At 46.4% G+C, this 57,671-nt stretch carries 55 protein-coding genes and 5 pseudogenes (1 of these 60 running past the window's edge); 27 read left to right on the top strand and 33 right to left on the bottom strand.

Annotated features, from left to right (window positions below; genetic code table 11):
• Positions 1-236 precede the first annotated feature (236 nt).
• From CIK90_RS11920 to CIK90_RS11980, 13 genes and pseudogenes are all read right to left on the bottom strand, one after another.
• The gene (locus tag CIK90_RS11920; protein WP_008021340.1) at positions 237-809 is read right to left on the bottom strand and encodes a UpxY family transcription antiterminator; all 573 of its coding nucleotides are present in this window, start codon (positions 807-809) and stop codon (positions 237-239) included.
• Between the two features lie 505 nt (positions 810-1,314).
• On the bottom strand, positions 1,315-2,523 hold the full coding sequence (locus CIK90_RS11925; protein WP_094465617.1) for a putative resistance-associated DNA invertase: 1,209 nt from the start codon (positions 2,521-2,523) through the stop codon (positions 1,315-1,317).
• Between the two features lie 88 nt (positions 2,524-2,611).
• Positions 2,612-3,109 (bottom strand): hypothetical protein, encoded by a 498-nt coding sequence (locus CIK90_RS11930; protein ID WP_005816141.1) that lies wholly within the window; start codon positions 3,107-3,109, stop codon positions 2,612-2,614.
• A 53-nt stretch (positions 3,110-3,162) separates the two neighbouring features.
• A complete protein-coding gene (locus tag CIK90_RS11935; protein WP_005816140.1) occupies positions 3,163-5,352 on the bottom strand; it encodes a type IV secretory system conjugative DNA transfer family protein in 2,190 nt (729 codons plus the stop codon).
• 80 nt (positions 5,353-5,432) lie between these two features.
• Entirely contained in the window at positions 5,433-6,341 is a 909-nt protein-coding gene (locus CIK90_RS11940) for a fimbrillin family protein (protein WP_005816138.1), read from the bottom strand.
• Between the two features lie 66 nt (positions 6,342-6,407).
• Positions 6,408-7,061 carry a hypothetical protein gene (locus CIK90_RS11945; protein WP_005816136.1) on the bottom strand — a complete coding sequence of 218 codons (654 nt, stop codon included), beginning with the start codon at positions 7,059-7,061 and terminating at the stop codon, positions 6,408-6,410.
• An 8-nt stretch (positions 7,062-7,069) separates the two neighbouring features.
• Positions 7,070-7,615: a hypothetical protein gene (locus tag CIK90_RS11950; protein ID WP_005816135.1), complete on the bottom strand. Its 546-nt coding sequence runs from the start codon at positions 7,613-7,615 to the stop codon at positions 7,070-7,072.
• A complete protein-coding gene (gene traN / locus CIK90_RS11955; protein WP_005816133.1) occupies positions 7,615-8,460 on the bottom strand; it encodes a conjugative transposon protein TraN in 846 nt (281 codons plus the stop codon). The genes CIK90_RS11950 and traN overlap by 1 nt, the downstream gene beginning before the upstream one ends.
• 69 nt (positions 8,461-8,529) lie before the next feature.
• A complete protein-coding gene (traM, locus tag CIK90_RS11960; RefSeq protein ID WP_005816128.1) occupies positions 8,530-9,672 on the bottom strand; it encodes a conjugative transposon protein TraM in 1,143 nt (380 codons plus the stop codon).
• A complete protein-coding gene (locus CIK90_RS11965) occupies positions 9,656-10,075 on the bottom strand; it encodes a hypothetical protein (protein WP_005816127.1) in 420 nt (139 codons plus the stop codon). Before CIK90_RS11965 ends, traM begins: the two co-directional genes overlap by 17 nt.
• A gap of 12 nt (positions 10,076-10,087) precedes the next feature.
• Positions 10,088-10,702: a conjugative transposon protein TraK gene (gene traK, locus CIK90_RS11970; RefSeq protein WP_005816126.1), complete on the bottom strand. Its 615-nt coding sequence runs from the start codon at positions 10,700-10,702 to the stop codon at positions 10,088-10,090.
• Between the two features lie 3 nt (positions 10,703-10,705).
• On the bottom strand, positions 10,706-11,107 hold the full coding sequence (locus CIK90_RS11975) for a hypothetical protein (RefSeq protein ID WP_005816123.1): 402 nt from the start codon (positions 11,105-11,107) through the stop codon (positions 10,706-10,708).
• Between the two features lie 65 nt (positions 11,108-11,172).
• Positions 11,173-11,484: pseudogene (locus CIK90_RS11980) on the bottom strand (hypothetical protein); the annotation flags it as partial.
• Between the two features lie 224 nt (positions 11,485-11,708).
• Here CIK90_RS11980 and CIK90_RS11985 point away from each other — a divergent pair.
• The 15 genes from CIK90_RS11985 to CIK90_RS12055 all read left to right on the top strand — a co-directional run bounded on the left by CIK90_RS11985 (position 11,709) and on the right by CIK90_RS12055 (position 28,944).
• The gene (locus CIK90_RS11985) at positions 11,709-12,923 is read left to right on the top strand and encodes a site-specific integrase (protein ID WP_094465621.1); all 1,215 of its coding nucleotides are present in this window, start codon (positions 11,709-11,711) and stop codon (positions 12,921-12,923) included.
• Entirely contained in the window at positions 12,913-14,064 is a 1,152-nt protein-coding gene (locus CIK90_RS11990; protein WP_094465623.1) for a site-specific integrase, read from the top strand. The genes CIK90_RS11985 and CIK90_RS11990 overlap by 11 nt, the downstream gene beginning before the upstream one ends.
• A gap of 92 nt (positions 14,065-14,156) precedes the next feature.
• Positions 14,157-14,792: a recombinase family protein gene (locus tag CIK90_RS11995; RefSeq protein WP_094465625.1), complete on the top strand. Its 636-nt coding sequence runs from the start codon at positions 14,157-14,159 to the stop codon at positions 14,790-14,792.
• A gap of 345 nt (positions 14,793-15,137) precedes the next feature.
• Positions 15,138-18,365, top strand: a complete 3,228-nt coding sequence (locus tag CIK90_RS12000) for a helicase-related protein (protein ID WP_094465627.1) — start codon at positions 15,138-15,140, stop codon at positions 18,363-18,365.
• A gap of 7 nt (positions 18,366-18,372) precedes the next feature.
• Positions 18,373-18,585 (top strand): hypothetical protein, encoded by a 213-nt coding sequence (locus CIK90_RS12005; RefSeq protein ID WP_094465629.1) that lies wholly within the window; start codon positions 18,373-18,375, stop codon positions 18,583-18,585.
• Positions 18,586-18,608: 23 nt separating this feature from the next.
• Positions 18,609-19,211, top strand: a complete 603-nt coding sequence (locus CIK90_RS12010) for a DUF4391 domain-containing protein (RefSeq protein WP_094465631.1) — start codon at positions 18,609-18,611, stop codon at positions 19,209-19,211.
• Positions 19,208-19,861, top strand: coding sequence for a hypothetical protein (locus CIK90_RS12015; protein ID WP_094465633.1), 654 nt, complete (start codon positions 19,208-19,210; stop codon positions 19,859-19,861). The genes CIK90_RS12010 and CIK90_RS12015 overlap by 4 nt, the downstream gene beginning before the upstream one ends.
• A gap of 1 nt (position 19,862) precedes the next feature.
• Entirely contained in the window at positions 19,863-21,740 is a 1,878-nt protein-coding gene (locus CIK90_RS12020; RefSeq protein ID WP_173849350.1) for a site-specific DNA-methyltransferase, read from the top strand.
• A gap of 11 nt (positions 21,741-21,751) precedes the next feature.
• Entirely contained in the window at positions 21,752-24,796 is a 3,045-nt protein-coding gene (locus CIK90_RS12025; RefSeq protein WP_094465635.1) for a type III restriction-modification system endonuclease, read from the top strand.
• Between the two features lie 21 nt (positions 24,797-24,817).
• Positions 24,818-25,771: a phospholipase D-like domain-containing protein gene (locus CIK90_RS12030; RefSeq protein WP_094465637.1), complete on the top strand. Its 954-nt coding sequence runs from the start codon at positions 24,818-24,820 to the stop codon at positions 25,769-25,771.
• A gap of 5 nt (positions 25,772-25,776) precedes the next feature.
• Positions 25,777-26,655 (top strand): hypothetical protein, encoded by an 879-nt coding sequence (locus CIK90_RS12035; protein ID WP_094465638.1) that lies wholly within the window; start codon positions 25,777-25,779, stop codon positions 26,653-26,655.
• Between the two features lie 32 nt (positions 26,656-26,687).
• Positions 26,688-27,548 (top strand): agmatine deiminase family protein, encoded by an 861-nt coding sequence (locus CIK90_RS12040; RefSeq protein ID WP_094465640.1) that lies wholly within the window; start codon positions 26,688-26,690, stop codon positions 27,546-27,548.
• 11 nt (positions 27,549-27,559) lie between these two features.
• Positions 27,560-28,168 (top strand): DUF6642 family protein, encoded by a 609-nt coding sequence (locus CIK90_RS12045; protein ID WP_094465642.1) that lies wholly within the window; start codon positions 27,560-27,562, stop codon positions 28,166-28,168.
• A 21-nt stretch (positions 28,169-28,189) separates the two neighbouring features.
• Complete coding sequence (locus CIK90_RS12050) at positions 28,190-28,522, top strand: hypothetical protein (RefSeq protein WP_094465644.1); 333 nt, start codon at positions 28,190-28,192, stop codon at positions 28,520-28,522.
• Positions 28,523-28,530: 8 nt separating this feature from the next.
• Entirely contained in the window at positions 28,531-28,944 is a 414-nt protein-coding gene (locus tag CIK90_RS12055) for a hypothetical protein (protein ID WP_158216070.1), read from the top strand.
• Between the two features lie 45 nt (positions 28,945-28,989).
• Here CIK90_RS12055 and CIK90_RS12060 read toward each other — a convergent pair whose 3' ends face one another.
• The 13 genes and pseudogenes from CIK90_RS12060 to CIK90_RS12125 all read right to left on the bottom strand — a co-directional run.
• Positions 28,990-29,523 (bottom strand): hypothetical protein, encoded by a 534-nt coding sequence (locus CIK90_RS12060; protein WP_094465648.1) that lies wholly within the window; start codon positions 29,521-29,523, stop codon positions 28,990-28,992.
• Between the two features lie 13 nt (positions 29,524-29,536).
• The gene (locus CIK90_RS12065) at positions 29,537-30,784 is read right to left on the bottom strand and encodes a relaxase/mobilization nuclease domain-containing protein (protein WP_094465650.1); all 1,248 of its coding nucleotides are present in this window, start codon (positions 30,782-30,784) and stop codon (positions 29,537-29,539) included.
• A gap of 4 nt (positions 30,785-30,788) precedes the next feature.
• On the bottom strand, positions 30,789-31,151 hold the full coding sequence (locus tag CIK90_RS12070; RefSeq protein WP_094465652.1) for a hypothetical protein: 363 nt from the start codon (positions 31,149-31,151) through the stop codon (positions 30,789-30,791).
• 182 nt (positions 31,152-31,333) lie between these two features.
• Positions 31,334-32,221: a hypothetical protein gene (locus CIK90_RS12075; RefSeq protein WP_094465654.1), complete on the bottom strand. Its 888-nt coding sequence runs from the start codon at positions 32,219-32,221 to the stop codon at positions 31,334-31,336.
• A 67-nt stretch (positions 32,222-32,288) separates the two neighbouring features.
• On the bottom strand, positions 32,289-32,597 hold the full coding sequence (locus tag CIK90_RS12080) for a hypothetical protein (RefSeq protein ID WP_094465656.1): 309 nt from the start codon (positions 32,595-32,597) through the stop codon (positions 32,289-32,291).
• Between the two features lies 1 nt (position 32,598).
• The gene (locus CIK90_RS12085) at positions 32,599-32,931 is read right to left on the bottom strand and encodes a helix-turn-helix domain-containing protein (protein ID WP_094465658.1); all 333 of its coding nucleotides are present in this window, start codon (positions 32,929-32,931) and stop codon (positions 32,599-32,601) included.
• A 496-nt stretch (positions 32,932-33,427) separates the two neighbouring features.
• Positions 33,428-34,297: pseudogene (locus CIK90_RS12095) on the bottom strand (hypothetical protein); the annotation flags it as partial.
• Complete coding sequence (locus CIK90_RS12100; protein WP_005816121.1) at positions 34,297-34,698, bottom strand: hypothetical protein; 402 nt, start codon at positions 34,696-34,698, stop codon at positions 34,297-34,299. The gene CIK90_RS12100 and the pseudogene CIK90_RS12095, both read right to left, overlap by 1 nt.
• Before the next feature lie 15 nt (positions 34,699-34,713).
• Complete coding sequence (locus CIK90_RS12105; protein ID WP_005816120.1) at positions 34,714-35,544, bottom strand: phage antirepressor; 831 nt, start codon at positions 35,542-35,544, stop codon at positions 34,714-34,716.
• A 43-nt stretch (positions 35,545-35,587) separates the two neighbouring features.
• Entirely contained in the window at positions 35,588-36,352 is a 765-nt protein-coding gene (locus CIK90_RS12110) for a DUF5045 domain-containing protein (protein ID WP_005816119.1), read from the bottom strand.
• A 27-nt stretch (positions 36,353-36,379) separates the two neighbouring features.
• Positions 36,380-37,105 carry a hypothetical protein gene (locus CIK90_RS12115; RefSeq protein WP_005816118.1) on the bottom strand — a complete coding sequence of 242 codons (726 nt, stop codon included), beginning with the start codon at positions 37,103-37,105 and terminating at the stop codon, positions 36,380-36,382.
• A gap of 14 nt (positions 37,106-37,119) precedes the next feature.
• Positions 37,120-39,660 carry a hypothetical protein gene (locus CIK90_RS12120; RefSeq protein ID WP_005816117.1) on the bottom strand — a complete coding sequence of 847 codons (2,541 nt, stop codon included), beginning with the start codon at positions 39,658-39,660 and terminating at the stop codon, positions 37,120-37,122.
• 220 nt (positions 39,661-39,880) lie between these two features.
• A pseudogene (locus tag CIK90_RS12125) lies at positions 39,881-41,233 on the bottom strand (TraG family conjugative transposon ATPase); the annotation flags it as partial.
• Positions 41,234-41,981: 748 nt separating this feature from the next.
• On the opposite strand from CIK90_RS12125, the gene CIK90_RS12130 reads away from it, so the two are divergent.
• From CIK90_RS12130 to CIK90_RS12140, 3 genes are all read left to right on the top strand, one after another.
• Positions 41,982-42,422 (top strand): retropepsin-like aspartic protease, encoded by a 441-nt coding sequence (locus tag CIK90_RS12130; protein ID WP_048316574.1) that lies wholly within the window; start codon positions 41,982-41,984, stop codon positions 42,420-42,422.
• Positions 42,423-43,136: 714 nt separating this feature from the next.
• Positions 43,137-43,817 carry a UpxY family transcription antiterminator gene (locus CIK90_RS12135; protein ID WP_049129570.1) on the top strand — a complete coding sequence of 227 codons (681 nt, stop codon included), beginning with the start codon at positions 43,137-43,139 and terminating at the stop codon, positions 43,815-43,817.
• A 39-nt stretch (positions 43,818-43,856) separates the two neighbouring features.
• On the top strand, positions 43,857-44,093 hold the full coding sequence (locus tag CIK90_RS12140; protein WP_080975713.1) for a hypothetical protein: 237 nt from the start codon (positions 43,857-43,859) through the stop codon (positions 44,091-44,093).
• Here the strand turns inward: CIK90_RS12140 and CIK90_RS12145 are convergent.
• Positions 44,093-45,082, bottom strand: a pseudogene (locus CIK90_RS12145) (IS1380-like element ISBf11 family transposase); the annotation flags it as partial. The gene CIK90_RS12140 and the pseudogene CIK90_RS12145 sit on opposite strands and share 1 nt — an antisense overlap.
• A 200-nt stretch (positions 45,083-45,282) precedes the next feature.
• Between CIK90_RS12145 and CIK90_RS12150 the strand changes: the two are divergent.
• Complete coding sequence (locus tag CIK90_RS12150) at positions 45,283-46,122, top strand: nucleoside phosphorylase (protein WP_229032463.1); 840 nt, start codon at positions 45,283-45,285, stop codon at positions 46,120-46,122.
• 27 nt (positions 46,123-46,149) lie between these two features.
• The gene (gene ant(9), locus CIK90_RS12155; protein ID WP_197065809.1) at positions 46,150-46,932 is read left to right on the top strand and encodes an aminoglycoside nucleotidyltransferase ANT(9); all 783 of its coding nucleotides are present in this window, start codon (positions 46,150-46,152) and stop codon (positions 46,930-46,932) included.
• Between the two features lie 239 nt (positions 46,933-47,171).
• Here the strand turns inward: ant(9) and CIK90_RS12160 are convergent.
• Positions 47,172-48,457, bottom strand: a pseudogene (locus CIK90_RS12160) (IS1380 family transposase).
• Positions 48,458-48,622: 165 nt separating this feature from the next.
• Between CIK90_RS12160 and CIK90_RS12165 the strand changes: the two are divergent.
• The 5 genes from CIK90_RS12165 to CIK90_RS12185 all read left to right on the top strand — a co-directional run bounded on the left by CIK90_RS12165 (position 48,623) and on the right by CIK90_RS12185 (position 51,920).
• A complete protein-coding gene (locus CIK90_RS12165; protein ID WP_094388430.1) occupies positions 48,623-50,221 on the top strand; it encodes an ABC-F family ATP-binding cassette domain-containing protein in 1,599 nt (532 codons plus the stop codon).
• 118 nt (positions 50,222-50,339) lie between these two features.
• Positions 50,340-50,864, top strand: a complete 525-nt coding sequence (locus tag CIK90_RS12170) for a flavin reductase family protein (protein ID WP_094388448.1) — start codon at positions 50,340-50,342, stop codon at positions 50,862-50,864.
• 11 nt (positions 50,865-50,875) lie between these two features.
• A complete protein-coding gene (locus tag CIK90_RS12175) occupies positions 50,876-51,277 on the top strand; it encodes an FKBP-type peptidyl-prolyl cis-trans isomerase (protein WP_094388429.1) in 402 nt (133 codons plus the stop codon).
• The gene (locus CIK90_RS12180) at positions 51,277-51,654 is read left to right on the top strand and encodes a rhodanese-like domain-containing protein (protein WP_094388428.1); all 378 of its coding nucleotides are present in this window, start codon (positions 51,277-51,279) and stop codon (positions 51,652-51,654) included. Before CIK90_RS12175 ends, CIK90_RS12180 begins: the two co-directional genes overlap by 1 nt.
• A complete protein-coding gene (locus CIK90_RS12185; protein WP_254046354.1) occupies positions 51,627-51,920 on the top strand; it encodes a DUF1294 domain-containing protein in 294 nt (97 codons plus the stop codon). Before CIK90_RS12180 ends, CIK90_RS12185 begins: the two co-directional genes overlap by 28 nt.
• Positions 51,921-51,939: 19 nt before the next feature.
• Here the strand turns inward: CIK90_RS12185 and CIK90_RS12190 are convergent, their stop codons facing one another.
• Positions 51,940-52,548, bottom strand: a complete 609-nt coding sequence (locus tag CIK90_RS12190; protein ID WP_144007281.1) for a hypothetical protein — start codon at positions 52,546-52,548, stop codon at positions 51,940-51,942.
• Positions 52,549-52,717: 169 nt separating this feature from the next.
• Between CIK90_RS12190 and CIK90_RS12195 the strand changes: the two genes are divergently transcribed.
• Both CIK90_RS12195 and CIK90_RS12200 read left to right on the top strand, forming a co-directional pair.
• On the top strand, positions 52,718-54,247 hold the full coding sequence (locus tag CIK90_RS12195; protein WP_094390305.1) for an AAA family ATPase: 1,530 nt from the start codon (positions 52,718-52,720) through the stop codon (positions 54,245-54,247).
• Positions 54,240-55,406: a hypothetical protein gene (locus tag CIK90_RS12200; protein ID WP_094388424.1), complete on the top strand. Its 1,167-nt coding sequence runs from the start codon at positions 54,240-54,242 to the stop codon at positions 55,404-55,406. The genes CIK90_RS12195 and CIK90_RS12200 overlap by 8 nt, the downstream gene beginning before the upstream one ends.
• Here the strand turns inward: CIK90_RS12200 and CIK90_RS14285 are convergent.
• The 4 genes in view from CIK90_RS14285 to CIK90_RS12215 are tightly spaced (at most 21 nt apart) and all read right to left on the bottom strand, a layout consistent with a single transcriptional unit that may run on beyond the window.
• Positions 55,358-55,513: a hypothetical protein gene (locus tag CIK90_RS14285; protein WP_153093198.1), complete on the bottom strand. Its 156-nt coding sequence runs from the start codon at positions 55,511-55,513 to the stop codon at positions 55,358-55,360. The two genes, CIK90_RS12200 and CIK90_RS14285, sit on opposite strands and share 49 nt — an antisense overlap.
• Before the next feature lie 21 nt (positions 55,514-55,534).
• On the bottom strand, positions 55,535-56,083 hold the full coding sequence (locus CIK90_RS12205) for a hypothetical protein (protein ID WP_048317548.1): 549 nt from the start codon (positions 56,081-56,083) through the stop codon (positions 55,535-55,537).
• Between the two features lie 19 nt (positions 56,084-56,102).
• On the bottom strand, positions 56,103-57,368 hold the full coding sequence (locus CIK90_RS12210) for a relaxase/mobilization nuclease domain-containing protein (protein WP_048317550.1): 1,266 nt from the start codon (positions 57,366-57,368) through the stop codon (positions 56,103-56,105).
• Positions 57,365-57,671: the 3' portion of a hypothetical protein gene (locus CIK90_RS12215; RefSeq protein WP_049129886.1), read on the bottom strand. It continues 89 nt past the right edge of the window; the window shows 307 of its 396 coding nt (coding positions 90-396); its start codon lies off the right edge, out of view; its stop codon occupies positions 57,365-57,367. Before CIK90_RS12215 ends, CIK90_RS12210 begins: the two co-directional genes overlap by 4 nt.

Consider the following 57,671-nt stretch of genomic DNA (forward strand, 5'->3'; position numbering starts at 1 on the left):
GCATCGTGGGGTAAGGGGATGGTGGCTACATATTGATGTTGTGCTGTTGCTTTTTACTGAAAGCTGCTACTAACGACTCATAAATCTACCCTTAATCGTGTATTGGATGATAGTTGCGGATTTTAGGTTAAACTCATTCTCTATCTAACTTTAATAGGCCGTTTGTGTCGGTCTGTCCTGTACTAATCCCTCTGTATCAATCAATTCGGGGGGGGGTAATTCGTGTTTCCATAATCTCAGTCTATGATTTGAATATATTCCGGCTTCACCTCAGCTGAAACCGCCAGTAGGTCGGGAATAATGACGACAAGCTGCCGACCTCTCTTTTTTGCCACTTTTATGAAGTAGCCCTCCACCTGGTCGAACGGTCCGCCATGTACCCTTACTCTTTTACCTTTTTCAATGTTGATTTTATCTTTTTCCTTGTTGATTTCGCTGATTTTGTAGAAGTGTACCTCTTCATCTGCCTGCTTGCACACCTTGATGAAGTTGGTCATGTCTTCATCAGGTACAGTCAGATAGACAAGTTCTCCGCCACTTTTCCATGTGACAAACTGTAGGTCGTAATAATAATTGTGTTTGAAATCAACAATCTTCTGATGACTTGCATGCACAAACACCAGACTATGGATGACGGGTACCATGAAAAAGACTTTCTTGCCCTTGACAGTGCGAAGGACTTTCTGCTTGGGTATGAAATACTCTAAGCCATACGTTTCATTAGAGAGCCGATCTTCGGCAGTATTCTCGTTCTTGTAGGCCCGCATGACATACCACAGTATCTTATCCTTGTCCAATACATTCACCATACTGTTTTGACATGTGTTTTTTGAGAAAAGAACGTACTCATGGTTCATCCCGATATGCGTATCGGTCTGTATATCAGCAACTTTCTATGTGTTTCAACTACAATAGTCATCTATTCTCATCTTTCTGAGTCCACCCCCTGCAAAGCCCCTCTTTACGACATAAAAATTCGGTCGGAAAAGGTATGCAAAAGATGTTTCTCTCTTTAAGAGAAATATCGTTTTGCTAAACAGTTGATATTGAGGTATCATTTTATCGTAAAAGACATATTTGCTCAACAATTGCTTGACGGAAATCAACAAATTTTAGCATTTTTGTAAAAAAGTCGCTATATAATTTGGTGAATTGGAGTTATTTTCATATTTTTGCATCCCGAAGAGTTTCTCTTAAAGAGAGAAACACCTTTTTGCTCAACAATCCCCGACTTTTTTATTATAGTTGCGGTATCACACCGCAATACAATAGTTATAAATATTGAAATAAAGGTGCAGTGAGACGCTGCACCTCCTAAAGAGAATTGATGATGAGATTGTTGGCGTTGTCAACGACAGAGGTGTCCAATGAGGAGAGGTATATCTGTGTGGTTTTCTCGGAGTCATGCCCCAATGCCTCGCTGATAGTAGATACGGGCACGTTCTTGCTCTTGGCTATGCTTGCCCAGGAGTGGCGGGCTACGTAGGGGGTCAGGGGGACGGACAGGCCTATCATTTCTCCGATTTTCTTCAACTGCTTGGTGATACGGCTATAGGCATTCTTGTACTGTCTCCAGAATATGGCTCCCTCTCCTTTTGCTATAGGGAGCAGGTAGGGAGAATCATCTGTTTTGTACTTCGCCACTATCTCCTGCATGGCAGGTTCCCATTTGATGTGCAACTGTTGTGAGGTCTTCTGACGGCGGTAAATGAGCGTACTGCCATGCAGATTGCTTGGTGTAAGTTGTGCCATATCGATGAACGACATCCCACGGGTATAGAAACTGAACAGGAACATATCCCTTGCAAGCTCCAAACGGGGGTTCAGACTCAAGTCCAGCTCTTTCAGTTGCTTGATGATTTCCAAGGGGAGTGCCCGCTTGACGGTCTTGTCGATGCCGGTATATACATGCTTGAACGGTGAGGAAGAGATGACCAGTCCGTCATCTACGGCATGATTGTAGATGGTGCGCAGGTTGCGGATGTAGAAAGAGGTGGTGTTGCGGCACAGTCCGCTGTCTTTCAGCCACTGTTCATAGCCTTGTATCGTTGTCCCATCGACTTCCTCCAATGGCACATCGCCTCCTTTCAGGTAACGCTGGAGGCTGTTGAGGGTGGTTTTGTACCTTGCTACCATCCGCTTCTTGCCGATGCGTCTCAGTTTTTCGTTCAACTCCAGCGTATAGCCGATAATGCCATGTAATTCTTTTCCCTCATGGAAGTTGTCAACGACGGTGTCTGCTGTATATGACTGCCCTTCCTTGTCCAACCGTGCAATGACCAACAGCAGTTTCTTCCTGTCAGCATCCAATGTATCTTTCAAGGAAAGAAGATAGGCTTGACGTTGTGGAGTGACGGAAGTTGGCAAAATGATGTTTGAATGGTCCGCATCCCACTCTGAGGAATAGATTCTGTACTCTGTATGGATCTGACGTGCCACACGATTGTGTATCACCTGATAATACAGGCGACCCTCTTTCTCTTGAACAGATGATGTTCTGAACTTTAATTTGATGGATGCCATAATGCTCTGACTTTAACATTGAAATTGCAATTATTACCTTTATATATAATATAAGTGACAGACAAACAGGTATAGGAGGGATGGTGCCTCACCGCTCGGCATACAACAGCTGATATTCCACCCACCTCCGTTTCCTAATGGATGCCACTGCTTTTCCCCTCCATTTGCAATAGCTCAGATAGAGTGGCAGGATGTCCCTGTCGCCACGTTCCAATCGGGTGAGCAGGGACGCTTTCGGGTATCGTCCATTGCCTAACAACTTGGCTGGTCCAATCTGGTACGAGAGGGTGGCAAGCAGATAAGCATCCCTGCCATAACGGGCATATAGGCGCAGGTGCCGGAGGAGGTCTGTCCGTAACAGCAAATCTGCACGCTGACGTGTCAGTGTTTTCGGGAAACGCTCTCCCTTCTGTAGCTGGTGACCATAGCCCACATAGCCCGGTGTGGTCTTTGGGTCGTGCCAACCCTCGAAGTGTTTGGTAATGGCTACCATCCGTTCAAACAGTGCCCTGTCAATGGTTTGGCTTTGACAGGGCACGCTACAGATGGCCAACATGCTCAATAGTACGATGATGTATCTTCTCATTACATTATTTTATATAGGAGGTGCGATGTCTCACCGCACTCTAATCAATATCACTACATCATAGTGCGGAACTGCTGAATCTCTTTAATCATGGCTTTCACGTCCTCCCCAACCTGAACGAAGTTCTTGTAGAGGATGCGCTCTCGCTCTTCTTTCGACTTGAACTTATAGAACTTAGGGAGAGGGACATACTCCGATTCCTCCTTCTTTATTTCCGTCATATCGAAGTCGGTCTTGCAGTAGAACTTGGATGTCTTGAACTCCTCGCTCTCCTGGATGTTCATGCTTCCGTTCATCCCGGTCTTGGTGACTACGAAGTCACGGGCGGTCTGTCCACATATCCAACCTGTGGGCATATCGGAGATTTTGCTTGCAGGCACCAGGCTGTCCATATTCTCATTGAGGTTGATGGAGGTCTTGTCACGGTCGATGGTCACGCCCTTTTTGAGTTGCACTACTTTACCGAAGATGTCACTCGACAGCCATTCGAGGGTTTCCTTGGCTCTTGCCGAACCGCTCACCACATTGCCCACGGTGGTGATGATTTTCTGCATACCCACCTTGCCATAATCGGCTTCCAACTGCGGAAGTTCCTGAAAGCCAAGTGCCACGCTCACCTTGTTGCTTCGGGCTGTGCCTATCAGTCGGTCTATCTTGTGGAAATACAAGGTCGGCAACTCATCGACGATGATGCTGACAGGAACGTTCTTGCCCTGTCCTGTATTCACCCTCGTTACAAGGCGGTTGAGAATCAAGGCATTCAGTGCACCGATGATGCTCTCCATCTCGGGGTCGTTGGCAATGAGCAGATAACTTGGATTCTTCGGGTCACTGACCTTCAGGTCGAAGTCATCGCCGTCCTTGTGGAATATCCAGTAAGATTCCTTGGTGGCGAGACGGGAGGTATAGACACGTAGCGTGCCAATCATACCTTCCAACTGCTCCATGGCTTTGTTGGCAAAGGCAGTCTGGAACGGGCCAAGCAAGGGGGCTACCTCGTTGTCGGTCTGAAGTACCTCGAAGATGGTCTGATAACTCTCATTGAGGAACGATAGGATATGTGGCATGTCGCTGTACTTGCCCAACCAATAAGCGGGCTGCACCTCCGCGCCCGAATGGTCGAACACCCGTCCTGTGGGTATCAGCCTTTTCGTCTTTGGGTCTTCACGCCGCTCGGCAATCAGCATCTTTCCGTCCTTGTCGTAGGGCTCCTTGCCGTAGTTGCAGAAGAAATAGATGCAGGCGGCAAGGAAGTTGACGGCAGAGGTCTGGAAGAACTGGTCGCTGCCACCGCCGCCTTCCTTCTTGCCTTTTTGCAGGGATTCAAGCAGGGTCTCGGCGGTCTCGCTCGCTGCGGCAAGGTTGTTGATGTACTTCAACTGGATGGGGTTCACACGGCGCGAATACTCCACATCCACAAAGTTGATGATGTTGAACTTCATGCCATGGGGCATCTTGCTGTCCTTGGCATTCTTGTTCTTCAAGTAATGATAGTAGAGTTTGGTGGCGAGAGTGGGAAACTTATAGTCGTACACCACCATGGCAAAGCCCTTCTCGCTGTGCTGCCTGATAAACGGCTCGATGATGGAGAAGGTCTTACCAGAACCAGGAGTACCCACAACCCATGTGCCACGGAACGGATTGACGATGTTCACCCATCCCTTGCGGAACTTGCCCTTGTAATAATAGCGCATAGGGATGTTCACGCTGTACTTGTTCTCCTGCAACTCCCTGCATTGCTCAAAGCTCTCATTCTCGAAGTTGAAGCGGTCTTTCAGCAGCCCTTCCTTCAGGAACTTAGAGATATTGTCGAGGGCGATATGCACCAATACGACACCGACGATGGAAGTGAGCATATAGAGCCAAGTGTTCAAACGGAGGGTATAGAAACAGGGCATTATCGAATGACCGAACAGCCATACGGACTGCACAATCAGCAGCACTCCCGACAGCAGCGGATAGAGCACCTGCCTGCGAGCGTCAAACTCCAGATGCTTCTTGTTGCGCGTTCCCACACAGGTGATACATATCAGCAGGAACGTAGCCACCTTGCTATACACGAGGTTGCCGTCATGGTAAATCATCCACCGCTTGATGCGAGTGTGGATATCCGTCACTACGCCGCCCAAGAAGTCCAACTGCTCCGGCTCCAGTGCGTAGGCGAAGAACTCCATCAGGATGGAGACATAAATCACCGCCCTGAATATCTTGTAAAAACCCTGTAACTCTTTGCTTTCTTCCATTTACTTTACGATGATGTTGGGTGATAATGAGAAAAGATGAAGGATGCCACGGTGGACACCCTCCAATCCTCTTATGAGTTTTATTCGTAGCCGTTGATGGTCTTCTCAGACTCTACTGTCCACGGAGAAATAGTTGCAGATATGACCTCCAAGGTGTTGCGTACAGGCTTCAATGAATAGCTGTAGGAATGACCCGCTTTCCACGTGTCGTTTGTGAGGAATACGAAGTTCTCCCCATTGCTGAGTTGCAATGTCATGTCTGGCATAACCTGTGCAGGAACATAAAGCGTATATTCCATGTGGTCACTTTGTGGGTCGCCGAAATAATAGGTCGTCACCGACTCGTCACTGCATTCTACCTTTCCGGTCTTGATGTTGAAAGTACCGCTGTCAAAATAACCGACGAACGTGAGTAGGCTTCCTGCAAAATCATTGGTGGTGAAACCGTATTCTGGTGAGGTATAGACCTTGATGATGACACGCACCATCTGATGGGTGAAGTTCAATGTAAGGCTCGGATTGGCGTATGATGCCGCTCCACTGGCAAACAGAAAATCATTGACCTTCTGCTCACTCTGTACAGCTGCCTCCGGCACTTGGAACTCTATGAGGTCGTTGGTAGGATTTGCCGTATAGGGATAGTAGGCATTGAAGGTGTGAGTGTCTGTGTCCGTGAAAAACACCTTGTTGGCTGACACAAACTGATTCGTGCCGCCGCTTCGGGTGAACTTCATATTGTTGATCATCCCTGTGGAAGAGATGCCAATCATATCATTGAGTTCCCACTGGTTGTCAACGGCTCGTGTGGAAACGGCAGGTTGCAGCATCTCCAGATTGGTGAATACCTGAAGCTGCTTGGTTGATGTGCTGTCGGTCACGACCACAGAACCTCCGCCACCGGGCAGGTAAATCTCATTGACGATGTCTTGGTCACAGGACGTGAGGAGCATGGCTCCAAGTCCCAACATTAGAAACAAATTCTTTTTCATGCTTTTTCTTTTTTAATTGTTGTACTTTGATGATGATACGGGTGATACTCGATGTCTGTATATGGGCTAATCCATAATCGTGATGATGGGTCTCGCCTTATGCGGCTGCCACTTGGGAGTCTCCTGTATGGCACCGCTTCCCAGTGAGTAAAGCCATGCCTTGGCGGTCGCTTGTCCTTCTACCTCCGTTGAAGTCCAATACCAACAGTCATCATCCTCATCGGGGATAGGTGTGCCGCCGCATTTCAGGATGTATGGGTTGATGATGTCCTTGGCATGATAGAGCAGACGCATCTGTGCCACACTGGGGATATAGGCACTTTGCCCGTAACGCCACATGTCGAAGACACGCTCAGCCAAAGGCGACTTCACATCGGTCGTGCCATAAAGGGCAAAAGTGTTCTTGTTGCCGTCGTAGGCGGTGAGGTCACAGGATGTGTCCTGTTCCACACCGATACTGTCAGCAAAGGCTTCGGGAGCGATGTCCCACAGATAGACGGCATATCCGTTTCCCTCCATTTCTTCCCTCTGATTGACGTTGAACACCACTGCAATGGCTTGCTTGCACGATTGCTCGTAGGTTTCGTAGGGCATCACCTTGCCGTCAGTGGTCAAGATATGGGTGACCTTCATGGCTGTGTCGGGAAAGTCCTGATGCTCGTCACAGGCAGTCAGCAACACCGTTGCCGCAACTGCCAAGATTGAAAACAGTTTCTTCATACGCATAGTCATTTTACAGGAAGTTTCACACCCAGGACAATACCCGTTCTGAACAGGTCTTCACCCTTGATCATCACATCGGTCTTCACCTGCCAGAAGAGCTTCCAGCCGTGTCTGAGTGTATAGTTTTGCTCATAGCCGAGGTGGATGCCACCCAAGAACCTGTCAGTATCGCTACCTGCCGATGCTCCTATGCGCATGTTGCCATGGTGGTTGCGTCCTCTTGCCACACAGGGCTTATAGGCAAAGCCGAAACCATAACTGCGGTAGTTGTTCCAAAAACTCTCAGGACAGACATGACCGCACGATGCGCACTCGTTCCACTTGATATATCCGTTTGCAAAATACTCCCACGCATTGTGGTACTTCGTCTCATACTCGTAGGACAGCGTCACGTCCAGTCCTCGCTCATACAGGCATCCGAACCCCAAGGATATGCGGTCGCTATTCTGCTGCGCCATTGCCGGAGTCATGCTTGCCATAAAACAGATGACAACGAGTAAGGTATGCACAAGCCAATTCCTCACTCCTAATTCCTCATTCCTAATTCTCATTATTCCTCCTCCAACAGTATATGGTTAAACGAATCGGCAGACAGCACATCCTCATAGTCGATGCTGAGCGAGATGGTGCGTCCACTTATCTGTTTTTCCGACAGCTCGATGGTCAGCACCTTGTCGTTGGGGAAGGTCATCTTCTTCACCACAATCACGTTGCGATAGCCATACTTGAAGGTCTTCGCATCGTCCAACACAAGAGATGGGGTCAGTTCCACTATCTGCGCATTGGTAGCCTTGCTCTGCTTCTTGTCCGATAGTTTGATGCGCATCTCGTCGATGTCGAAGCGGATGTTGGTCTTGTTCTCCACGGAGAAGTCGATGAAGAAATATTCGCCCACGCTGTAGATGTTGTTCAGGCGCATTACCATGCGGTGCATCTTCGTCGCCACGTTGCGGTATTTGGCAGACGATGACCATATCTGACGTGCATACTTGGTCATGTCGGCAGTGGACAGGCTTACAGCGGGATTGTTGTAGGCATTGCGCTCCGAGCATTCTATTTCCTTATCGGTTACTGCCTCCTGCATCCTCGTGGTATAGAGCAGTGCATACTGCGTGCGGTAGCGTTCCGTCACGATTGTCACTATCGCCAACACCTCACCGTCGGCATACACGTTGTCCTTCGGCTTCAGGCGGATGGTGTTGTTGATGGGTTGGTCGCCCACCACCTTGTCTGTGGATATATCGACAAAGCGGATGGGTTCGGAGGCGGTGATGACGGTGGTCACTTGGTCGTTGACCGTCAGCTGCTCCATCTCCATGTAGGTGGTCTGCGCCTTGGCTGAAAGCACGCTCAGCGAAAGCAATGCACAGACATTCATTTTCTGAAAACAATTCATATTAGTTGATTTTTTGATGTTTATACTCTATGAGCCACCGTTCCCGACAATTCCGTTGTCGGGCAGTGTCTATTTCCTTTTCTCTTTCCCATTTACAAGGTAAACAAACGTCCCATACTTCAGCTTCACTTTGTTCTTCTTGATAGCCTTGCTGATGGCATTGCTTGTCTTCTGGTAGGCATTGGTCACGGCTTGCATTCCCCATTGCGAGAAACTGTTGTTCGCTCCACTCTGGTCGATGTTCATGTTGCTCTGCATAGCACCGCTCGCCACATCTTTCGTGGTCTCACGGAACTGGCTGCCGGGGACATACAGTCCCTCCAGTCCGTCCGTGTCATAAAGCGAAAGCGAAACCTTTATCAGCTCGTCATCCACAAGGATGGAGTTGATGCTACCCTTCACTCGCTGCGAACCGAAACCGCTCATGGTGGCATAGAGGTACGACCCTTTCTTCACCACGGTCTCACCAATCTCAATATCGTCCAACAGTCTCAGCCGCACCCTCGACCCGTCCGTAGCCTTCACGTCCTCGTCAATGATGGCCTTGATGAGCTTTGGCTCATGCTCGTTCTGCGTCAGGGTGTTGAAATAGTCCGAAGTCACCTTCACCTTCTTCACCACCTCCTGTGCCTTGTCCTCCTCGTCCAGTGCCTTCACCGCCTTGCTGTCCTCGGCAATCTGACCTTTCACCTCAATCTGCTCCTTGGGAGGCCCAGCCTGTGTGGTATCCTGGGCCACGGGGGCAACTGCCGCCTGTCCTCTCAGCCTCGCTTCGGCGAGTGCCTTGTTGAGTGCTTCGAGTGCTTCCGCTTCTCGCGCCTTGGCATCGGCCACTTCGGCTGCATCGTCCTTCTCTTCTGCCTGACGGACGAGTTCCGCAAGGTCTTCTTCTGTGTACTTGGATTCATACGCTTCTTTCTCTTCTTCGTTGTCACGCTCAATGTTATCAACAGCCGAATAGTCTGCTATGCGACCATACGACTTCGCCATGTTCTCATACTTGCCACCGATGCCGTCACCATTCTTAATCTGCGCTCCGGGCAGGTTGGGGTTCAGAAACTCGGTGGTCTGCAGGTTCTTGTCCTGCGTTTCCGCCACCTCCGTATTGAACATGTCAAAGACAAAATAGCCTGTGGCAATCAACGGGATGTACACGATGGCTGGCAGCATGTACTTCGGCTGACGGAAGTTTATCTTATCTGTTATTCTCATCGCTGTCTGATTTTGATGTTACTGACTTGTCTCGATTCTCCTCGTTGGTTCGATGCGTCACGGGAGGAGTGATGCAATGGGCTGCATTCATCATCTGCTTCATGCGCCCTTCCTGCCGCTCGATGGCACTTGCAGCCTCCGTCCGATGACCGTAATACCGCACCATCCTGTAGATGTTGATGCCGAAGCACGTGGCGACAAAGCCGAAGACGATGACGAGAAACAGCGTCTTGTGGGCATTGGCAAAGCCTTGCACCTTAGCCGCCGCACGGTCTATCCTCGCGGTCTTGGCAAACTTGCGCCCTGCCGCCACCTCCTTCTCATACCGCTTCTTGTACTTGGGGTCGTTCTTGTCGGGCATATCCTCGCCCACAAGCATCCGTCTGATTCCTTTTACACTCATACCGCTAGGATATTAGAAGTTTGACTTCGACTTCTGCTCAATATCCTTGTTGAGCAAGGTTCTCCAGTTCGTGATGAGCAGTCCATGAGGATTGTTCTCCGTCCTCGGCACGCGCTTCACCTGTCCCGCCGTCACCAATTCACGCATCAGAATATTGCTCCTTCGCTCTATCCTTTGCCTACCGTAGTAGGTGAACTCCATCTTCTCCTTGTTGAACTTGATGCTGTCGCAAAAGATGCTGAACACGGCACTCGTACCCATGATATTGTTGTAAAAGCCCTTTTCCTTCAGCGTATTGTACTGCGCCAAACCAGTTTCATCGACCAAATACATCGCCTTCTCCATCGAATAGCGGATGTACTTGTCATCGGGAGCAAGCGTAAAGAAGTAATGGTGGAACATCTCGATATGGCTCTTTGCCTCCACATCCAGCGTTTCCTCCATCGTGGTGCGGTTCACCAGTATGGGCACGTTGCCGTCCAATACATACACCTTTTGCTGCGCGTCCGTCACCATGCAGCGCGCCGTCCAGATGCTCGACACCGAGATGATGATGCAGCCCATGAGGAACGCAGAGCAGATGATGCCCACCAGCTTGATTTTGTTTTCTAAGTTCTTGATTACCATACGTTACTGCTTGTTTGAGGTCTGATTTCTCTTCATTCTCACATATTCACGGTGCAGGATGGTGTATATGTCCTTCTCAACTTCTTCCACCAGTTTGGCGTAATACTTGATGCAAGCCTCTACGTAGATGCCTTCGTATTTCAGTTGGATCCACACCCACCAGATGTCACGTTCACGTCTCCGTCGATTTCTGTAGATTTTGGCACGATGCAAGCGATAACTCAGGTAATCTACCATAGGCACTACATACTCGTCGTTATCCTCAAAGCCTTCTGCCATCTCCTCATACTGTGGGTCGATGTAGTTGTTTTCGGAATTGAAAAACTCTTCCTTTGCACGCTTGTTGGCAAACGCCATGAATTTCTCATCTTTGAGCCAACGCTCAATTTCATTTTTTGCTTTCATTTTTCTTGATGGTTACTTTTATTTGTTTCAATAGGAGGTGCGGTGACTCACCGCACACTCACATGTTATCTCATCACGGTCGCCATGGTTCCCGTAGCCGTCATCTTGGCTTGTTGTGCCACGCCCTCGCCGAAGTTTCGGGTTGAGAAGGCGGTGTCGCCCTCTGGTATCATCCATGCCGCAAGGTCGGGCACGAGGTTCAGGCATTTCAACGCCACGATGCTCGCTGCCATCAGATAGCCTGCCGAGAAGAACGAGTTTTGCAGATAGGCTGCCATCGTCTGCTCACTGGCGGTGATGGCCGTCAGGTTCTCTACCTGTATGCAGAGCACAATATCAAACAGCAACAGGACGTAGAAACCGACGAAGTATAGGGAATGATAACGGAAAACAAAACGAAAGATATATAACAAAAGTAACCAAAAACCACTGAATTAAAACACTTTAGCGAATTATTCGATAATTATTAAACTTTGCTAAGTTCCGCTATTTTACGACACTTTTTGTTGCAGTTTTGTTACGCGATTCAAATTTTATTCGTATCTTTGCACCCGAAAACGAGAGCATTTTGTAACCGTCTAAACAAAACCAAGAAAGTAGAATGGCAAGACCAAAAAAATCATTGAAGGTAAAAGAGCCCATCCGCATTCGGGAACGCAAATTAGCGGATGGCAACATCAGCCTGTACCTTGACATCTATGTGAAGGGTACTCGCAAGTATGAATCACTTGGGCTGTATCTCATTCCTGAGAGTCTGCCCAATGCCAAAGCTGCCAATGCAAGAACCAGGAGTATTGCCGAGAAGATAAAGTCTGACCGCATTATCGCCCTGCAAGACCGTGGCATCAAGCAGTGGGAAAAGATAAAGCGGTCAAATATGTCGCTCGTAGAGTGGCTTATACAGTACGAGCAAGACAGTATGGGCTTCAAACCTTCAACCCTGAAAGGTCGCCAAGACATGCGGAAGAAGGTAGAAGCGTATCTGGAGCAAGAAGGTCTGTCCTATATCGGCATGAACGAGATAGATCAGGACTTCTGCCGTGGTTTCCTCCGTTTTCTTGAAACGGCAAAAAACAGCGTAGCCAAGAAACAGAAAGACCGCACAATCAGCAAGGGATGCGCCCACCACCATCAGGCGGTGCTAAACGGAGCCTTGAATAAGGCTGTCCGTGAAGGCATATTACAGCAGAACCCCATGAAGATGCTCGACAAGAGAGAAAAATTCCAGCCGTCACCAGAGGAACGTGAGTTTCTGACCATCGAGGAACTACGCAACTTGATGGACGTGCCATGTTCCAATGAACAGGTGAAGAAAGCGTTTATCTTCTCCTGCTTCGCTGGCTTACGTCTTAGCGACGTACGTACACTGACTTGGAACAAGATACACAAGATGCCAGACGGAAAAACGCTCTACGTTCATGTCTTTATGCAGAAGACCCAGAAGCCCTTGAATGTTCCGTTGTCAGGTGAAGCTCTCAAAGTTCTTGAAGAGAAGGAGAATCCCGACGAACCCATCTTCAAACTGCCTACAAGTGTTGCCACCATCAACTACCACATAAAGAAGTGGGTGAAGAACGGCCATATCGACAAGACTATCTCGTTCCATTGCAGCCGCCACACTTTCGCCACAATGATGCTCACCCTTGGAGCAGACCTCTATACAACAAGTAAGCTGCTTGGTCATGCCAACGTGACCACAACCCAGATATATAGTAAAATCATAGACAAGAAGAAGGTGGAAACTGTCAACCTCGTTGACAACCTTTTCGCCTCTGACGTTGAAGAACCCGTAAACCAAGAAGGAAATGAAGATTGAACTGCGTAACCGAAAGCTGCCAAGTGGCAACAAGTCTTTGTACCTGGAATTCTACGTGAAGGGTGGAAAGCGAACATACGAGTCACTTAACCTCTTCCTCATTCCAGAGAAGGATGACAATGACCGAAGAGTAAACGAAAACACTCTGAGCCATGCCTTGAAGATTAAAGCGGAGCGTATTCTTGGTATAGAGAAGGAGCCAGAGACAACTGATGATGTCACACCACCCTCACGTATCTTCTCTGAATGGATGGACGAATACGAGGTGTATATAAGGGACGTGAAGAAGCTGTCCTCTTCCTACTGTAAGAACGTCCATTCAACGGTGAACATCATCAAAAGCTATCTCCGGCACATACATCGTCCGAGGATGCTTCTTGCCAAGGTAGATAAGTCATTCTACAAGAATCTGCTTACCTACCTGAAGGATGTCTATAAGAACACCAAGTCGCCTGATGAGCCAATGGCGTTGTCTGAGAAGACTTTGTTGTTGACCCAGACCAACCTCAATACAATGCTGAACCATGCAGTAAGAGAAGGGTTGTTGAAGAAGAATCCTTTCTATGAACTGGAGGGAAAGGAAAAGTTCAAGAAAACACCCAGCTTCAGGGAGTATCTGACTATTGAAGAGCTGAAGGCCCTGGCAGATGTTCCAACTGGCAGTCCCATCACAAAACAAACTTTCCTGTTTTGCTGCTTTACAGGATTACGCCACAGCGACATGACCGCATTACGCTGGAGGGACATTCAAAAGACTGATGCAGGAGAAGTCATTTACGTTCCTTCCATGCAAAAGACGAAACGCCCAGTCATCGTGCCTTTGGGTATTCAGGCAAGAAAATGGTTGCCGGAGAAGAACGAAGCATTGCAGGACGACAAGGTGTTTGCCGATGCTCCAACCCTCGGTTGCGCAAACAGGGCATTGAAGCACATGGCAAAACGTGCCAACATTGACAAGACAATCTCTTTCCATTGCAGCCGCCACACCTTCGCCACAATGACATTGACTGCTGGAGGCGACATCTACACGACAAGTAAGATGTTAGGGCATACAAATATCCACACAACGGAGATTTATGCCGACGTGGTGATGGAAAAGAAAGTAGATGCCGTAAACCTGATGGCAGGTATCTTTGGATAGCCTGTGTGTTCAAAAAATGTTTGTGTTCAAATAAATCTGTAGACTTATCTGAATACAGGCGTTTTTGGTGTTCAACAATATCTTTGATTAAAATGGGTTACAAGACAGCAGTAATATACGCTCGTGTTTCCAGTACTGGGGAACGACAAAGCACAGAACGACAGGTCAAGGACTTATCGGACTATGGTATGTATAGGCAGATGGATGTCCGAAAAGTATTTGAGGAGCATATCTCTGGCGCGAAGAAGAATGAAGAGCGTCCTGTGTTATGCGAAGCCATCGCCTATTGCAAGGAGCACCGCATTTCCACCCTTCTTGTCAGTGAGCTGTCAAGGATGGGTCGTAATGCGTTTGAGGTGCTTGCCTCTGTCAAGGAACTGCTTGACTGTGGCATCAACCTCTATATCCAAAAGGAACAATTCAACTTGATTGGTGATGACGGTAAGCCATCTTTGTTTGCTCCAGTCATGTTGGCAACGCTCTCGACCTGTGCGCAACTGGAACGTGACAACATCACCTTCCGTTTGCAGTCAGGGCGAAAGCAGTACATAGCTAAGGGTGGCAAGCTGGGACGCAAGCCAGGCTCTGTAAAATCTGACGACCAAAAGAGAGAAGAATATAAGGAAGCCATTTCTCTTTTGAAGAAGGGATACGCCATTAGGGATGTAGCAAAACTGACGGGAAAGGGCATCAGCACCATACAGCGAGTTAAGAAGAAGTTTTGCTGATAACATTTCCCAATCGTACCAAGGTTTATGTGTCGCCAGACATATAATCTTTGACACGATTTGGATTCAAAAAGGTAGGGAAAAGTAAGCTAAAAGTGGCGTTTAGATACCAAAATGACATAAAAACGCCTTCTTCACCTTATTTAATAAAGGGAAAGCCCGTTTTTCGGATTATTTTTTGTATCTTTGCGCCCATGCAATGTGCGCATGACAAACAATCATGTTCGCATTTCGACAAATGACCCAGACAGCCAATAGGCAAACGATATATGGAATCCCCCTCGCAGTGTATGCAAAGGTTTGGTCGCCTGTCGAGACACTGCTTGGGGGTTCTGCTTTAGATAGATGGAGTTAATTAACAACATCAACAAGACACTACGGGATGACATCGTAGCGCAAATGAAAGCCGGAAGCCGACTATCCATAGCGGCATCCTGCTTCTCCATCTATGCCTTTCAGGAGTTGAAGGAGGCTCTGAAGGACATTAAGGAACTCCGTTTCATTTTCACCTCGCCGACGTTTACAACAGAGAAGACTCCAAAGCAACAGCGTGAGTTCTACATTCCACGGTTAGACCGTGAGCGTACACTTTATGGCTCTGAGTTTGAAGTGAAGCTTCGCAACGAACTGACCCAAAAGGCTATTGCACGTGAATGCGCTGAATGGATAAGGGAAAAGGCTTGTTTCAAGTCAAACAAGACCAACGAGCAGATGATGGGTTTCATCAACCTTGATGACATCAGCTATTCACCCATCAATGGCTTTACGACGGTTGACCTCGGTTGTGAGAAAGGCAACGCTGCCTATACGATGATTCAGAAGGCCGAAGCTCCTTTCTCAAAAGCATATATAGACCTTTTCAATCAGATATGGAATGACAGTGGCCGCCTACAGGTGGTTACTGAAGAGGTCATAGACAGCATCAGCAATGCTTATAAGGAGAATGCCCCAGAGTTTCTTTACTTCGTGGCACTCTACAACATATTCAATGAGTTTTTGGAAGACATCAGCGAAGATGAACTGCCAAAAGAGGCTACAGGGTTCAAGAATTCTGCCATCTGGGAAAAGCTCTACAACTTTCAGCGTGACGCAGCCCTGGCAGTTATCAACAAATTGGAGAAGTATAATGGCTGTATTCTTGCAGATAGCGTAGGTTTAGGAAAGACCTTCACCGCCCTGTCGGTCATCAAGTATTTTGAGAGCCGTAACCGAACAGTCTTAGTGCTCTGTCCTAAAAAACTCTTTGAGAATTGGAATACCTATCGGCAGAACTACGTCAACAATCCGTTGGCAAAAGACCGACTGAATTACGATATACTCTACCACACCGACCTCTCGCGTGAACATGGCCGCAGTAACGACCTCGATTTAGAGCGAGTAAATTGGGGCAACTACGACCTTGTGGTTATCGACGAGAGTCACAACTTCCGTAATGGCGGTAAGGTCAGTACGGATGAGAACGGCGAGAATCCCCGTGAAAATCGCTATCTCCGTCTGATGAACAAGGTCATCCGCTCTGGAGTGAAGACTAAAGTGCTGATGCTCTCAGCCACACCTGTCAACAATCGTTTCAATGACCTAAAGAACCAGCTCCAACTGGCATACGAGGGGGAATCGGAAGCCTTTGACAAGTTACTGCCTACCAACCGAGGTATTGATGACATCTTCCGTCAGGCACAAGGCTCTTATAACATCTGGGCAGACCTTCCACCAGAAGAGCGTACCACAGAAAGACTTCTGAGGATGCTCGACTTCGATTTCTTCCGTCTGCTTGATGCTGTCACCATCGCCCGAAGCCGAAAACACATTCAGCAGTATTATGACACCGCAGATATTGGCACGTTCCCTGAACGGATGAAGCCCATATCCAGGAATCCACATCTGACCGACCTTGATACGGCCATCAACTATAATGAGATATTTGAGCAACTGCAAATGTTGCATCTGGCTATCTATGCGCCATCCGCCTTTATTCTTCCGAGCCAGCTCTGGAAGTACAAGGAAGAGGAAAGCACCACAGGCCACCGTCTGAGCATCGAAGAGCGTGAACAGGGTATTCAGCGATTGATGAATATGCAGCTGTTGAAGCGTCTGGAGTCATCGGTCAACTCTTTCCGCTTGACCTTGACTCGCATTCGTGACTACATGCAGGAGACGCTTGATGCCATCGCCAGTTTCCAGAATGGCGAGAGACGTGTGTCGGTTGATGACTATGAAAGCGTTGATGGTGATGAAGATGAGCAGGATTTCACTATCGGTAAGAAGAAGAACCGCATCCTCTTGGAGGATATGGACTATATATCCTGGCAGAAGGAAATCAAAGATGACCTTGACATCATCCGTCTGCTCCTTCTCATGCTCCAGAGCATCACGCCTGAGCATGATAGTAAGCTGCAACAACTTATAACTGACTTGAAGGATAAGTTTGCCCATCCCATCAACGGGAATAACAAGAAAGTACTTGTCTTTACGGCATTCTCTGATACCGCTGAATATCTGTATAACTGTCTGGCAGACCCAATCAAGAAAGAGTATGGGTTAAACGTGGCTCTGGTGACAGGCGATGTGGAAGCACGAAGCACGCTCAAACTGAAGGAGAAGCTTGACTTCAACAAAGTGCTGACTCTCTTCTCGCCCATATCGAAGGAACGTGAAGCCGTCTATCCACATCTGAAAGACGAGATAGATGTGCTGATAGCTACCGACTGTATCAGCGAAGGACAGAACTTGCAGGATTGTGACTATCTGCTGAACTACGACATTCACTGGAATCCTGTGCGTATTATTCAGCGTTTCGGACGGATCGACCGTATCGGATCGAAGAATGCACAGATTCAGTTGGTCAACTACTGGCCTGACATGACGCTGGATGAATACATCAACCTGAAGGGACGTGTAGAGAGCCGAATGAAGGTGACGGTGATGACGGCAACGGGCGACGACAACCTTCTTTCGCCAGAAGAGAAAGACGATTTGGAGTACCGCAAACAGCAGTTGGAGAGACTGAAAGAAGATGTTGTTGATTTGGAGGAAATGAATACAGGTGTCAGCATCATGGACTTGGGACTGAATGAGTTCCGACTGGACTTGCTGGAGTACATCAACAGCAACCATGATGTGGAGCATACCCCCTTCGGCCTCCATGCCGTTGTACATGCCACAGACCATGCACCAGCCGGAACAGTCTTTGTTTTGAAAAACCGCACGGCGGGCGTGAACATCGACCACAAGAACCAGCTGCATCCGTTCTATATGGTCTACATCAAGGACGATGGCGAAGTGTTTGTTGACCATCTGCACCCGAAAGACTTGCTCGACAAGATGCGTCTGCTCTGCAAGCCCATGACCAAGCCGGATGTCAAGCTATGTAGCGCCTTCAACAAAGAGACCCGTGACGGCCTGCGCATGGGTAAATACTCCGAACTGCTTGGAAGGGCGATAGAGTCTATTGTAACGAAGAAGGAAGAGTCTGACATTGACAGCTTCCTTGATGGCTATGTGGGCGAACTCTTTGAGGAGCGCATCACAGGGCTTGATGATTTTGAACTGATTTGTTTCCTTGTAATAAGATAAACTCATTATGAAAGAATTAACATTAACTTCTGAAGACAAAAAGAACGTAAATTTACCAATTAATCCGCGTGATAAGGTCAAAATAATCCGTGAAAGAGAAACTGACGGTCTATTGGGTGCAATACTACCTGTTCTTAGTGTTGAGCCAGGTTTTGTACATGTAATAGCATTAGGTCATGAAGTCATTTTCCGTCGTGAAGATGTAATATTGTCTCGTTAAAACGGAAAAAGTTTTCATTTACGATGTACAACCTTCCGCCACAATGTTCCATAAACAAGCCCCTCTACAAGAAGGCTGTCTTTGAGAAGTTCAATCTCAAAGCGGCTGAGCGTGAACGTTTCGATGCGGACATCAGTCGTATGGCATTGGTAGCAAGGGTATCATCGGCAACAGTTCCAGCCTTAACAAAAGGGAAAGAAATAGAAGGCTTTTATGTGCTGCAGGTGACATTGAAGCGAAAGGACTATGACACGAAAAATATCCTCATGCTTCAAAAGCTGATACCGCAGAAGATGGTTTTTGACATGCAATATGAAGAGCAGACACAGTTCTGCATCTTCCATACCCGGCTACAGCAATCGTCATGGATGACGACAAACGAAGCCGCTATCCCCCTGCAAGGCTTGTCGCTTGATGATGTCTGGAATAACATCGTTGCAACCATCGGTGGCTTGGATGCCCAGGCAGAACAAAGTATTGAGGAGCAGATTATCCACCGTGAGCAACGAGAGAAGTTGCTTCGACAGTTAGAATCATTGGAAAAACAGTGTCGTACAGAGAAGCAGACACGTAAGAAGTACGAACTGCATCAACAGATAATAAAGTTAAAGGAGGAACTAAAATGAGCATGCTAATATGTTGTGTAAATTGGGAGGCAGTTAGCGCAATATCTAATATTGTCATGGCTGCTATTGCTTTCATGTCCCTGGGGGTTAGCTTCTACTTGTTGCATAAAGAGCGTAAACAAAGAATAGAAGATAATAGAGCACGAATAGATTTTTCCATAATCAAGCACATGCATGGGTATTATCTATGTGTTGAAAATGTAGGTAAAGAAACCGCATACGATATTAAGGTATATGTTAGTGGTTTACCAATAGAGAACAACCTATATGATTTCGTCAAAAAGGTTTTTGTCGATTTAAAAGATAGTAGTTTTGTCTTAAAAGGAGGAGCTAAAAGATATTTCTATATAAGCCCATCAATCATGGAATATAACATTAAACTTCCTTGGAAAGAAAAACGGACTAAAGATGAGATAAACAATTGGCTCAAAGAATACGATAGCAAAGCTATAACTATCAATGGTAAATACAACAACAAATATCCCATCAAAGAAAAATTCACTATCAGAGATTTCAATATCTTAGGAACATTCCAAATTCCAAGTCCTATTGAGTCAATAGCTGGTGTTGTCTCTGACATGGATTCATATACTCTTAATGAAATCAAAGACAGTTTGAATAATATAGCAGATAAAATAGAAAACAAATAATATGGACAAATTAAACATGCAGACCACGAATATCGTGGACGAAAATATAAAGAAGATTGGGGAGCTGTTTCCTAATTGCCTCACGGAACGGCTGAACGATGAGGGAAAGCCGGAAGTGGCGATTGACTTTGACCAACTCAGGCAGGAACTGTCGAAAGACATTGTGGAGGGTGCAGAGGAACGCTATCAGTTTACATGGCCTGACAAGCGTAATGCTATCCGTCTGGCGAATGCTCCTACCACTGACACCTTGCGCCCTTGCCGTGAGGAGAGTGTGGACTTCGACAACACACAGAACCTCTACATTGAGGGTGACAATCTTCAAGTGCTGAAACTCCTTCGCGAGAACTATCTGGGCAAGGTGAAGATGATTTATATCGACCCGCCATATAACACTGGCAACGATTTCGTGTATAATGATGACTTCTCACAGTCGACTGGTGAGTATATGCACAATAGCGGTCAGGAGGATGAAGAGGGTAATCGCCTTGTTACCAACTCTGAAAGTAACGGGCGTTTTCATACCGACTGGCTCAACATGATATACCCACGTCTGAAGGTGGCTAAGGATTTGTTGAGCGAGGATGGGGTGATATTTATTAGTATCGATGATTGCGAGCAGAGAAATATGAGAATTCTTTGTGATGAGATATTCGGTGAAAGTAATTTTGTGACACAGATTGTATGGCAAAAAATACATAGTATCAAAAATGACGCAAGATTCTTTTCGGAAAACCATGAATACGCATTGATATATGCAAGAAATAAAGAAAAATATAAAGTAGAGTTGTTGCCAAGAACGGCAGAAATGAATGAACGCTATAAGAATCCAGACAATGATCCAAGAGGTCCTTGGCAATCTGGTGACCTTGTAGCGAGTGGTGAACGTTCCAACGGACATTTCATAATTATAAGTCCAAAATCTGGGAAGACTTTTGATGTACCACAGGGAAAGCATTGGGTATATTCAGAATCAAACCTCAAGAAGTTGGTTGAGGATAATCAGATTTGGTTTGGTGAGGATGGAAATTCTTTTCCACGCAAAAAAAGGTTTCTCTCTGACGTTCAGGATGGAAGAACAGCTTCTACAATTTGGTTAAGTGAAGAAGTAGGACATAATCAAACCGCAACAAGGGAAGTAAAGCATTTGTTTGATGATAACAAGTATTTTGATTTTCCTAAGCCTGTTTCTTACATTAAGCAAATGCTAATGGTGTCAACAAAGAATGAGGATATAGTTCTTGATTTTTTCTCAGGCTCTGCAACTACCGCTCATGCCGTGATGCAACTCAATGCAGAAGACGATGGCAAGCGAAAGTTCATCATGGTGCAACTGCCTGAAGCAACAGACGAGAAGAGTGAAGCAAATAAGGCTGGCTACAAGAATATCTGCGAAATCGGCAAGGAACGCATCCGTCGTGCAGGGAAGAAAATAAAAGAGGAAAGCCCTCTAACTACACAAGACCTTGATACAGGTTTCCGTGTGCTGAAACTTGACTCATCGAACATGCAGGACGTTTATTACACTCCAGCTGAGTTCAACGAACAAAAACTGTTTGACGACAACATCAAGCCTGACCGACTTGGAAATGATGGCGAAGACCTTCTTTTCCAGACGATGATAGAACTGGGTATTGAACTGTCAGCCAAGATAGAAAAGCGTAGCATTGCTGGAAAGGCAGTCTGGAGTGTCAGCGATGGTTATCTGATGGCTTGCTTCGATGAAGAAGTCAATGAAACGACCATCACAGAGATAGCCCGTCAACACCCTTACTATTTTGTGATGCGTGACAGCAGCCTCGCAAACGACCAAGTTGCCGACAATTTTGAACAGATATGGGAAGAGTATAGCAAAGAAACGGTTCGTAGAATTCTCTAATTGTCCTGCAAATGAAATTTAAGTTCAAGATACAACAATACCAGACGGATGCTGTGGAGCAGACGGTGAACGTATTTGCCGGACAACCATCGAAATCCAATGCACAGTACCGTCGTGACCTTGGTAAACGTAAGGGACAGATTACGTTTGAAGAGGAATATGTGGGATGGCGCAACAACGATGTGGAGTTGCAAGGCCATCAACTCCTTGCGAATATCCAGCAGCAACAAGCCATCGGCAATATACCAAAGTCAACGAAACTCAGTCTGCCAGACGGACTGGGGGCTTGCTCGCTCGACATCGAGATGGAAACAGGTACGGGTAAGACCTACGTCTATATCAAGACGATGTTTGAGTTGAACAAACGCTATGGCTGGAGCAAATTCATCGTTGTGGTGCCGAGTATCGCCATCCGTGAAGGTGTGTATAAGAGTTTCACGATGCTGGAAGACCATTTCATGGAGCAATATGGCAAGAAAGCCCGCTACTTCATCTACAACAGCGGCAACCTGACGCAGATTGACTCGTTCAGCAGTGATGCCTCTATCAATGTGATGATTATCAACGTGCAGGCATTTAACACTTCCTTCAAAGAAGGAGCTGCCAACAAGGAAAGCCGTATCATTTATTCCAAGCGTGACGATTTCCAGAGCCGCCGTCCTATTGATGTGATTGCCGCCAACCGTCCCATTATCATCATGGACGAGCCGCAGAAGATGGAGGGCGCAGCCACCCAACGTGCGCTGAAGAACTTCAAGCCGCTGTTTGTGCTGAACTACTCAGCCACACACAAGACATCGCATAACTGCGTATATGCACTGGATGCCTTCGATGCTTACCGCCAGAGGTTGGTGAAGAAGATCCAGGTGAAGGGCATCACCCTGCAAAACCTATTAGGCAACCAGAGTTATATCTACTTTGACAGCATTGTTCTATCAAAGAACAAAGCACCAGAGGTACGACTGGAGATAGAGGTGAAAGGTGCAAGCAGCACCCGTAGGCAGATATGCAAGTTCGGACAGAATGATTCACTATATGACACATCTGGGCTTCCAGCTTATAAGGATTTTGTTATTACCGACATCAATCCGCTGACGAACACTGTCTATTTCATGAATGGTGACGTGTTGCGCAAAGGTGAAGTGATGGGTGATGTATCGGAACAGCAGATACAGCGTATTCAGATTAGAGAAACCATCCGTTCACACTTCGAGAAAGAAGCTACTCTATTCAAGCAGGGTATCAAGACACTTTCGCTCTTCTTTATCGACGAAGTAGCCAATTATAAGGGCTATGATGAACAGGGCGAAGTCGTAAAGGGCTTCCTTTGGAAAGTGTTTGAAGAGGAATACACCCGTTTCCTCAATGAGAACCTTTCACTCTTTGAAGATGACTACCAGCGTTACCTGAAACGCTTCGAAGCAGACCAGGTACACAACGGATATTTCTCCATCGACAAGAAGGGACATGCCATCGATAGTGTAGTGAAGCGAGGTGAAGACTTCTCTTCAGATATATCAGCTTACGATTTGATTCTTAAAAACAAGGAGCGTTTGTTGAGTTTCGACGAACCGACACGATTCATCTTCTCGCACTCTGCACTGCGTGAAGGATGGGACAACCCGAATGTATTCCAGATATGCACCCTGCGCCATGCCAGCAGTGCAACAGCCAAGCGTCAGGAGGTAGGTCGTGGACTGCGTATCTGCGTTGACCAGCAAGGCGTTCGCATGGATACAGAGCGTCTGGGTGAAGCCGTGCATGACATCAATGCTCTTACGGTCATTGCCAACGAAAGCTACAGCGCGTTTGTAGATGCTCTCCAGAAAGAAACCCGTGAAGCCTTGCGTGAACGTCCGACACAGGCAACAGTCGCTTATTTCGAGGGACGCAAGTTCATGGTGGGAGAAGAAGTGCATACCATTTCCACGATGGAGGCAACAGCCATTGTCAACTATCTCTATGAGAATGACTATGTGGATGACAAGGGAAATATCCAGCAGTCATATCACGAAGACCTGCGCACAGACAGCCTTGCTCCGATGGGCAAGAAATTGGCTCCTATCAGTGAACAGGTACATAAGTTGGTACAGGGTATCTTTGACCCGACAGCTCTTGCAGATATGATAGAAGATGCCAACGAGTCGGCAGAAGCCGTGAATGATCATCTGAATGACAATGCCAGCAAGGAAGAGTTCAAACGGTTGTGGGAGGAAATCAATCACCGCTATGTCTATACGGTGCATTATGACAGTGAGGAACTGATACAAAAAGCCGTAGCATCCATCAACAAGAATCTGCGTGTCACTGAACTAAAATATGTGGTGACGACAGGTGAACAGGGAACGGATGACCTTGATTTTACAGGCGACCAGCATACACGCACACAAGCTATGAAGGAGGTGTCAACAAGTGATGTGCCTTACGACCTTGTTGGCGAGATAGCTAAAGGAGCAACGCTCACAAGACGTACTGTTGTACGGATTTTGAAAGGAATCAGCTTGGGTCAACTATATAAGTTCAAGAACAACCCAGAAGAGTTTATCCGCAACGTGGTACGTCTGATTAAAGACCAGAAGGCGACGATGATTGTAGAGCATATTGCCTATAACCGCACGGAGCAGCAGTATGATGCCAGCATCTTCACCAAGGAGAAGAACCGCCAGCCACTTGAAAAGGCTTATGAGGCAAAGAAGCATATCCTGGACTATGTGTTTACGGACAGCAAGGGAGAGCGAAAGTTTGCCGAAGACCTTGACAAGGCAGATGAGGTCTGTGTCTATGCACGTCTGCCACGTACGTTCCAGATACCTACGCCAGTGGGCAAGTATGCCCCTGACTGGGCTATTGCTTTCAACGACAACATGGGTGTAAAGCACATCTTCTTTGTAGCAGAGACCAAAGGCAGTATGCTGTCTATGAACTTGAAGGGCGCAGAAATGGCAAAGATAGAATGTGCCAAGAAACTCTTCAACAATGTATCGACCAGCAAAGTACGTTACCATGAGATAACGGACTATGATACAATGTTGAATGTCATCAACAGCTTAGAATGATTTAATCGTTTTCTGTTTATTATGCCAATAAAGAAATACATCAACACAGCAGAGGTTGCTATGCTAACAGGATTACAGCAGGACGACATTAGGAATCTTGCAAAGACAAATGTATTGCCTTCTCACAGAAATCGTAGAGGGCATTACCGCTTTAACGTTGATGCTGTGGAGAAGTATTTTGGCATAGTTATAGACAATATAGAGCAAGAAGCCGAACCTTCTGCATTGAAGGCAAATCCATCCAAGGAATCCCAAAATGTTGATAAAGTTAAATATTTAAGCGGACACATTGCCAGAAAGTATCTGAAATGTAGCAAGGCCGAATTTGAAAGTCTTATAGAGCAAGGGATTATCAAGGCACATCGCGATGAGTATAACCGATGGAAGGTGTCAAAGGAAAGCGTCATAGACTATTCAAAAAGTTCTCTTCCGTCCAATGATACACGACTCATTATAAATGAGAATCACTATCAAGAGGTCATAGAAAGGATTTGTGAAGCTAAATCTTCTGTCAAGATTATGACCGCTAACTTCAAGCGTTTCCGTCTGAAACCAACAGGGAGTCAAGGTGAAAACTACAATGATGGTACTCCGTTTATAAAATACCTGATGGCGAAGGCTATTCAGGGCGTTTCCGTTCAAGTTATCTGTTCAATGCCTTCATCATCGTTCAGAGACGAATGGAAAGAGTTTTATCAGCAGATGAATCCAGAACTGTTCGAGTATATGTTTTGCGAGAGGAATCATGCAAAAGTCGTGATTGTCGATGACCAAATGGCTTATGTCGGCTCGGCTAACATTACCCCTGCAGGTATAGGACAAGGAGTTTTTACCCCTGGCAACTTTGAAGTTGGTATTCTGACGAAGAATCCCAAAATTGTCTCATCGGTTACTACGCTTTTCTATACAATATGGAACAAAGCTCATTGCGACAAATGTCACAGAGCAGATATGTGTAATGCAAAAAACTTATAAGCATAATGATAACGTCAGAAAGCTCTAACAGAGAGTTTCATCGTTTCTTTGATGAACATAGAGATGAACTTAGTAAACGTCTGCTTGGTCTTCTTTTAAACAAACATAGACGCACTATCCTTTCGTTACTTAAAAAGGGTGCTGAAATTCCTCCGATATGGGGCATGTTGAAGTTGCCGGAAGCAACACTTTACATGCTCCCTATAGGAATAAAACCAGCAAAGGTTAACTTTCAAGTTACTTCTCTCTCTTGCTTCATGGTTATGAAAGATTTAAGAGAGCAAACACCTGTTTTTATAACCGATTCTAAGCCACATGTGATAATGTATAGTGCTCATGCTGTCCGAAGATATAAAGAACGGATGGGGTTAGATGCTGAAACAGAATTCGTTGATGTCTGCAAGCATATGTTTCTAAATGGTTGCATCAATCCTCGGGTATTTGGCGACATGAGTAAGATTTACGGAACCAATATTAATCGTAGGGAATTAAGTATCATATCCACGAATGGAGCATACATGGGGTTTGCAGATGGAAAAACAGAAGTATTTCATGCTGATACATTTTTAAGTTCTGATGACCTTAAGAAAGATCAATTGTTTCTTGACGCGAGTAAATCAGAAGACTTGAAACTTTGGAAATCTGTTAGAGAAGCTTTTGTAAAAGGAGAAATAACCTCAGAAGAACTCCAGCGTCAATTAGTATGTTATCCTTCTAATATTGCAGTTTCGGACGGGAAGATAATAAAACTCTCTTCTGAAGAGGCCAGGCTACGTGATGAAGAAAACAGGAAAGCAATATCAGACCCAGATTATTTAGAAAAGGCAAAGGAAGAAAACAGGCAAAGATACAACAATAAAGTTAGTCGAAAAGGATACAAATAAATCACAGGAATCACCAAATTTATAAAATAATTATGATTACAGACCAGCTTACAAATACTATTTACTTTTCTCACATACTTGAACAAGTATGTCCAGATTTGTATCGTTCAATATCAACCTTGAAAGAAAAAGGCTATCCAATAGAGTTTTTCCAAGGTGCAAAAGATATGTGGGCACGTGATTATATGCCGATACAGGTCGCTCCAGACAAGTTCGTGGCATTCAAATATCTCCCAGACTATCTTCTTAATCCAAAGTATAGAGATTTACTAACAGAAAATGCTGCTGATATTGCTCGCGAAATCTTAGGTGATAAAGCCGAGGTGATAGACACAGACATAATTGTTGATGGCGGAAACGTAATCAAGTGCGATAATGCTGTTATCATGGTTGACAAAGTAATTCAGGCTAACCCTCACTATTCTGCAAGCAAACTTCTTGCAGAATTGACTCGCCTGTTCGGTTGCGAAGTTTTCCTTATTCCTTGGGATGATGAAGAGGGTATATATGGTCATTCTGACGGAGTTGTAAGGTACTTGTCTGATGGCGACCTCCTTTTTACAAAATATCCAGACCCCAAATACATGAAACAATGCCAATCCATGTTGAAGAATCATTTCAACAAAATGCACAATTTCTGGATGCCTTCGGGTGGAGCCAAATGTCGTGAACGATTCCAATGGGCTTACATCAACTATATCCGCACAAAGGACTATATCTTTATGCCAGCACTATCAAAGAATGCAGACTGTATAGAAGACACGACGGTTCGCCGCCAGTTTGAACTTCGTTTCCCAGAGTACCCAAAGGAGAACATAATCCCTATATACGCACTTGAAGCTCTAAAACAAGAAGGAGGACTCCATTGCTGTTCTTGGAATATTCTAAAATAACATCACGACTTATGAAACAGCATACAAGCCATAATATAATATGCTTAGAAGCGGAATGGGAATATAGCGAGCAAAATCCCAAAAACCGCTTTAGTCTTAACACCTTGCCAATGCTTAATTGGTTAAAAGAGGCATACGATTGTGATGTGATATATAGAAGATTCAGAACAAAATCTGACCTGAAGTATTATCTTGAATACTTTCGTACTCATGCAAAAGGTGATGATGAGGAGGAAGACTTCAACAAGTATGATATTATATATTTCGCCTGTCACGGTGAAAAGAAAAGCTTGTGGATTGAAGGACAAACAGTACCACTCACTACTTTAGTGAAGTGGGCAAAGGGCTTTTTTAAGGACAAGGTCATTCATTTTGGGTCTTGTAGAACAATGTCTAACAAAATCGACTCAAAGCATTTCAAAAGAGAATGCCAGGCCTTAATGGTGAGTGGTTATCAAAAATCTGTAGATGCAATGGATTCAAGCATAGCGGACATAGCGATAATGAATGATTTGCTTTCTCAGGAAGATATTGAAGTCGAAAGATATACAGATAGAGACAGTGAATTCTATCAGAAATATGAATCGCTTTTAGATAGCCTCGATTTCCATGCTTGTTAATGAACGAAATTTTAAGATGACATGAATCAGAAAGAACTTATACCCAATCCCGAAGACCGCATTATGTGTGTAAAAGTAGGGAAAGTGAAAAGGGAGAATCTGTATGAGATGACCCGTAAGTATTGGAAGGTTGATATAATTCGCGCAAGAAGGGCTACTCATGTACTGGCAATCGTCAACGGAATTGTGGAAGAAGTCTATAATCCTGTTGATTGGAAATACACTGAAGACCCTAAACACATTGGAAGGTGTGAGTTCCTTGGCGTTGAAGACGAACATACAACATATATAGGGAAAGATGTTTCTGCATTCTATGGCAAAAGTCAGAATCCTGTGAAGTACATCAATATGTGATTTTTGAAATGCGTAAATCATCCAATATGATAACCGACGATGCCGTAAAGTTCGTTACAGGCATTGAGAATATCGAGGTCTTCCTTGAAGAAAACGATGAATGGCAATTCCATTTTTCAAAAGTAACTGAGATTCATTGGAACAGCGATAAAAGGCAGCTTGACGTGACAATTAACCCTCCGTGCTGCGTTGGCATTGAGTATGACCGAAAGAAGGTGGAAGTCTTTCTTGATTTCCATTTCACCGATGTTATTGATCTGAAATGGGAATATACCCAAGATGATTTTGCCGATGAGATTTCAATGAAAGAGTTCCACGGGTTTCTTGAAACATGGTTTGATTTTATCACACTAAATATCACATCAAAGGGAGTAATGGTTGACAAACCGAGGTTTGAACCTCTAAAAGTGGAAAAACAATGAGGGGGTGTTATACTCCCTCATTTGCTTTAATGGTTATCTTGATTTTTATCCACCAAACAACTTCCACAAGCCATAGACTACCTCCAAGAGAACGATGCCAAAGAAGGTACAAAAGGCGATGTACAACCGCATGAAGGTTTTCCTCCCGAAATAGACACCATCCCCCTGGTTGATAATCTCATAGCACCTGTCTTTATTCCGTTCAAGCATCTGAGAAATGTTAATGCGGTGTTTCTCGTATAGTTTTGCTTCTTGCTGTGAATACGTTTCATACTTGTTCTGCAATTGCCTGACAGACTCATCATCCAGCTTATTCGTGATGACAACTTCACGGCTATCCAAAATAGCATTAGTGATGGCTGTTACGGCATTGTCAGTACTCTTGCTGGCAGCTGTAACGGCTACCACAATTTTCTTCAAATCTTCTATGGCTGTCACAAGTTTGTCAACGACTTCCTTAACATCGTTCACATTCTCGGTAACCTGGCTTAACTGTTCAGCCAGATTATCTTTCTGCTCGGCGATCTCTTCTTTTCGGTTGATTTCCTCAACAAGGTTATCATACTTATTTCGACTCATGATGGTTTTGTTTTTAACGGTGAATTCCTTTTGCTTTTCTTACAGACCTGCTCATTGGCTTGCATAGCCAGTTGGCATGTTGGGCGCAGCGTCGTGCCCATTCACGTTCATCCTCATCCTTGTCCTTGCCCCAGTTTGACGGAGTGGAACCACCTCCGCAACACGATTCTGAAACGGTGGTGGCGGCATCGACGTAGTTCATGAACAGCAGCATAGCCACGTTCAAGACGTTCTCAAATGGCACAGATTCGTCTGGAACTTCAATGGCATCCTTCATAGCCTTGTACGCCTCCAACGGCATTGTGATGGAATATTTCTCATCGTCAACAGACATTATCTTTCTGAAGACAGATGGTGCTTCTGGCCTGGTCTGGGCAACGCTATGACGTTCTGAAGTGTGTTCTGTGAAGGGCTTCCTTTCTGAAGTCTGGGAGGTGCCCACGGTAGAACTGGGTTTCACAACACTTTGTGCGACTGGGTGAAGTTTCTTCCATGTGGCTTCAAGTTTGGATGCGGTGAGGTCACGACCTTTACCCAATATGGATGACTTGAAACGGGAGTTGCCACGAAGGATGGTGTACCCATGCAGCACACCTTGTTTGTCACGTTGTTCCTTGACTTTGTAACCACGACTTTCAAGACCGTGCTTATAAGTGTCCCAATCATATCTTGCCATTCCATGAAGGATGTAGTAACAGGCATCCGTTATCTCCTTCAGGTGAGCATCGTGAATATCCTCTGGCAGCTCCCATCCACGTTCAACATTGATGGCATGGGCAGCCTTAGTTGCACTTTCCCCAACGAAAGAGTCATTCATAAGATTGCCATCAAGGTCAATACGGTTGATGAGGATGTGAAGGTGAGGGATGCCGGACTTTGCATCAAAGTGAAGACAGGCAAATATCTGTGCCCTGTCCAGATTGAACTTGCCAGCACCCTTCTTCTTTCCATCTTTGGTTTGGACTTCTTTCTTGAACTCATCGAGGAACCGCAGGGCATAGTCGTACCAGTCATTGAGTGTCCATCCCTTAGTCTCTTCAAGGGATGGGGAAACCTCCATCCGAAGGGTCGGCTTCTCGACGGGTTTGCGCCTGAATTTTGGCGCATACTTTTGGTGGATGGTTTCCATCGCTCCCCACATGGCGAGAGGAGTAAGCCCCTCGTCAAAATTACGTGTCAACACAATGTCGGCACGATTATGCTTAGTGGCATAGTTTGTCATGGCTGAGCCATGTGATATAGACTGTCCTTTTGCTATCATACAATTATCTTTTGAACATACCTTCTATCTCCACAAGGCGACGTATCAGGCTATTTACGCCCTCAATCCACTGCTTCATGAACTGCTCGTTGCGGAAGTATTTCTTTCGCTGTTCCTGGGTAGTGCCGTGAAGGGCATTTTTAATCAGAACCAGCTCGCCACGGGCAGCTTTCAGCGACATCAGGGCATCAGCCTCCTTGTCGCTCATCATCACCTTTGGTTCCTGACCCAATGAGGTGTCATGAACATACTGGCTTTTTTTCAGTCCACAGGCTGTAGCCAGTCTTACAATCTTTTCGTTCTCATCGGGCGTATAGCACACGGTAATACGTGGATTGCGCCCTTTGCGTTCTATCTTCTGTTCCATTAGCAAATGTTTTATTTGTAGGTTTATAATTGGGCTTGGTCAACCCAATGCGAGCCTGCGAGTATTGCAAGAGGTCAAGAAGTCGGGCAAGTAGCGTAGCGGATTGTCGGACATTGACACTTCTTGTTTAGAGAGTACGAAAATACAGGCTCCCTTCGGGATTGTCCCAAAGCCCTGGAGGGCTATCCGGCATCGTCGGGTGTCGTTTCGTCATCGGTGATGGCGGTAGCATCTGGAGGGGTCGCACCTGACGGTTCAGAGGAAATCTTCGCTTCGTTCTCTGGGCTGTCTTGGTGATTAGTTGCATCTGGCAATGTGATAGATGGGGAAAGGGTACCTTCATTCGTGGTGGACGGCTCGACACCATTATTGAATTGTTTTCTTTCCCTGTCGTTGTCATCATTGGAATTGTCACGGCTAACGGGGACAGAATGCTTAGAGGTGTACTCATCCCTTTGTTCGATGGTTTGCCCATCTGTTTGAGGGGTGATATTTGCCAAATCAATCTCTGTTGAAGAAAGGGATAAGGAATTGTCTTTCATGCAATCTTCTGTAACAGTTCTATTAGTAGAGATTCCAGCGGAAGCACTACCATTAGCAGAAGCACCGTTGGCAACTGTTCCATCGTCTGTGATTCCATTGGCAGTATTCTGACATTTGTGGTTAGCCTTGATGCGCGGTTCCACTTGCAAATAGCGTGAGTAATGCGAATTGCGGATTACCTGACCAGCGGCATACCAACTGGCAATACAATGGACTGTAAAGACAGTGGTACGGCAGTTCGGCACAGATGATACCAGCCCCACCTCGTGGAAAAGGTCAACCATCTTGGATGCAGTCTTGCGGTTGCACTTCCATAGTTTGGCAAGTTCCACCTCCGAAATGGCAAACTGCCCAGGGGTTAGGTCAACTGAATACTCTTTCTTCTCATAGTGGGTCGGTTCCTTTACTGCCATTTGCAGAAATGTGACAAAACACTTCATGCGGTCGAATCCCTGCGGATAGTTAGACAGGAAATCCAACTGTCGGTCTGATAAGAACAGACCATAAGATAAATCTTCAGTGTACATGGCTAAATGTCTTTAATTGTTACGGGCGCGGACACCCTTCAAGTTCTTGTCTCATTCTTGGGTTTACTCATCTGTGGAAACCTCGACTACGAGTCTGCGGCAAGTCATCAGCGATGCTGATAAGAGCTTCGTTCAACTTCTGTTCCTCCGCTTTGTTCAGCAGATGGATGGCATCTATGTTGATGGCGAGTGCAGCGGCTTCACGTCCGTACCTGATAGCCTCTTGGTCATCATCAATGGCCTTGTTTGCTCCTGTGGCTTCAATGTAGGCATTCACCTTGTCGCGCATGGTGAAATAACCCAAGCCAGTCTTTGCCCAGTTAGCAGCTGAGTAAACGGCACTCTCTTTGAGTGCGGATAGTTCCTGCTCCTTCATATCAGTGCTTCTTGCTTAGTGTTTGCATGTGAAGACGGGCTTCTGCGTCAATCTCTTCTTGGGTATATACCCTGTTCCTCCGAATCCACGAAAGAATGTCTGCTTTCTCGAAGTAGATCATCTTTCCGTTCGGTCGGTAGAAGGGGATGCTCTGCTCACAGGTCATCTTATAAAGAGAACTGCGAGCCATGCCCATGAACTTGGCGGCTTCCTCAACGGTTAATACTTCCTTGGATGAATCAAGGATGTCTTCCAGAACGTCAACGCGCTTCTGGAGTTCTGCAACCTGTTTGTGCAGTTGGGTGTCCTTCTGGACTGGATTTTGTTGTGTCATTTTTAAAATACTTTTTTGTTTTACCTATTTATATTTTACACTATTGTCACTCCATGACTGCCACATATACTGACCAGATAAAAGAGGTTGTTTGTCGGTCAAAAGAGAAATGCGGCAGTACTAAGTTACTCCTATAGGATGGAGCGGAAAAATAATCGCCATAGAAAAGTTTGATTTTTGACTGTTCTTAACTGGCGAGTATGATTTTGCAGCGTTTTTCATACTAATAAACCGTTTGGGATGCTTGTTTTCGTTGGGGATGTTACTATCGGAAACGAAGATGTCAGAGGCACCCCCTTGTGCCACTTCCTGCCACCAAATCCGAAGGTCGGTTTGCTCGATTAAAAAAGTTGTAACATATCGCATATATCTCATTATTTTTTTGTATCTTTGCACCAAGTTTCAGTGGTACGTGCACCACATTTCGGATGCTTGGATTTATTTAACACATTTTTGGTGCAGGTTTGTTACGTTTGAGAAAAACAAATTTTGAAACCACTGAAACACAATAGGTTACAAGATTTCTAAAACCTACGAAGTAGAGCATGGCTCCGTAGAAATGAACTGTCAAATAACGGGTTAGCCACTTCGCCCACGCTCCTTCCCACTTGGGCAGCAACGAAAATGCCCATTGTATTGGACCGAATATAGTGAGCATTCCGAGCAATATCTGCTGACAGTATATCGTCGCCCACCAACCGATGCGGAACACGATCAGGGCTATCAGCATCACTATCTTGTCGATGCCCACCACGGCCCCTGCCGTCAGTGAGGTGAACCACAGTTTGCTGGCATCCTTCTCCATGTTGGTCACTTCGTCCACGCCCGTCTGCTCCATCGTCGCCTCTATCAGGTTGGGGTCTGATGTGCCCTTATGCGCCACGTCTGCCTGTGCCTGGAGGTCAGTGTACATCGAGTCCCTGACATATACCAACTGCTGCACCTCCTCAAACTTGTCGGAAATTTGGGTCGCCTCTGCCTCATAGAGGTCGTGGGTGTAACTGCCGATGCAATTGGGAATATAGGATAGAAAATCCAATACGCACCAGCTGCTGCCGCTGTTGGTCATGCCTGTGTCAGCAGGTGGGTACCACCAACAGAGGATGATGCTCACCACCAAGGGCTTGAACAGTTTCATCACGTCCAACGGTTCGTTCTTCACCATCATCTTGTAGGCCATGCTTGCCGCCACGATGATAGAGAACAGTGCCGCCAATGCCATACACATTTGGAGGATCCACCAGAACGGCCCTTGTGAGCCTGTGAAGGTGGCATCGGTCAGGAACTCGTTGGTCTGGAATATCACATCGTCAATCTCCTCTTCGAGGATGTTGATGCCGAAATCGCTGAGTATGTTGTCTGCCATCAGTGCCTGGTTCTATTGTTGATAATCTCTTTGATAAACTCTATGCCTTTCGGTGTCCATGACAGATAGAAGTGGTAGAAGCAGCGCATCCTGCCTGTGACATATACCGCAATGCCCTTGTCCTGAAGGTCTTCACGCAGTTTCCACATTCCATATTCCTTGGTGATGATGCCTTCCTCTTTGAGGGTCTTCACAATCTTGCCGTAGTAACTTCCGACATATTTGTGAAGCTTTGACATTGAAACTACCTCTAAATCAGATGGCATATAATGCTCATCAACGATGGGTGTCCTGCCGATAACGCTGATTCGCTTCGGCATCCTTGACATCTCCAACTGCCACTTGCCGTTTTTCCTCTTGGCGGCATAGAGACGTAACTGTATTTTTGATATTGATTCCATAGCTATTTCTTTATTTTATGTTCTTTCGATAACAGGAATGACTCCCACGCTCTTCAGTTTCTCATAGAGGAAGCGGCGACCTTTCTGTGTCCATTTGGTGTTCATGCGCACATCCTCCGTACCGTCCTTGTGTTTAATGAGGTAGGTCTCGCTGGTCACATAACCGCAGTCCTTGTAGTCGGCATACAGAATCCACTGCTTGCCACGCTGATACTGGATGTTCATCTCCTTCAGACGTCGGTTGAAGCGGATGGACGACTCGCCATAGTCCTGTGCTATCTGTGTGACCAGGACACTGCTCTTCGTGGCAAGGATGATGTCAAGGTAACTCACCTTGTCCTTCATCTCCGTCACCTCCTGTTGCAGGTCATCCACCTTGGATCCCAACTCAACGATGCGTGTCCTTTGGTGTTCACACTCCTGTTCGACAAGCAGACGCTTTTGTCGTTCTTCCTTCAGATTGACTGCTAACCGTATCAGGAAGTCTGGCTCTGCCAATGCCTTCTCGATGGTCTGCTGTGTCATATAGGCACCATGCTTGCGGATAGAGGGGAGCACCTCCGATGTCACCCACTTGCGGAAACGTTTGGCTTCGGGTTTGCGACTGTCAAGGATGACATCATACAGTCCGTCTTCATTGATAAAGTTTGTAACCTGTTCTCTTCCAAGACTATCCGAGATGGGGTACTTTGAAAGTACATCATCCGAAAGTCGTTGTACCAACTTGCTGGTTTTTAGTCCAAGAACTCTTGCCACATCAGCCAAACAGAACAAGGGTTGCTCTGGTGTTCCTGTGGTTCGGACTGCTCCAAATTCCTCGTTGTTGAAAATCTGAATATCGTTCATATCTCTATGCTGTTTTGTGATTATTTCTTCTCTTCCCTTATTTCTATCTGTTCACACTTTCTTCACCCTCACCGCTGTTGGCATCATCGCCGTCAGTGCCTGTCGAGCTCCTCACGCCCTTCATGTTTTCCTGCCAACGGCTCTTGGCATCGCTGATGATGCTGCCTTTATGTACTACACGGTCGTTGGTGGCTGCCAAGAGGGCGGTAGTCTGGCTTTGGGTGTTGAGCTGCACAAGGTATTTCAGTAGTGTCTCGTTCTGTGTCGTCAGGTCGGCATAGATGCTAAGATACTGCCGCTTTCTCTGTGCATTGGGCATATAGGCATCCTTGGTGGCTTTCACGGCACACTGGTACATATTGTACAGTTCCTCCCACCGACGCTTGTCGTTGATGGTGCCTCCTGTAGGGATGATATGGTCTATGTTCGCCTTCATCTTGTCCAACTGACCGTTGATCTTGCTGCTTTCGGCAAGCCAGGCGAGGTCTATCTGTCGGTCGGCTACGTTCAAGGCTTCCACCTCAGCACGCTTGGTGAGGGCAGAGTCTATCTTCTCCGCATCATCTACTTGGTTGTAGAGGTTGATGCCGGCAAGAGTGCGGAAACCTAACTTGTTCTTCTCTGCCGCTGTCTTCTTATAGTTGTTATGTAACAGCCAATAATAGAACTCAGGGGTGAGAGAACCGCCACCTGTCTCCATCACCGTTATCTGGTTCTGCTTGGAGGAGTCGTGGTTGTAGGTCACGCTCTGGGCTGTGGCTTTGATGGTGGTTGCTACCGCCATGATGAGTATCATTGTCTTCTTCATGTCCGTTCTTCTTTTGTTTACAATCCGTCAATAGTCAAGTTTTCCTGCCACTTTCCATCGGCTGAAGGCATCTTCCAGTATCTCTTCCTTCGTCCTCGTCCGATACACCTTCTCCTTCCAATAGCCCATGCGCAGCTGCACATACCGCCATGTCTGGAAGTAGGCTTGGTTCAGATGTTTTTCTATCAGGTCCAACGAATTGTTGATATTGTCCAACACCATCAGCAGGTCGGAAGTTGAACAGGCTGCCGCTCCTGTGGCATACAACACGAGGTCGTTGACGCTATGGTAGAGTTGGCTTCCTTCGTTGTATATGTTGTCGATGGCTTTCTTGTTGATGCTGATGAGCATCGTGTCAGCCAGTTCGATGTGTTTCCGCTTGATGACCTTATCATTGAAGTCCTCCAACAGGTTCTTGTAGTCACTGATGCGGTCGCTCACCGTCTGGTAGGTGCTCTTCACGTTCAGCACCGTGCGCAACGACTGGTACATCACATCGATGATGTCGAAGGCCCGGGTGTATTTGTCCAAATCCACATTCAGTTCCTTGTATTTGCCCACCTCTTCACTGCTGTATTCATGCAGCAGTTGATTGCTGTACTCCAAAGTGCTGCGTGCCAGCAAGAGGCTGCGCTGCTTCTTGTGGTCGTTGATGTATGCTTCCACCGATACCGCATCGAATCCCCATTGCGCCAAGGCTGTATTGGGGAAGAGGGTAATCAGCAGGAGAGCTATGATGATGGTATGTCTCATTCTCCGTTCCTCCCTCAGTTTTCGTTCTCGTTATCTTCACCATTCCCTCTGTTAGGGTCTGCATTCTCTCTCCATCGCTCGTAGCACTCTTCAATGAGTGTCCTTCTGCGACCTTGGTCTGCGTCGATTGAAGGAAGAATGTCCTTCAGCACGTCAATGATGCTGCGCTTGTAGTGCATCATTTTTTCTAATGATACCAAGTCGGCGTAAATCTTGGTGATACGGCTATCTACTTCACGGGCTATCTCCAGACGGTCGCTCGACCAGAGCAGGTGTATTACATCGTCATTGTCGGCGGTCTGGGTTGCCTCGCTCTTGGCATATTCTGTGGTGATGCTGCACGACGGGAACTCCTGGGCTATCTCCGAGATACGGCTGTTCACCTGCCTCGTCTTCTCCTCGTCAGAGGCATTCGGGTCAAGGGTCAGCACATCCACCACCTGTGTGTCGGTGTATTCCGAGGTCAGCTCCCACGATATTTGCAGTATCGCACGGTGTATCTTGATGCCAAGGAAGTACTTGGGCTTCCTTGCAATGGACAGTGTCGCCTTGAAGGTGATAATGCCGTTGATGTTGGGCATGGTGGCAGTTCGGACGTAGGTGTAGCCGTTCCACGAACCGGCACCTTGCCACGTGAGATTGTAGGCTGACTTCACATCCTGCATGATGGCAGGGATGCGGTAGTAGTCATCGGTGGAGGTGGCATTGTCGTTAGCCGCCTCGCTCTTGGCATTCTGTATGTCTGCCAACTGCTGCTGCCATGTCGCCAATTCCTTCTTCAGGTTGTCTATCTTCGTCTTGTTGACATTATGTTGCTGCCGCAAGGCAGGGGCTTCCTCCACAGAGGCATTGGCTATCTGCGTGAGCAGGTTCCTGTTCTCTGTCTCCAACTGGCTTATCTGCGCCTCCAACAGGGCTATCTTGCTATTCGCCTCACGTTCCTTCTCGTCCAGTTCCGATAGGTCGAGATTATTTTCTGATACGCTTGTCCTCATGGCGCATTCCTTGCTGTGGGCATTGAGCGAACCGCCGCACTCACGGCACTTGTACTGCGTGCTGCCCTGTCCGAGGGTGACACCGTCCGAACAGGTGACGCTGATGGTCACGCTCTCCACGCCCTTCAGTTTGGCGGCATCGGTGGCTTGATAGTAACGGCGTGCGTCACTGCCGATGTAATAGACATAGCCCTCCTCGTTGTCGTTATACTCCGAGAGACGTGCCTGCAACTGACGCTTGAAGGTATTCAAGTCCATGCTGTAGGAGTCGAAGACATCCTCATACACCTCTTCCACGTTGTTCCAGCTCTTGGTAACGTGTATCTCGTAGGCGTAGGCCTTCTTGGTCTGCTTGCCGCCACGGCTGATGATGTACGACGACATCCAATAGTTCATCGTATAGGTGAAGCCGTCGCTCTGGGCGTTGAGCTGCTGCACACGGCTGCGGCTCCATCCGGCATGGTTCTCCGAGTTGGCCAGTATCTGCTCTCGCTGCGTGCTGTTAGGGTAGAAGTTGGGGTCGGAGGTGTTGATACGATACCAATGGTCACCGTTCAGAATACTGTTGTCATCGGTCGGCGGATAGTAGTCACAGAGGCTTACGCTGCCTTGGTCTCGTCGGGCAATGTACCAACGCTGTGTATAGTAGTTGCCCTGCGTCTCGCTCAGATAGTCTGTCATCCACGAGGTGATGTTGTAGTTGGAGAGGTCGAAGAGGGCTGCCACGTTGTCCTCGCCACCCACCAGACTAAGGAGTGTGCTGCCGATGCCGTTCTCTGCCTGTTCATAGAGGTCATGGTAGTTGTCATAGATGTCGATGATTTTACTCACCTTGCCATTGAAAAGGTCGTTGAAGGCACTCTGCTGCAAGAGTGCGCCTGATGCCCCGTTGATACCTGCCGTCGCCAACGATGCTCCCATATTGTAAAGCGTCTCGATGTCGGCGGTGAGGTTCTCCACGGTGAAGTTGCCGGGCACACTGGCGATGTCATCCAACAGCTGCTGCCAATCTACATTGCCTATCTCCGAGAGTTTGAGGATGGCGGCTATCTCTTGGTTGATTTCCAAGAACTGAATGTCGGCAAAGGTCAAGCTACTGTTGGTCACGACACTCTCAAACTGCATACACAGCGACTTTGTGTCGGCGCATATCTTCATCAGGTAACTGCCCCAGTAGAGGGCGGTCTGCGGACTTTTCAGCATCATTCCTGCCACCGTCCATATCTTGGGCATAATCTTGTTCGCCACCATATTGTGGATGCGGCGGTAATAGTAGTTCTCCGTGCTACTGCTCCAAATGCCGAGGTCGGTGAATGCCTTGCGCTCCAAGAACTTGGCAGCGAAGATGCCGGCAGTGGCAACCTCTGCGGCATTGTAGTGCTTCAAGATTTCGCCCACCTGCTCGTTATAATAGCTCTCTGCCATAGCTCCAGCACCGAATGCGGCAGCCATGGCGGCAACGATCTGCTTGTCGTAGTTCACGCTGTAATACTGCGCATGAACCCTTCCCACGACAAGTGTAAGACACATATATATTATAATAAGGTATAAACGTCTCATTGCTTCACTACTTTACGTTTTTACTACTTTCAGTTTCTACTATTCCACTACTTTACTACTTGTAGTATTTACTATTGGTAGTATTCACTACTAATCGTATTTACTACTAATCGTAAATACTACCCAGCCACCGTTCCCGAAAGTTTTGCTTTCGGGCATCTGGGCTTTACGTCTATTCCGGGATTTCCGTTTCCATCAATCAGCCCCCGTGCTCGCCGTGTCAGCGGCGAGTGGCTCCATCGTCCGTCAAATTGAGCACATGCCCCGCCTCATTGACCTTCTGCGCAAATGCCAACGACTTCCCGATGCCACTGGCATCCCAATCTCTGCAATACCGCTCGATAGCCTCCTGATGTCTGCACTTCAGTTCATGCTTATAGAGTTTCAATGCCTCCTTCTCAGCTCGCTCGGTGGTGTAGGTCATATAGCACTCGTGCGGCTCCTCCACACCATACACTCCGCTCGTCGATCCACGTCGGATAAACACCTCACGGAAGAAACTTCTTCCCTCCTTGTTATCCAAGCGGTTGACAGTGAATATCTTCTTGCAATCCACATCCGTCAATCCTAATATCGCCTTGATCTCGTCGAATCGCTCACGAAATTTGCTTTGGTCGAGCAGCATCACCACGTCGGAGTTGTTGATGATGGCTTCCTTCACGATGGGACTGCCGATGATGTCCTGTATCTCCTGTGTCACTACGCCCACGCTCGCCCAGAACTTTCGGGCTGTCTTGTATAGGTACTTGATGTACTCGGCCATCAGCGGCGAGGCGATGGCTTTCCATGCCTCCTCGATGACAAGGCACTTGCGGTTCTTCTTCAGGCGCATCTTCTGCAGGAACACGTCCATGATGATGAGCGTCACGATGGGGAAGAGCTGCTTGTTCTCCTTGATGGCATCCACCTCGAAGACGATGAAGGTCTCGTCGAACAAGGTGCTATCCACGTTCTCGTTGAGAATCTTGTCGTACTTGCCGCCACGGTAGAAGTTTTGGAGCATATAGGCGAAGTTGTCGCAGTCGATGGTGGTGATGTTGTTCTCGATGCAGATCTGGTCGAGACGCTCACAGGCGAACTCATAGAATGAGTCGAAGGAGAGGGTCTTCACGCTCAATGCCATGCGCCGTTCCTCCAGTCCCTTGATGAGTTTCTCCACCTTGTCGTGTATCTGCGTCAGCTCCGTGCCGCGCCGCTTCTCCATGGTGGAGAGGTTTTTTCTCAGTGTCTCCTTCTGTGAGGAAGGATAGGGCTGCACACCGTTGAAATAGAAATCGTAATACTCCGTCACCAACTGCTCCACGACACGGAACTCCAGTTCGGGTATCTGCGTCTCCGAGCCTTTCCATATCAGCAGTATCAGGTTCTTCAGGAAGTCTATCTTCTCAATGTTCAGCTCCCGCTTGCTGATGTTGAAGGGGTTCATGGTGATGGGCTTGTCCTCCGTATAGGCGATGTACTTGCCGCCCACATACTCGCAGAGTCCCTCATACGAGTTACCCGTATCGACCATGACGATGTCGGTGTTCTGCTCCCACAACTGACGCACCACGCTGTTCATGTGGAAGCCTTTTTGTATTTCCTAACACGCTGAGCCACAGCACTCTCTTAAAAACAACAAATTCAAAACGGTACAAATTTTGAACAGGGGAAATCTATAGTTCAAGGCACTCGGCAAAGAGAAAAAACTATGACAGGGGCAAAAAGCAGTTTTAAGATTATTTATGAAAATATTTTGGGCAATTTTGGCTGGTTGCTATCCAAAGAGCGCATTTTTGATGAAAAGTCCCACTTTCATCAGCCATAAAGAGTGAGACGGTCGAAAAAGAAAAAGAGGGATGAGAGAGCCTTCTTGGTGGCTTCAACATTGGGCGAAAATGGATGTCTTGTACCTCAGTTGTATCTCAGTCGGCATATATTGCTGATAGACAATGCAGGTTAATAATTCGGCGGCAATAGAATAGCGTTTGAAAGACGTATTCATTGTTTAGTAGTTTTCCTGATAAAATGTTAAATTTAGGGTAGTTAGATTAGTTTTTCTTCCAATTGTTTGGTTTTTTGGAATTGAATGCCTACCTTTGCATTGACAAATCCCGCTCGCTTCCCATAAGAACAGCGTACCCAGCGGGACATTTTTTAAATTGTAGGTATATGAAAGTTATAAAGAACAAGACAATAGATTTTGCAACCGCAGTTCAGGCTCCCGTCATTAACGGAAATAGAGCTGCACGGACAGGTTATGTCCGTTTGGTTCGCCTTATCACTGACGAGCCTGTTCCTCAACAAACTTCATATACGGGAAAAATTGAGTTGAGGTAGGAATGGCTGTATATACAAAAGAATACGAATCCCAGCCAGAGGCTATTCTTACAAACGTCATTATCTGTCCAGCCGTAGATTTGTCGGCAAACGTGGCTGTTCCTGTTCATTGCCAAGTTGAAAATGTATTGTGGGACACAGGAGCGACCAATACATTGATTTCACAGGAAGTTGTAAATGCTTTAGGGTTACAACCGAAGAACAAGGCTCTTATTTCGAGTGCAGGAGGTGATGTCGAATCCTGGACTTACCTTGTTCATGTTATCCTTCCAACAGGAACAGCAGAGTTGAATGTTCAGGCTCTGCTTAACGACAATTCAGACTATGATGTGGTGATTGGCATGGATATTATAAATTCATGCGACTTCTGCTATACAAACAAAGACGGCAAAAGTACATTCTCCTTATGTCATCCAGCAAAGGAGAAAATCATTCTGAAATAAACCAGCCATAGGCTTTCTTTCAAGAAAGACATGTGCGACAACAATAATGACAGATGTGACATTCGCATCTGTCTTTTGCTTTTTACGCCAATAAGAGGCCATTTCCTTACACAAAATATACGAGATTTGAGCAAGACTTAGTTAATTATGGTTAAATTTAAGGTTTATACATACTTTTCCATAACAAAATGAGGTTGTATTGAGATTTTCTTTGTACTTTTGCAGCGGACTATTATCGCCATGTTTATAGCCATTGAGGTTAGACGTGTTCTTTCGTGATGGCATACAAGGCAGCCTACGCCGTGCTGAGTATGGCGGAGTCATAATGACAAAGCGGTACAAAGCGGGCATTGGGTGGGAAAGATAGTCCAGACATAATGAAGGCGTTTACTAACGCTCTGTTTAAGACAGTCTGTAATCTAGCAAATTAACAGTTATCATAGTCTTGAGCAAAGCCAACGGTAGATGTCCCGGGTGTGATAATATCGCTCCTGCGGAGACCTGTAAGCACGGATTGTACCTTTTCGGGCACAACAATTGTTTATTATGGTCTCCTAATGGAAATGATTATTCATATCGGCGTGGGCTCTGACGTTGTCTGTTCAACTATGATAGGCAATTGCTAGAGCCTCAGACTGTGGAATAGACAACAGACGTTTCCACGCTCTTTTTATGTCTATATTGCTATTAACGAGCAACGACATATAAGCCGATATGAACGCATTGCTTAATGCGCATACCAAACGAGGTTGCGATTCACCTCCTCACATTGGATTTGCCTCCAATGTCTCCCCCGAAGCCCAAAGCTCACAAACAGGGGTGTCCTCGGAATATGTCCAGCAGGAAGGTTACAACTGGTTTGTTCTTCGTGCTACTTATAACAGGGTAAATGCAGCCGTAGAGAAAGCAAAGAAGAATGATATTAAGACATACGTGCCGATGCACTATGTACTAAAAGTGATTGCTGGGAAGAAGAAGCGAATACAACAGCCTCTTCTTCCCAACTTTCTTTTTATATACGCCACAAGGGAACAATCAGACAGTTTTGTGAAAAAGACAGTTGATGCCCCAATCTCTTTTATAAAATATTATTTGGATAAGACGCTTCCTCCAGAGGCAAACGGTAAAAATCCTCCGCTTATTATACCATACAATGCAATGATAAATTTTATCAAAGCAACAAGTACTGATAGTGAGCATGTACGCATTGTTACAGCGGAACAGTGTCACTATAAAAGTGGAGATAAAGTACGAGTAATAGCTGGTGACTTCAAGGGAGTGGTTGGAAAAGTTGCCAGAATAGCAGGACAACAAAGAATTGTTGTTGAGATCTCGGGATTGTGCCTTGTCGCTACTGCGTATATTCCTACTGATTTTATTGAGATTGTCAAATAATGCCGAAAGGCATATTGTTTAATTTAAATTTTTTATTTTATGAAGAAAAATGGTAAGAATGAAGAACTTCAGTCTCGTCGTGAGTTCTTTAAGAGAGCCGCTAAAGGTGCTCTGCCTATTTTGGCTGGTGCAGCTCTCCTGTCAAGTCCTATCTTGTCAGAAACTGCAAATGCAATGTCATGCGCAGGATGTAACAACCGTTGTATGAACAGTTGCTTCAACACATGTCATGGTACTTGTAGCAGAACTTGCTCCGGTACAAACAACAGAAACTAATCCTTCCCTCCACGGAGGTTATAGAATTCGACAATCTCTTTCTCGGAAGACTCGTAGTCATTTGTAAGGATGCAGCGGTAGGTGTATTCTCCTTCCCACAGGTCGAGTTCGCCGTCTATCCGCTTCTGTCTTTGAATCACAAGACGGTATGCCTTCCCTTTCCATTTCTCGATGAGAATGGAGGCCAGCTCAAACTCAATACCGCCCAATTTCACTTTCTTCCAACCTCTGAGGGCAAAGATGTCATTGTAGAGCGAACTGCATCGGTTGGCACGGATATAGAAGGTCTTGCAGTGTTTAGCAATCTCTTCCACTATCTCTTCAGAACACGAGCCGCAATCAGCTCTGAAACGGTTGATAATAAGCTTGTTCTGTTCAAACCTTTCAAAGAACCTCTTCAGCGTGTCCTTCTGGTGGAAACGGACATTTGTGTTGCCGTCGCTGTTCTCAATGCCGACAATCAAGTCGCCAATAACTGCCACGCCAGGGCGATAACCAAGGAACTTCTTGTATGTAGGCTTCGCATCATACTTCTCAGCCTCTATGAACTGGTGGTCGAAGTCAACGTCATACCCCTCGCCCTCTTTCAGCTGCCCTGTGGACAATAGGCAATTGAGGAGCAGTGTATTCAGCTTGTCTGCCGTGTTGAAGTCGTAGGTCTTGCCAGTGTCGGATGTGTAGGAAATGTTATCCTGGGTCAGTTCCTTTATGGCTCTGAGAATCGTGTCGGCACTGCATGTGCGAAGTGTCGGATGAAGCGAGAGGTGATACATCAGATGAGTGGTGACATCCTCGATGCATGAGCCGCCACAGAAATAAACGCTCATAAGCGAACGGATGATTTCGCTGTATTGATAACCATACAGCCTGCATCTCATACCGAGGGTTGAGTCGATTACAGATGAGAGCTTGGAATCAAATTGCTCCATTATTGGAAAAATACCTCCAAAAGGAGAGAGTTTCTCAGATTTTATTGCTACCTTTGCCATGTCTGTCGGGTTTGATACATATTTTGATTTGCAACACTAAGATAGGTGAAAAATCTGACATGGCAAAATCCTGAGCAACTTTTTGTTGCTCAGGTACTTATAAATAAAGTTAAATCAAAGTGTTGCGGAATTAAGGGATAAAAGATAGCTTCACGAAAAAATATACTCAAAATACTAAGAGTTTATTGATGTATAGCCAAATGAAAAAAGTAACTTTGCAAAAAATAGATGCAGAAAATGTGAGAAAGAAAATTTTTATTGGAGATGATAGTATGGCATTAGTAAAGCACGATTATCCTATTTTGGAATACGATACCGCATCAAAAGCAATCTTTCAGCCGGGAAATGGGAAAAAGCACTTCCCTAAAAAAGCCGTATTTGCATTTTTGGGGGATGAAGTGGAAAAGTATGCACATGCCCACAGTGGAATACAGATAGATGAATTTGAGAGTGCAACAAAATTATATCCCATCTATGAATGCTTTCATAATCAGGAAAGGATATGTTTATGTCCGGCTCCGGTTGGGAGTGCTGCTGCTGTCCAGATTTTAGAGTATTTAATAGCAGGAGGTGTGACAGAAATTATTTCTGTCGGTTCCTGCGGTGTATTGGAAGATATTCCGGAGAACAGATTCTTAATACCCGTTTCTGCATTGAGAGATGAGGGAACTTCTTACCATTATCTTCCGCCATCCAGAGACATAAAGATTTCAACAGCAGGAATAAGTGCAATCAAATTTGCTTTAAATCAAAAGAAAATCCCATATTTGGAAGTCAAGACATGGACAACAGACGGTTTTTATCGAGAAACACTGGAAATGGTGCAATACCGCAAAGAGGAAGGCTGTCAAGTAGTGGAAATGGAATGTTCTGCACTGGCTGCATGTGCAGAATTTAGAGAAGTAATATGGGCTATGTTGCTTTTTACAGCCGACACGCTCTCGAATCCTCATAAATACCAAGAACGGAAGTGGGGAAAAGCAAGTGTATCCACCGCCTTGGAACTGGCATTTGACGCTGTTGTATTAATCAAAGAATAAAGGAAACAAATCTATATGGAAAATACAATGAACAATCGGAATGAAATCCCACAACAAGTGAAGCAAGTCGTTTCCATAGCAGAAACCCTATTGCAGGGGCAGATATTGGGAATGTATTTATATGGCTCTGCGACAATGAATAAATTGCGTCCGGACAGTGACATAGATATATTGATAATAACCAGACAAGAATTGAATCTGTCAACGAAAAAGGAGTTGACCAAGCAATTATTGGAAATTTCCGGCTTCGTAGGTTGCGCCGAAAAAAGACCATTGGAGATAACTGTCATCCATCAAAAAGACATTATTCCGTGGCAGTTTCCGCCCAAATGCGAGTATATGTATGGGGAGTGGCTTCGGAAAGAGATGGAAGCCGGAATGATTCCGCAGGCGTGTTTCGACCCTGATATAGCGATTCTATTATGGCAGGCGAGAAAAAGTAGTATGACGCTGAAGGGCGCAGATTGCAAACAACTTATTCTCCCGATTCCGTTCCGCGAAATACAAAAGGCTATTCAATTTTCTCTACCCGGTTTGATTTCCAATGTTAAGGGAGATGAAAGAAATGTGCTATTGACGCTATCCCGCATGTGGTTTACATTAGAAACCGAAGACGTGACAACGAAAGATGTTGCTGCGGAGTGGGTGATTCCCCAATTGCCGGAAACCTTTTCTTCCCTGTTGAAAACGGCAAAGGAAGCCTATTTGGGAAACCTGTCTGACGAATGGGAAACAATGGAAAATGAAACGCTCGCGCTTACCGGGTTTATGAAAGGTCGGATTGAAGAATTGCTTAAAGCCAAAGGGTAAAGCAAGCAAAAGCAAGAATATCCCTACAATAAATAAACCGTTTGAAATGGTGCTGCCTCTTTTACAATAACCTAAAATCCGCAAGCAATCTCAATGGCAATCTCAATTGCAGTAAAGAGCTTGAACACTATGCATCATGATAGTATGAGCGTGAATTTTGTCCGATTTGTGCATACCTTCCCCTTACCCCACAATGCGACTTGAGGCAATACGCAGATTAAAACCATAAGGAACGGACTTTATCCGAATCCAGTTTTGAAAGGTCTTGCATAAGCCCGGTTTTCAGTATAGATATTCAGCACGTATTGCCTTGCTGTCATGATCCACTTGGCAGGTACGGAGATGAAGCTGAAGACAAAAGCCTTTATGCGACTCGTTTCCTTGAGCCCGAAAGCCTTGGTGTCAAGCTTGCTAATGATGGTCTTATAGAAATTGTGTATCAATGCCGTAAGCAGAAGGAATACGGTGTTCTCTGACATGAACGACTTGGGGAGCCTGTTCCAGCCGAATCCGTTGTTCATATCATCGAATATACGCTCTTTGCCCCCACGCTTGTTGTAAAATTCGACGATGTCTCTTGTTGATGAGTCATAATCGTTGGTAAGAATGCATCTGTAGGTGTATTCACCTTCCCACAAGTCAAGCTCTCCATCCATGCGCTTTTGTCTCTGAATGACAAGACGATAGCACTTGCCTTCCCATTTCTCAACAAGAATGGAATTGAGTTCAAACTGGATGCCGTTAATCTCCTCCGTCTTCCATCCTCTCAGAGCAAAGATGTCATTGTAGAGCGAACTGCATCGGTTGGCACGGATGTAGAAATGTTTGCAATGCTTCTCTATCTCACTGACGATTTCCTTCGAGCAGGAACCGCAGTCTGCCCTGAAGCGATTTACACGGATGTTCTGGGATTCCAGAAGAGCGAAGAATCTCTTATGGGTGTCTGCCTGATGAAAACGCACATTCGTGTTACCATCGCTGTTCTCGATATAGACTATCTTGTCACCGATAACATATACGCCAGGCCTGTAGCCGAGGAACTTTTTGTAGGTCGGTTTTGCATCATACTTCTCCGTTTCAAGGAACTGATGGTCAAAGTCAACATCGTATTCCTCAATTTCCTTCAACTCGCCTGTAGAAACCAAAGCGTTTATAAGCAATGTGTTGAGTTTGTCTGCAGTATTGAAATCATAGGTCTTGCCCTTATCGGAAGTATAGGAGATGTTTTCCTGTGTCAGTTCCTTGATGGCTCTGAGGATGGTATCAGAGCTGCATGTACGAAGGGTAGGATGATACGAGAGAGGCGCATCAGTTGTGACGTTACATCTTCCACGCATGAGCCGCCACAGAAATAAACGCTCATAAGCGAACGGATGATTTCGCTGTATTGATAACCATACAGCCTGCATCTCATACCGAGGGTTGAGTCGATTACAGATGAGAGATTGGAGTCAAATAGCTCCATTATTGAAAAAATTCCTCCAAAAGGAGAGAGTTTCTCAGATTTTATTGCTACCTTTACCATGTCTGTCGGGTTTGATACATATTTTGATTTGCAACACTAAGATAGGTGAAAAATCTGACATGGCAAAATCCTGAGCAACTTTTTGTTGCTCAGGAACTTATAAAGAAAGTTAAACTAAAGTGCTGCGGAATTAAGGTTTTATATTATCATCAATAGCAAATAGTTATGAGTCTACAAGTACAAGGCTTGTCGTACATCCATCCCAATAAAGACATACTGTTCCAAAACATTAGCTTCTCTGTAACTTCGGGAGACAAACGCGCCATTATAGGGAATAATGGCATAGGTAAATCGACACTTCTAAAGATATTGGCTGGCAGACTTGCCCCGTCGGCCGGTACAGTGCTGTGCGATGACCGTCTCTATCTCGTTCCTCAGCATTTTGGTCAATACAATGATCAGACAGTGGCAGAAGCATTAGGCCTTTCGAAAAAGCTTCAGGCACTGTCTGCCATCTTGGGCGGACGAGGGACAGAGAATGACTTTGCTGTTCTCAATGACGAATGGGACCTTGAGGAACAGATATTAGCTGCCTTCACTAAATGGGGCATAGACTATATTACTCCGGATATGTCTCTGGCCTCACTTAGCGGAGGGGAGAAGGCCAAGGTGTTTCTTGCAGGAATCGAGATATTCAAGCCTGACATGATCCTGATGGACGAGCCTACCAATCATTTAGACATGAAAGGCCGGGCCCAGCTCTATGACTTTGTCCAGAAGACGAACAGCGCCACAGTCATTGTCAGTCACGATAGGGCTTTGCTGAACCTGATGCCGGGCATCTTTGAGATGTCATCCACTGGCATGCAGTTCTATCCAATGAACTACTCTCAATACAAGGAGACTGTTGATGCAGAGTATGCCGCTAAAGTCGCAAGTCTTCAGAACGAGCAGAAAGAACTGAAGAAAGCTGAGAAATTGGCACAGAAGACCATGGAACGGCAGCAGAAACATGCCTCAAGGGGAGAAAAGCACAGTGCAGGACAGGGTATAGCCCGCATAGCCATGGGGAACAGACGTGACAGCTCGGAAGCAGCAACCTCTCATCTGAACAAAGTTCAGCAGGAGAAACTGCAAAGGATGAGTCAGGAGGTACATGAGATACGGGCATCCATCAGCGATGACAAATCCGTGAAAATCAATATCAGCAATTCTGATATGCATGGAAGCAAACGGCTGATAGAAGCTGATGGCTTAACTTACAGATACGAAGGGCGGAATGTCTTATGGCAGGATGATCCATTGAGTTTTTCAATCTCAAGCGGCGAGCGGATCTGGCTTCAAGGTGATAACGGAAGTGGCAAAACTACATTGCTCAAACTGATTGCAGGTTCCTTACAGCCCACCACTGGAAAGATATGGCGAAGAGGTTCATTGAATATCTTGTATCTCGACCAGGAGTATTCCTGTATTGACAATGACAAGACCGTATATGGTCTGCTGGAAAGCTGCAACAGTAAGAAGCCCGAGCATGAACTGAAAATGCTTCTCAACCGCTTTATGTTTACAGCTCAGACGTGGGATAAGAAATGCGTATGCCTGAGTGGCGGCGAGCGGATGAAACTGGCCTTGTGCTGTCTGCTCATCGCAGAGAAGGCTCCGGATATCATCATCGCTGATGAGCCGACAAACAATATAGACATCTCCTGTATGGATATATTGGCTGACACGTTGAAGAATTATATCGGGACATTGCTCATCGTCAGTCATGATGAACAATTCATTCATGATATTGGCATCAAACGGATAATCAGTATTCATTAAATCTTCTTTATGAACACTAAAGCAACGGCAAGAAAATATTAATTTTAGCTATCATATTTTTCCTTGTCAAATGAATGTTGTAATTTTGACATCGATAAACAAAAGAACTACGAATATGTTGAAAGAAGTTAGCTATAAGGATCTGAAGTTCAATCCGTTCAGACTTATCGGTGATGAATGGATGCTGGTAACCGCCGGGAATGAGAAAGACGGCTGCAACACGATGACAGCCTCATGGGGCGGTATCGGATGCCTGTGGGGTCACAACGATCCGGTGGCGACCATTTACCTTCGCCCGTCGCGATACACGAAGGAGTTTGTTGACAAAGAGGATCATTTCACGCTCTGTGTCATGGATAAGTCGTTCAAGAAGCAGATGGCTTATATAGGCTCTGTGTCGGGCCGTGATGAGGACAAGATAGCAAAGACAGGTCTGACACCAGTCTATGCCAATGGTACTACCTACTTTGAGCAGGCAAAGCTCGTGCTTGTATGTAGGAAAATGTATGCCCAGGAACTCAAGGAAGAGGATTTCTTCTATAAGGAGACTGTGGATCAGAGTTACCCTCAGAGAGATTTTCACACGATGTACATCGGCAAGATAGAGAAGGTGCTTGTCCGCGATGATGAATACCTCGGCTGAGGTCATGAGCTATGAGCAAAAAGACAGAATACAAGCAGAAGAATGAGCGGTTTATGCTTGATCTTCAGAATAAAGAGGGCATTCATAAGTTGCCGAAAGGGATATTGTATGAGGTGGTGGCTGCGGGTAGTGGAAGTCAGCATCCCGGCCCTCGCAGCATTGTGACGTGCAACTATAAGGGTTACCTTATCAACGGGCATGTCTTTGACGACAGTTGGCAGCGTGGTTATCCTGAGGCTTTTCGGGTAAGCGACCTCATTGAGGGCTGGCAGATAGCCTTGCAGGCCATGACTCCTGGGGACAAGTGGAAGATCTACATTCCTTATCAGATGGGTTATGGCATACGGACGGATGGTGACATTCCCGGCTGTTCTACGTTGATATTTGAGATGGAACTAATAAGTATTGCATAATGAAGAAGATAATTGCTCTTTTGCTTGGTTTGCTTGGCCTGACAACCAATGCCAGTGCACAGTCTGACAGTATCAAGACTGTTGATGCTGCTCAGTTCGCAGAATTCATCAAGTCTGACTCCGTATTCCTTGTAGACGTCCGCACGGCTGAGGAGTATGCTGCCGGACATATCCCTAATGCCAAAAACGTTGATGTTCTGAAGTCAGACTTCAAGGATCGAGTAGAAACTTTGTCCAAGAATAAAGAGATTGCAGTCTATTGCCGTTCCGGCAAGCGTAGTCTCATGGCTGCCAACACCCTTGCTAAAATGGGATATAAGGTTATCAACCTCCGTGGCGGATGGAAGGAATGGCAGCAATTCATTCAAAAGAAATGAAGGAGTTCAGCATATATTTGCTCATTGTCAACATCTTTACCTTCATCGTATATGGTGTTGACAAGCTGAAGGCCAAGGAACATTGGTGGCGCATCTCCGAAGCGACACTGCTGTTTCTTGCTGTCGTAGGCGGCAGTGTCGGAGCATGGGTAGGAATGAAGGTGTGGCATCATAAGACGATGCACAAGAAGTTCAAGTATGGAGTGCCTATCATACTCCTCCTGCAGGCGGTACTCTTCTGCTATATCGAATATAAATGCCATTAGGAGGAGGCTGAGGTACAGATCAAAGGGCTGCTTCCGTCTCTCTTACAAAGTCTGCACAGAAGGTGACCTTGCCGTCATACTCCTTTACGAGTGGTATGAACAGCATGCTGCTATGCGACTTTGGGTCAGCTATCAGGTAATGTTCAGGCTTGTCGATACCCTTCAGAGCACTTTTGATTGCCGTACGAGTTTTTGAGATGGCATTATTGAAGAACTGCTGGAATGTCTCATCAGACTTCGATTCAAGCTTAGCGATATCGAAGTTATTATACAGGACGCAGCCCACATTGTAGTAGTTGTCCAAATGATCCTGTCTGACACTGCTCCGGTTGATGCCGTTCTTTGCCATGAGCAGGAGTATATAGAAGATCTTGGCACTGCGTTCCTTGAAGTCTACAACATGACGGCTTCCGTCGCCGTCGACAATAACGACATCATACCTTCCTCTTACACCTCTGCCAATGCTGTTTTTTACAACCTCAATGGTACACAGTGGCTCGGGGCTGGCATCCCGGAGCATGTAGGCGAGCAATGCTTTGTCCTTTTCTTCTGGAGTCATGTTCTTGATGCGGTTAAGTAAGATAGTCTTAGTGTCTGTCATGGTGTCGATCGTTAGTATTACTACCACAACTATAGTGCTATTTATATAATAGCGCGCAAGTTTTATACGTATTATTTCTCAAGACGCTTTATTTTGAGGCCTTACCATTGCTGATAATTCAGAAATTGTGTATCTTTGTAAAAGCATATATAGTATTGATAGGTAGAATTTCATTGAGTTCGGGACATAAATCAGTATGATAAAGAAACGGATAGAACAGCTTCTCGATGCACTGAACAAGGGCATCTATGAGAAGGAAAACGAGTTAGCCTTGTCACTGTTGGCAGCTGTGGCCGGGGAGAGCATCATCCTGCTTGGCCCTCCGGGTGTGGCAAAGAGCATGGTGGCACGAAGGCTGTCGAAAGCTTTTGCCGGTGCCCGCTCTTTTGAGTATCTCATGTCGAGGTTCTCTACGCCCGACGAGATCTTCGGTCCCGTGAGCATCAGTAAACTGAAGGACTCCGACGATTACGAGCGTGTCACCGAAGGCTATCTCCCTACAGCCGATGTCGTCTTTCTCGATGAAATATGGAAAGCCGGACCGGCGATCCAGAACACCTTGCTCACGGTTATCAACGAGAAGGTCTTCCGTAACGGCAACCGACTTGTCAGCCTGCCGCTGAAACTGCTCATTGCAGCCAGCAACGAGCTGCCGGCACAGGGCGAAGGACTGGAGGCGCTTTGGGACCGTCTCATCATCCGCCTGGAAAGCAAGAGCATCAAACAGGACGATAACTTCGACAAGATGCTGCTGGATGATGGCAACGAGGAAATCACTGTCCCTTCTGAGTTACTGATAACCAATGACGAATATACCAACTGGCATAAGAGAATCAGTAAGATTGGCGTGAGTCAGGATGCCCTTCATATCATCCATCAGATCCGCAAGTCACTGCAGTCCGTTGCCATTGATGGTACCGATGAGCGCCGGTCCGTTTATGTCAGTGACCGCCGCTGGAAAAAGATCGTCAACCTGCTTCGTACGTCAGCCTTCCTTCAGGACAGAGAGTCGGTGGAGCCGGAGGATCTTCTGCCGGTTTACAACTGTCTGTGGCAAGAGCCGGAGGAGCGGGATGAGATACGGCGTATCGTCATCCGTGGAACCTTCATGTCCTTCAGTGAGCGCTTGGCGAAAATGAAAAAGGCATTGGGGGGAGATATCAAGATTGCCCGGGCTGCAAGAGCAGCCAACCGCATCTCCAGTCGAAAGATCGAGCGTGATGCGGATAAGAAGCTCTATGATGAGTTCTATTACAAGCTTGTCGGTTACCCGGAGGGTGACTGCTATATCATGGCCTGCGACTATCAGAGTCTGCCACAGCATGGTACGGATGAACTGGATATGGAGGGTATTCTTTATCAGGACAGCAAGCGTAAGAACGTTAATATTCTCCGCACCTATGACGGCTCCTTCGGTGCTCCGCTTGGTAGTGCTCCCGTCATGCTCAACCGTGATGACGACCATGTCTATATTCTCGGTGACTGCTATGCCATTGAGAAGACGAAAGAGATGAAGCTCCCGTTAGGGGCAGAACTGCAGGACATCGGACGCAACTACGAGCAGGAGATAGACGCTCTCGCTGATGACCTGAAGGAAATGGAGAAACGTATCAGCGACAACCTCTTCATTGCCGAGGACGACAAGAAGAGAGTGGGGGAGTACGTAAGGGAAATCTATCGTGATGTAGCATTCACGCGACAGGACACACAGAAGCTCTATGACTGATTTATCTGATCATCTCAAGCTGGAAGACAGTGACATGCTCACTGCCGGAGAGAAGTACTTTGCACGGTTCACGCAGAACTACAGCGGGAACAGCAAGGAACTGTCTTATTACTTCAGCATGCTCAACTATTTTTGTGAGACCGGAGAGATAGCCGGACAGGGAATTGCATGGCCCGAAGATGAGCCGTGGCGCGAGTACAAAGACCCGATGCTGCAGTATCTTGCCAGACTGATGAGTGATCCGGAGGTGAAGGTCCGAGTACTCTCGAGCCAGATGTGTGTCAAGATCTTTTTTACCACAGTAGGACGGTTTATTGTTGATTGCATGCACCACCAGGCGTTTCTCTCACAGACAATGCGTGTCGAGGCAAATAAGATGGGGGAGGTGGAGAATCTGAGTCAGGGAAAACAGGATCATTGGCAGAAATGGATTTCTTCCATCGGTGAGAAACATGAAGACGATGGCTTCGACGGTGAGTTCTACAGGCGTATGTTCAGTGATCAGATAACTCAGGAGAAAAAAGACAAGCTGCTTGACGACTGGGGCAAGAGTATCACCGAGCATCTAAGGCAAGAGGAAGAAAAGCATATTGCCGGACGCGGCACCAATATGAAGCAGAATCTTCAGCGGATGTTCGAAGATGTCCACAAGACGCTGAAAGACGAGAGCGTCAGCGACGAGCAGGCTGTACAGGCATGGAAGATGATGGATGGCAGGTGGTCGGAGTCTGAGTTTATGCGCCGGCTGAGTCTTATCCGTTTGCAGGACCGCTATCCGCAGCTTCATGAGGCTGTGATGAAGTTGGGACGTGTGGCTGACAGCAGCGGCCGCGACCGTCTGGCTGTGAATGAAGGCAGCCGAATGAAGATCAGTCACTCCTCGGGCAGCGACATTGAGGGTATTACTATTGGCAACGACCTGAACAGTCTTTTGCCGATAGAACTCGCCACCTATGCCGACAAGGACATGGAGAATGTATTCTATTATCGCTATACCCGTCACCGTCTTCAGACATTCGACTACAAGTCAAAGATGTCGAAACCGACCCGCAAGCTCAGTTTCCAGTCAGCCCGTCGGTTGGCTGCATTTTTTCTGTGTGCAAGGATGGTCTATTCGCCACCGATGGAGGGGCGGTTAGCACCGCTCGCCTCCAGATAGTCGTTTACTGCGTCACGCATGGTGAACTCTCTCATGCCTGTCTTTGCCCAGTAGATAAGGGCATCAACAGCGGCTTTTCTTGCCTTGCTGTATTCGTTGTCTGTCATGATTCTGATGTTTTGAGTTTTCTAAAAAAGTGTGATGCATATCCAAATGGTGATTTCAACAAAGATGATAGACCAACTTAGGAAAGCCAAGCCGAACATCCAGGCATAGGTGCTACCGTTGAAGTATGCACCCTCCTCGATATTGCGGATTCGTTTAAGCTCTTTCTGCTGGTGAGTGAACAGGTCGTTTATCCGCTTCTCATGCTCGTCAAGGGCTTGCTTGAAAGCAGAAATGGCGGTGTTGTTCCGCTTATCCAACTGGGCAACTCCTTCATCGTTGATGCCGACTTTGAGGTTGCTCTGCTCTGCCTTGACTATGGCATGGCATATACTATCCACGATGTTGTCCGTGCTCCTGTGGGCAGCCATAAGTGCCACTTTCGTTGATTCCAACCTCCGATAGGCATTGCCCAGTTCCTCCTTTGCCTCATAGAGTGCTTTCTTGGCTGATTCAATCTCTTTCAGGGTCACTTTGATTTCTTCCTTGCCACTCTCGATGTTCTCGTCCTCCTGCATCTGATTGTACAGGTTAAGCACATCCTGTGTGGCATCTTTCTTGTTTCTTCCCATACCGTTCTTGTTTGAAAAGTTATCGTTTCATGCCTCTCTTTATCGGCTTGCAGAGTGTGTTTGCTTGCATTGCGCAACGTCTTGCCCATTCACGGTCATCATCGTCCTTATCACGTCCCCAGCCACTGCCAGGACTGCCACCGCCACCACATGACTCAGACATCGATGTGGCAGCATCAAGGTAGTTCATGAAGAGCAGCATGGCTACATTCAGAATGTCAGTGTGGCTTGCGGATCCATTCTCGGGAACTTCGATACAACTGTTCATCGTGTCGTAAGCAGTTCTCGGCATGACTATGCTGAAACGCTCACCATCGACTTCAATAATCTTTCTCAATCCGGCAGGAAGGTCAGGTTTGGCAACATTGCTTGTACGAGACAGACCACCTTGCGATGCCGTATTTCTGCTGTCCAATGTGGTAGCGTTTGAAACAGAAGGAGAAGGTCTTTGACCAACTGCAACAGGTGTTGGCTGAGGGTGCAGCTTGCGGAAGGTATTCCCGATTTTCGATGCGGTGAGATTCCTTCCTACACCCAGTTCGGAAGCCTTGATGGTAGTTTTTCCGAACTTGAAGCGGTAGCCATGCACCCTGCCTTGACCATTCTTGTCACGGATAAGCTCGATGTCATATCCCTTTGCCCTCAATCGGTCGGCATATTCATCCCAATCAAAGAACGGCATTGAACGCAGCACATCCATACAGGCTTTGGTCACCTCTGCAATGCGTTCCTGACGAATATCCATGGCATCCTTCCAACCATGACGCTGATTGATGGCTTTCGCAGCCATCACGGCACGCTCACCGATGAACTTCACATCATTGAGATTACCGTCCATGTCGATGCGGTTCACCACCAGATGCAGGTGGGGAATGCCACTCTTGGAGTCACGGTGAAGGGCGGCAAAATATTGTGAGTTGGCTATGTTGGTCGGCTTGACCGAAGTTGCAGCCTTGCCTTTCTTCTTGCCGATGTGGTTCACCTTGGAGATACCATCCATCTCACGAATGAACTCGTCAAGGAATCTTCTCCAGTCCTCCATAGTCCAGTTACGTGCCTCCTCCTCAGATGGGGAAAGCTCAAAGCGGATGGACGTCAGTTCGATGGGCTTCTTGGCATACCTCTGCTTGAACATGGACTGATGCAGCACCATCTCGTCCCACATGCCCATCGGCGGCAGACCCTCGCTGAGATGGTTGGTCTTGACGATGTCCGCGCGATTGTTTTTGGTTGCGTAATTGGTCATTGCCTGACCATGCTGAATTGCTGACGCTTTTGCTATCATAACATATCCAAGAATTTGTCTCTAATGCGGCTCAATTCCTCTATCAGGGTGTTGATGCCTTGAAGCCAACGTTCCATGAAGTCGGCTCTCTTGAAGAGTTTTAGTCTCTCGGTCTGTGGCAGGGCATGAAGCGCATTGCGCACATAAACCAGTTCAGACCTTGCCCCGATTAAGCCCTTCAAGGCTTCCTCCTGCTCTGCGGTCATGGGTAGGGATGGCTTGTGTCCGATGCCTAAGTCATGAAGATATGTGCTCTTGCTCCTGCCTGACAGTCGGGCATTATGTACTACCAAGTCGTAGTGT

Origin of the sequence: Prevotella sp. P5-126 (assembly GCF_002251185.1) — a bacterium.
Classification (GTDB): domain Bacteria; phylum Bacteroidota; class Bacteroidia; order Bacteroidales; family Bacteroidaceae; genus Prevotella.

Bases quoted from the DNA above. Each gene is read 5' to 3' on its own strand.
- CIK90_RS11920 (WP_008021340.1), bottom strand. From the start codon at position 809: ATGGTGAATGTATTGGACAAGGATAAGATACTGTGGTATGTCATGCGG.
- CIK90_RS11925 (WP_094465617.1), bottom strand. From the start codon at position 2,523: ATGGCATCCATCAAATTAAAGTTCAGAACATCATCTGTTCAAGAGAAA.
- CIK90_RS11930 (WP_005816141.1), bottom strand. From the start codon at position 3,109: ATGAGAAGATACATCATCGTACTATTGAGCATGTTGGCCATCTGTAGC.
- CIK90_RS11935 (WP_005816140.1), bottom strand. From the start codon at position 5,352: ATGGAAGAAAGCAAAGAGTTACAGGGTTTTTACAAGATATTCAGGGCG.
- CIK90_RS11940 (WP_005816138.1), bottom strand. From the start codon at position 6,341: ATGAAAAAGAATTTGTTTCTAATGTTGGGACTTGGAGCCATGCTCCTC.
- CIK90_RS11945 (WP_005816136.1), bottom strand. From the start codon at position 7,061: ATGAAGAAACTGTTTTCAATCTTGGCAGTTGCGGCAACGGTGTTGCTG.
- CIK90_RS11950 (WP_005816135.1), bottom strand. From the start codon at position 7,615: ATGAGAATTAGGAATGAGGAATTAGGAGTGAGGAATTGGCTTGTGCAT.
- traN (WP_005816133.1), bottom strand. From the start codon at position 8,460: ATGAATTGTTTTCAGAAAATGAATGTCTGTGCATTGCTTTCGCTGAGC.
- traM (WP_005816128.1), bottom strand. From the start codon at position 9,672: ATGAGAATAACAGATAAGATAAACTTCCGTCAGCCGAAGTACATGCTG.
- CIK90_RS11965 (WP_005816127.1), bottom strand. From the start codon at position 10,075: ATGAGTGTAAAAGGAATCAGACGGATGCTTGTGGGCGAGGATATGCCC.
- traK (WP_005816126.1), bottom strand. From the start codon at position 10,702: ATGGTAATCAAGAACTTAGAAAACAAAATCAAGCTGGTGGGCATCATC.
- CIK90_RS11975 (WP_005816123.1), bottom strand. From the start codon at position 11,107: ATGAAAGCAAAAAATGAAATTGAGCGTTGGCTCAAAGATGAGAAATTC.
- CIK90_RS11985 (WP_094465621.1), top strand. From the start codon at position 11,709: ATGGCAAGACCAAAAAAATCATTGAAGGTAAAAGAGCCCATCCGCATT.
- CIK90_RS11990 (WP_094465623.1), top strand. From the start codon at position 12,913: ATGAAGATTGAACTGCGTAACCGAAAGCTGCCAAGTGGCAACAAGTCT.
- CIK90_RS11995 (WP_094465625.1), top strand. From the start codon at position 14,157: ATGGGTTACAAGACAGCAGTAATATACGCTCGTGTTTCCAGTACTGGG.
- CIK90_RS12000 (WP_094465627.1), top strand. From the start codon at position 15,138: ATGGAGTTAATTAACAACATCAACAAGACACTACGGGATGACATCGTA.
- CIK90_RS12005 (WP_094465629.1), top strand. From the start codon at position 18,373: ATGAAAGAATTAACATTAACTTCTGAAGACAAAAAGAACGTAAATTTA.
- CIK90_RS12010 (WP_094465631.1), top strand. From the start codon at position 18,609: ATGTACAACCTTCCGCCACAATGTTCCATAAACAAGCCCCTCTACAAG.
- CIK90_RS12015 (WP_094465633.1), top strand. From the start codon at position 19,208: ATGAGCATGCTAATATGTTGTGTAAATTGGGAGGCAGTTAGCGCAATA.
- CIK90_RS12020 (WP_173849350.1), top strand. From the start codon at position 19,863: ATGGACAAATTAAACATGCAGACCACGAATATCGTGGACGAAAATATA.
- CIK90_RS12025 (WP_094465635.1), top strand. From the start codon at position 21,752: ATGAAATTTAAGTTCAAGATACAACAATACCAGACGGATGCTGTGGAG.
- CIK90_RS12030 (WP_094465637.1), top strand. From the start codon at position 24,818: ATGCCAATAAAGAAATACATCAACACAGCAGAGGTTGCTATGCTAACA.
- CIK90_RS12035 (WP_094465638.1), top strand. From the start codon at position 25,777: ATGATAACGTCAGAAAGCTCTAACAGAGAGTTTCATCGTTTCTTTGAT.
- CIK90_RS12040 (WP_094465640.1), top strand. From the start codon at position 26,688: ATGATTACAGACCAGCTTACAAATACTATTTACTTTTCTCACATACTT.
- CIK90_RS12045 (WP_094465642.1), top strand. From the start codon at position 27,560: ATGAAACAGCATACAAGCCATAATATAATATGCTTAGAAGCGGAATGG.
- CIK90_RS12050 (WP_094465644.1), top strand. From the start codon at position 28,190: ATGAATCAGAAAGAACTTATACCCAATCCCGAAGACCGCATTATGTGT.
- CIK90_RS12055 (WP_158216070.1), top strand. From the start codon at position 28,531: ATGCGTAAATCATCCAATATGATAACCGACGATGCCGTAAAGTTCGTT.
- CIK90_RS12060 (WP_094465648.1), bottom strand. From the start codon at position 29,523: ATGAGTCGAAATAAGTATGATAACCTTGTTGAGGAAATCAACCGAAAA.
- CIK90_RS12065 (WP_094465650.1), bottom strand. From the start codon at position 30,784: ATGATAGCAAAAGGACAGTCTATATCACATGGCTCAGCCATGACAAAC.
- CIK90_RS12070 (WP_094465652.1), bottom strand. From the start codon at position 31,151: ATGGAACAGAAGATAGAACGCAAAGGGCGCAATCCACGTATTACCGTG.
- CIK90_RS12075 (WP_094465654.1), bottom strand. From the start codon at position 32,221: ATGTACACTGAAGATTTATCTTATGGTCTGTTCTTATCAGACCGACAG.
- CIK90_RS12080 (WP_094465656.1), bottom strand. From the start codon at position 32,597: ATGAAGGAGCAGGAACTATCCGCACTCAAAGAGAGTGCCGTTTACTCA.
- CIK90_RS12085 (WP_094465658.1), bottom strand. From the start codon at position 32,931: ATGACACAACAAAATCCAGTCCAGAAGGACACCCAACTGCACAAACAG.
- CIK90_RS12100 (WP_005816121.1), bottom strand. From the start codon at position 34,698: ATGGAATCAATATCAAAAATACAGTTACGTCTCTATGCCGCCAAGAGG.
- CIK90_RS12105 (WP_005816120.1), bottom strand. From the start codon at position 35,544: ATGAACGATATTCAGATTTTCAACAACGAGGAATTTGGAGCAGTCCGA.
- CIK90_RS12110 (WP_005816119.1), bottom strand. From the start codon at position 36,352: ATGAAGAAGACAATGATACTCATCATGGCGGTAGCAACCACCATCAAA.
- CIK90_RS12115 (WP_005816118.1), bottom strand. From the start codon at position 37,105: ATGAGACATACCATCATCATAGCTCTCCTGCTGATTACCCTCTTCCCC.
- CIK90_RS12120 (WP_005816117.1), bottom strand. From the start codon at position 39,660: ATGAGACGTTTATACCTTATTATAATATATATGTGTCTTACACTTGTC.
- CIK90_RS12130 (WP_048316574.1), top strand. From the start codon at position 41,982: ATGGCTGTATATACAAAAGAATACGAATCCCAGCCAGAGGCTATTCTT.
- CIK90_RS12135 (WP_049129570.1), top strand. From the start codon at position 43,137: ATGAACGCATTGCTTAATGCGCATACCAAACGAGGTTGCGATTCACCT.
- CIK90_RS12140 (WP_080975713.1), top strand. From the start codon at position 43,857: ATGAAGAAAAATGGTAAGAATGAAGAACTTCAGTCTCGTCGTGAGTTC.
- CIK90_RS12150 (WP_229032463.1), top strand. From the start codon at position 45,283: ATGAAAAAAGTAACTTTGCAAAAAATAGATGCAGAAAATGTGAGAAAG.
- CIK90_RS12165 (WP_094388430.1), top strand. From the start codon at position 48,623: ATGAGTCTACAAGTACAAGGCTTGTCGTACATCCATCCCAATAAAGAC.
- CIK90_RS12175 (WP_094388429.1), top strand. From the start codon at position 50,876: ATGAGCAAAAAGACAGAATACAAGCAGAAGAATGAGCGGTTTATGCTT.
- CIK90_RS12180 (WP_094388428.1), top strand. From the start codon at position 51,277: ATGAAGAAGATAATTGCTCTTTTGCTTGGTTTGCTTGGCCTGACAACC.
- CIK90_RS12185 (WP_254046354.1), top strand. From the start codon at position 51,627: ATGGCAGCAATTCATTCAAAAGAAATGAAGGAGTTCAGCATATATTTG.
- CIK90_RS12195 (WP_094390305.1), top strand. From the start codon at position 52,718: ATGATAAAGAAACGGATAGAACAGCTTCTCGATGCACTGAACAAGGGC.
- CIK90_RS12200 (WP_094388424.1), top strand. From the start codon at position 54,240: ATGACTGATTTATCTGATCATCTCAAGCTGGAAGACAGTGACATGCTC.
- CIK90_RS14285 (WP_153093198.1), bottom strand. From the start codon at position 55,513: ATGACAGACAACGAATACAGCAAGGCAAGAAAAGCCGCTGTTGATGCC.
- CIK90_RS12205 (WP_048317548.1), bottom strand. From the start codon at position 56,083: ATGGGAAGAAACAAGAAAGATGCCACACAGGATGTGCTTAACCTGTAC.
- CIK90_RS12210 (WP_048317550.1), bottom strand. From the start codon at position 57,368: ATGATAGCAAAAGCGTCAGCAATTCAGCATGGTCAGGCAATGACCAAT.